This window comes from Streptococcus sp. A22, from assembly GCF_043674215.1.
GTDB lineage: Bacteria > Bacillota > Bacilli > Lactobacillales > Streptococcaceae > Streptococcus > Streptococcus suis_V.
Map to the genome: position 1 here is coordinate 1 of NZ_JBIMJQ010000013.1, position 52,995 is coordinate 52,995.

Here is a 52,995-nt window from a genome sequence, read left to right on the forward strand (position 1 = left end):
GTATTCTACTGTATTCTACTGTATTCTACTGTATTCTACTGTATTCTACTGTATTCTACTGTATTCTACTGTATTCTACTGTATTCTTATTACCAATGGTACCCTGACTGCAATCACTTATCAACTAAAAGATAATATTGATTGCGGTCATTCTTACTTGAACCAAACCAAGTAATGATTTCTAGGTCACGAAGATTATGAAGTAATTTAACAACAAATGATCGACTCCTACCTGTAAGCTCAATGGCTTTTGCCGTTGTCATTCTCTCGCCTGAATTATACATATAGTGGACAATCAGTTGCTCATCCGCATTAAGGTCGCCAAAATCAGTAAACTGTTTCTCTAAACTATCTTGGGTCCGTAGGTGTCGGCTGACAATGTTGTTCTCAAGCGTCAGGACAACCTTATTCCCAGGTTCTGAGAATTTAGGTTCATGGAGAAAAGCAGATTCCATCTCAGAATAGATACGCTTTACTCCTTCATTCATCTCACGTACCCAACCGAACTCTGTCAAGGTTCTGGCAATGCGAGGGTTTCGTGAAAATCGTTCATGCTTGATATTGTCAACGGTGACGATATTGGGTAATTTCCCTGGGCTATGAATCTCTAGTCGATCATCAAACATAAGCACACGAATGTGATCACCATAGACAGAATAATCACGGTGAGTTACAGCATTGACAACACCTTCAAACCAGGCAAATTCAGGATACTCAGGCAAAATTTGGAATTGCCCATTGTCATCCAAATACTGAAATTCACGAAGCTGAGTACGAATAAAATCTCGAACCTTGATAATCAAAGTTGGGAGAGCATCATCAAAAGTTACTTCCTTAATAACATTAAAACTACTACCTGTTCCCATATCCGTACCATCAAATCGCTGAAAACGAACACGAGCTTGAGGAAAGAAAGCTGACGGATACTTTCCAAAAAGTAAAATGGCGGCTTTAGTCAATTTTCCATTAACCAAAAAACGTCTAGCTCTAAGAATTTCCTCTGTGGATCGCTCTGATAGATCAAAGTGACTTTTGAAATCCTGTACGATAGTTTCATCAATATCTTCCAGACTAGCGTCTGGCACCACTTCATCTTCAAAGAAACGTTGTCCCTTGTCATAGCTGAGCTGAGTGCGTTGCTCGTAGCTCAACTTGACTGTTTCATCACCCTGACGAAGATAAACCTCATCATTTGGCGTGGCAATCACTCGGTTTGACGACAATTCAACTGAGATAACTAAAATGAAATCTTCTTCACCCTTATGATTGATTACAGGGATTTCCTCAAAAGATAAATCCAAAGGAGTCTCACGCATCTCACGGTCAATCTTTTTGAAATCGTCTATGGGATAAGCCCTGCCGTCCTTGAAACCAGTGATAATATTTTCCTGTTTCTCATCCTCAATACCAATAACCAGTTGACCGCCATCCGCGTTGGCAAAAGCAATCAGGTGTTTGAGAAGTTCAGACGGTTTCTTTCTGGCTGATTTTCGATCTAGGTATTGGCTTTCTGGAGAAAATTGATAGTGAGATAAGTTTTGATTCATATAGTTCTCCTTAAACATATAAAAAATACTTAAAAATTCATAATTTACAAAGCCCTAGATTTTAAATGTACAATATTATTTCTCTCTTGTAACAACGTCTCCTTTGGAATGTCCATAAGCTCTGAAAGTATCTCTACTGGCAGAGGATAGCCGTACTTGAGATTAAATCGCTGGACTATGGATTGTTTTTCAAATAGCCCCGCATCCGTCAGTAATTTATATGCCTGTTTAGCAAGGATTGGTCGTGATACTGGAATACTTGCATCCTCTGGTTCCTCTCTTCGCCATCCTCTGGCACTCATCCTTTTTTGTAGACGAGTATATTGTTCCGAGTTTAACAAACCCAAATCCTTTGCACGATAAATCATACTGGCTATAGATACATTCCACTTAGACTTCAATTTCAAATAATATGCTAGGTCTTCTTCATGTCCTTTTAAATCTTCAGAAAAAGCAGAGGCTGGTAATAAAAAACTCGAAGCAAATCTATTAGCTTCCTGCTCCATTTGTCTATATTCAATATTTGAAAGCTCCTGTGGATGTAGTGTTCTTGCATGCAAAGCCCAATGCCCTAACTCATGAGCCAAGCTAAATTGTTGCCTGAAAAAATTATTATTATCTTGGTCAATTAAAATACAATAATATCTCTCAGAATCTGTTTCCATTTTCAATTCAACAAAACTTCCAAAAGCATCCACTTTCTCAGACTTTGAATTAATTATAGCAATATGGAATCCATTTGTTTCTAGTAACCTGAGAACACTGGAAATTGGGCTATCACCTAATCCCCAACTCTTTCTTATCTGATTTGCAACTTCCTCTGGTGAAGCATTTTCATGACTTTCAAATTCTGCTAATTTCGGGAAATCAACATAATCTTCAAAAAAATTCGCCAAGAGAGCCAGTGCTTTTTTTAGCATCTCACTAGACTTCTTCTCAGTTTGTGAGGATGTTAACTTACTTCTATAAAAAGTACCTAAATCAGTAGTTATAAATTTATCTTTTGTTTGATAGAAAGACAGCGGAAATTTCAGTTCAAAAATTATTTTTTGCAATACCTCAGAACTCGGCTTTGATAAATTCTTTTCGTATTTAGAAATCATCTGTTTAGAAACTCCAACTTTCTCCGCCAATTGGCTAATGGAATAATGTCTAAAATATCTCGATTCTCGAAGTCTATCTCCATTAAATTCTTGAGCCATTATAATATTCCTTCTACTATTGGTTTTAATGTAACGAGTTGAGGCTCATCTACTAAATCATTCACCTGTTCATCACGTATGGCCTCAGTTCTAATTATACCAGCTGAACTTGGAAGTAAGTGCGAAATATCCACTGAACTAACTGATAAAAATTGCGGAGTGTAGTCTTCTAACGAAGCACTCACAGCTTCTTGACCTACGTAATCAACAATCAAAAATCTAATCTTAGTCACATGTTCACAATACTCACCAAGCATCCTAACCAAATCAGCTTCTCTTCTTTTCACTTCAGAGCTATCAGCATCAAAAAGAGAAAGCTGTTCTACTTCTTGGTCAGGGTAAAGTCCCTCATTTTTCAAGAGTAAACTTAAGGTATAATGAGTAGAGGTTCCTTTTTTAAAATATCGATTACGAATTGTCCTAAAATTATTTTTAGAGAAGAAGGCTATTAGTTCACCTGTCTCAATATTCAGTATAGGGTCAAATTGCCAGATCCCCCTCTTAATATGCAAAACTTTCCAAAAAACACTATTATCAAATAAGTCTTTAAGCATAGCCGATCTTCGTGCCCAAGTAGCCTGATGAATTCCATTTTGACTAGTCTCTGAGATAGCAACTTTATAATCCTGCTCCAGATGCCTAGTTGTAAAACTCATCGCTTCCAAACACTTGATGATTACTTCTCTTTCAATATCATAACTGTATTTCATTTATTCACCTCAATTCGTTTGTTATTTAACTTCATTATAACAGACCAAGGAGACAAAAACAAGAAGAAGAACTAAAAAAGTCAACCAAAGTGTGTAGAGTTAAATAATCCCATCTCCTCAGCGATGCTAATATCTTTCTCCTTACACATACTAACATTTAAGTAGATTAAATAGCTAGTTACTAAATGCTATAATAAAAAAATAGGACAGCAAGCTATTTGCTATCCTAATAAATATTACAAATAGTTGTTCAATCCGAGATTACTCCACCTCTAAATTAAGATAAGAATCTGTACAATCTAGTTCGATGCTCATAAGCTGCTCGTCTACAAATTTAAATGTCACAATTGAGTTATCATTCTCTGTAGCAATATCTCCGTCAGCACCAGCACCCAAAATATAAGAAATGCTTCCATTATTGTAATTCATTATTCATTAAATGCAATTGATTCAAAAATAAAGGACCTTCTTTGCTATTTCAACTGATTTGCTTCAACTTTTCCGTAGTTTGAAAAAACAACAACGGCAAGAACTTGTAAAGTTAGGAATTATTACGAATCCTGAACAGATCGTCTTCACTTATATAGATACCAAAGGTAACATCAATAAGCCTCTGCACACAGATTATCTTAACAATAAGATGTGAGCCGTTAAAAATCGTCACCCACATTTGACAAACGCTACACCGCACAAATTACGCCATACTGATACAACCCTCGCTAAACAAGCAGGCACTTTCATTGAAGTAATTTCTGAGGCTCTGACACATAGTGATACTATCACAACAAAAACCTATGTAAACACCTCAAACGTTGTTCCTCTATCTGCTGGTACTCTTACCTATCAACATATTCAAAATAAATAGGGCAAATTTAGGGCAAACTTTCGTAAAACACTAAGAAAAAAGCACCCGTAGGGGAAACCCTGCGAGTGCTCTGAAACGTTGATATAACTGGATATTAACGTTTTGAGAATTGTGAAGCTTTACGAGCTTTCTTAAGACCTGGTTGGAGCATCTTTTATTTCAATCAATTTCAAAACCTTTTAATATCAACGTTTACACGAGTTTTCAAAACTCAAAATTTCATCCAATTTCAACTAATTTCATCAAAATAAGGTAAATTTTCAATCAAAATATGCAAAATCGGACCAGAAAATATAAAAGTTTACCTTATTCTTGATTCTAGAAAATGTGTCAAACAGAAGTATTCACTTTTAATTTTTGTATATATCATGTATAATGTATTTACAAATACAGGAGGTATATCCGATGAATGTTTTATTACGCAAAACAGGTAACAGCACTGTTATCACTATCCCAAACGCTATAAAAGAAGCACTTGGTGCAGAAATTGGTGAAGAAATCGAATTCGTCACTTCAGGAAATAATGTCATTATTCGTAAAGCTGAGCCAAAATTTGATTTTGATAGAGAACTTGAAAAAGCCATGAATCAATACGATGAATTATTGAAAGAGTTGGTAGATAAATGAAATACCTAACCGCCGAAGACATTATCAAAATCAATGTCATGGTTATTGGAAGATATTCCCCAAAAGAGCCCGTTGGGATTGCTGATTCAAACAGCCTACAGATGATTATTGAGCAGCCAAAACAAGAGATTTTTGGAAAAACACTCTATCCCGACATTTATAGTAAGGCTGCCATTATCTGGATAAACCTGATCAAAAAACACCCATTTAAGAACGCCAACAAGCGAACTGCAGTGCTTGCTTTACATATGTTTCTAGCAATGAATGGATATCAATCCAATCTTTCCTTAAACGATGGACTGGAAAAAACGATTGATATTGCTACCTTTCAAGGTGACTTCGAGGAATTAAAAGATAGGATTACCCAATTCTTAAAAGAAGAAAATCGAGTGTACAAAAAATAGAAAAGTGGTTATCGACCGAAGTTGATAGCCACTTTTCTATATTCTACTGTATTCTACTGTATTCTACTGTATTCTACTGTATTCTACTGTATTCTTATTACTAATAGTATTCTGACTGCAATCATTTATCAACATTGATTGCAGTCATTTTTACTTAGACTCAGCCAAACTAAATCAGAGTTCAGGTAATTCTAGTAATTCTAGGATTTCTAGGAGACATCACTAATAAGTTCCGTTAGTGATGCAGCCATATGTTCGTTTACTTTCTCTGAGTATCATTTTTATAATATTCACTAAAGAAGTCTATTTACATTGAGCTTAAGAGATAATTATTTTATTTTCAGAAAGATATTGTTCACATTTTTTAAACTGGTCATAATACTGTTGTAAATCTTTTGCATTTTTATTTAGAGCATCTACTCTATCAATTACTTCAAGATAATAATTCCCGACTATATTTTTTAAATAGACAAGTAATAATAGTTTATATGAACCATCTACTCCCTCGAATAGACAAAAGATAAAATGAGATTGGTTTTCATTTGGGTTATTTGAAATAAATGATTTAGGAAATATGTAATTCTCATGATGTAAATCATCTGGTTTAAAAAAGTTAGTATTTTCGTTTAAATGTATATGTACTGCATTAAACGAAAAATAACCACCATCTATAGTATCTATACTTAAATTATTTTCTTTAACATACGGTGTAAGCATATAGGTAGACTTTATTGTTCCTGAATTTTCATATATTCTTACTACCAGGCACCTCGATTTCCTTCTCCGCATCATTGAATGAAGCTTTTACTTTCGACTTACCTTCTATTTTATAAGAAATAGATAGCTTAGCTCTCCTATCAGTTTTCAAAACATTAATTCTTTCTATGTAAACAGTAATTATACTAATAAGAAATGCCAAAAATGCAATTGGTTCACTTATAACCTGCTTATAAACATAAACAATTATATTAACTAATAATTCAACACCTAATACTTCAGACTGCCTCAATACATAAATCAATAAGGATAGCGCCACCCAGAACCAAAAATTTTTATAGAAATATTGTTTTTTCAAATTAAGTTCACCACCTCATGTTTCTATCGTATGTTCTCAGAGAATTAACATAGTCAGCATGATTTATCCTTTATAATTACTTCCAATAGCTTATCTGCAACAATATCTTCAACATACTTTCTTATCGCTCGAACGTTAGGAAGTGCATTTAATTTAGATTCCAAGATTTCTAAAATCTTAACTTCATCTAAATATCCCTTATACTCCTTAGTCATGGATTCTGAGTCAATAATTTTTGAATAGACTATCTTTGAAATCTGCCTTTTCTCATCAAAAGATAAAGGAGAAAATTTAACAAAACCATCGAATCGACTTAATAATGCTACATCAATATTATTCTCCATTTCTGAAAGATTTTTAAAATTAGATGTGCAAATAATGATTGAGTTACTGAGATCTACCTTATAATTTTGGTCCTCATAGATGCCTTCATCAAACATTTGAAAGAAGGTACTATGAAAAAATGCAGGTGCCAGAGCAAACTCATCAAGCAAAATAACATTAGATTCTCTGTTTAATAATGTTTTAGAAAATGAGTCTTCGCTATGATTTGTTGATTTAAAATATTTTACGCTTGATTCACCACCAACCATCGACATTTGTTCTCTAATAATATTGTCATTCCCATATAGTGTCGTTGATAGTTGTTTTGCTGTCTCCGTTTTTCCAATCCCTGGTTCACCATAGAACATTAAAACTAATGGTTTTGAACTTGGACGTATTAGTTGAGCAACTAGTTTTCTTAATAAACTTTTCTTAGCTTCTCCTTGGCCAATTATATTTTCATTTAAGTCATGTATAACGTCTTGAAACTGTTTCTTTTCAATTTTCTTAAAAGTACTTTGTTCAATATGTACACTCTCTGAAGGAATTTGTTGCCTAATTAAGTGGAAAAATTTTTTAGGCGGATTATGAAGGTACACTTCTAGAATATCGGCAAATTCAAATATTTTTACTAATAAATCGATATTTTCAAAAACTAAACTTGTCGATAACGAATATGAGTCCATCCTAAAAACACAGTAATCCTTTCCCACTAGTGGTTCTGCTATTTCCTGAATTTTAGCTCCATTTGTCCAGTTTATAAGTACTTCATTAAACGAAACGTAGTTATCTAATTTAGCCACTCTTTCATTAAACTTTTGAACCGGCTCAAAAAAAATATTAAATCTTACCATTACACACCTGCCACTAGAACATCATATATCGGTATTTTCTCATTATCTTGTTCTTCATCAAAGTCAGTTCCAAGTTGCGACCGCCTATTGCTTGATAATCTATCTATCATGGTATTAAAACTTAAATCAATCGAATCTACTTCTCCAACCTTAATTCCATAGAGTTTGATATCCATCTTGGTTAAGTCACTCAACGTATAATTATTACGTAGACCCGATATATTGAATCTAAAAACACTTTCTTTACTCTCAGAGCTAATACCCCTAATTTCATAATATCCAGAAAGTCGGTCTAAAGTTCGTTCAATATTCTTTATTTCAATACCTTGAAAATTATTTTTATCATCATCCGTAATACTATTCATTTTAGTAATATCACTAATCATATCGAGAACAGGAGTGATGTTACGGTAAAAAGCAGGAGAATCTTTTTCAATAAACAACTTAACGTTATCTAAACATTCTACTTTTGAAGAACCTTTTTTATTGGTTACAAACTTTTTAAAGTTACTTAGCAATGTAGAGGTAATCTGTGATTCTACTACACCACTTCGTTGATATGAAGCATTACCAGAGAGTCCTATCTTAAATCGAGAAAAGAAATTCATACCAACCCTTCCCTCGGCATCTACCTCAACCATATTTTCGGACACACGTTTTATGATATCAGATTGTATCCCATTTTGATGTAATTCTAAAAAATCAAAAACGGCTTGCTCATCAAGATAAACAATTTTCCCAGCAAAAAAATTGGCCATTACTTCCTCCTTGTTACTATATTTTCAGACTATTTGAGCAATCCTATTATACCAAAATTCCTAAAAACTACTCCTCTACGTACTTAAATCACTAAACTCAAAAAATTATTATTTAATCTCTATATCCAGAGAATAGATAATTGTAACAACTTCTTCCACTTCACAATGCACCTTAAAACGCCCTAGAAATCTAGAGCGTTTTTGTATTGATATTAAAATAAAATGGCTTTTATCAACTAACAGTTTTCAACTTTGCTCCGAAAATAGAATAAACTAACAATCCCAATCCAACTAGATAGATTAGATAACCCAATCCAGGAGTTCCGAATCTATAAACATAAAATGGATTCCAAATTAATACTGAAGCAATTTCAATAATTGCATAACGTCTTACATTATTTGTATTACCTTGTAATAAATTTGATACTAGTAAAAATGCAACTATCCATATTACCGATGAAACTATAGGATGATCAGCAAAAGCTGGTGTCGCAAGCAAGAATTTATTCATAATATTGAATGGCAATAGTTGCGAAATTACCAACAACACATTTTATGTTTATTTTGAGAAAGATATAAAATCAATATATCCCTTTTCTCCGATTTTTACAACGGCATTGTAGGACTTTCTATCTTTCGTTTTGATTCCTTTTACCAGGGTTTCTTTTCCCTCTAGTAATTCTTTTACATTTGTTTTGGTGAGTTTTTTCTTTCTAAAATGTTCAGCTAAAGTGAAGGTACATTCAGGATAATTTGAACAACCATAAAACGATTTTTTTAATACAATATTGTTGCCACACTTAGGACATTTTCCTACAAGGGGTCCCGAGCGCTTAGTGGGAATTTGTACCCCTTATCGATACAAATTCCCCGTAGGCGCTAGGGACCTCTTTAGCTCCTTGGAAGCTGTCAGTAGTATACCTAATAATTTATCTACATTCCCTTTAGTAACGTGTAACTTTCCAAATTTACAAAAGCGACTCATAGAATTATTTCCTCCCGTTAAATAATAGATAACTATTAAAAATAGACAATACTTGCTCATAAGTAACGGTACTTAAATTGTTTACTTTGGCGTGTTTCATTGCTTGATGAAACTGATTTTTAGTAAACAGTTGACGATATTCTCGATTGACCCATTTTGAAACAAAGTACGTATATAGCTTCCAATATTTATCTGGAACATCTGTGGTATGGCGGGTAAGTTTTATTAAGACACTGTTTACTTTTGGTTTAGGATGAAAGCATTCCGCTGGCAGCTTAAGCAATTGCTGAATCGAGACTTGAGTGTGCAAGAGCAACCCTAGTGTTCGGTGAATATCCAAGGTACGCTTGTAGAATCCTTCTTCAACAATCAGATAGATGTCAGACGCATGGCTTTCAAAAACCACTTTTTTAATAATTTGTGTGCTTAAATGGTAAGGAATACTCCCAACAATTTTATACCTCTGTTTGTTAGGGAATTGAAACTGTAGAATATCTTGGTGAATTAAAGTGACACGAGTATTCAGTTTTAATTTTTCTGACGATAAGTTGAATAGATGACTGTCTAATTCAATAGACGTTACCTGTTTACTTATTTTAGCCAGTTTCGTCGTTAAATGCCCTTTACCTGTTCCAATTTCGTAAACGGTATCGGTTTCTTTTAAATTCAATTGTTTTATTATTTGGTTGAGTACTTTTTCACTCGTTAAAAAGTTTTGAGAATATTTTATATTTTTGTTCATGTAATCACTCCTTCTTAATTACAAATTTTTAGCATCTAATTTAACTTCAATAGATATATTATACCACAATAAGTCCTTAAAAGGATAGAATAACTAGCCTTTCGTAACCTTTCAACTGTCCTTTAAAACCTATATCCTTAAATAAAAGGAGGACAGATAATGGCTTTAGATCAATTTGTCGCAAAAAGAATTCAAACTTTACGGAAAGACTTTCATCTAACTCAGGAGCAATTGGCTGAGGCAGCTGGCTTAGATGTTTCTTCAATAGCAAAAATAGAGCGTGGCGAACGCTCTAATATTAAGGTGAATACATTAGAAAAAATTGTTGATGCTTTTGGAATATCAATGAGTACATTCTTCCAACAACATGTCCAAGATAAAAACGAAAACACCTCAAACGATCCATCATTTGAGAAGTTTCAAAAAACGCTCCTCCCAATTTCTCAAAAAAAGCGGAAGGAATATTTAACATTGTTTGAGGCAATAATAAATGTAGAGAACATGTAATCCTTTAATGCACATAATAAAATATGTTATATATTCATACAAAACAAAACGCATAGATCCAACTTTTTAGGATTTACGCGTTTTTCTATTTGTTTAGTTTTATTCATTCGTCTTTTGAGAATTATTTTTCTAATTGCTAGACATTTTTTCTAGTTCGTTTTTAAGCGTGCTAGTAATATATTACCGAATCAGGACCACTTGAATAATCATCGAATCTATGTTTTTGAATAGCTTCAAATAATGAATTATTCTTTACATCATTCATAAACATTTTCCATTTTCCAAGAATAGCCTGCTTTATCAAAATCTCAATTTGAATTTCAATACCTTCTTCAATTACTTCTGAAGTAACAGTAAATATTTCATTTTCTACAGTAACAATACATTGCTGATTATCAAATCGAATGGTCAATTTATCATTATTTCTTGAAAAAGAAATCGTCGCACAATCTTCATCTGAATAATAATAATCACTGACAACATCGATACAATGTCCATTTAATAGCAGAAATTTCTTACACTTCATTTCCACATCAACAATAATTGATACTATCTCTTCAATTAGAACTTCATCAGTCATAATACTCACTCCTTTCCTTTAATATTGTTATGTGTTTAGAAAATATTTTATTCCATATACACACCTCCAATCTGATTCGTTATTAGTATGCCACTTTTTTTCAAAACAAAAAAATCGTGTTGCGAATCAATGTAAGCGAGAAATGTTTTTCGTTTTTTTATTTTTTTGAAAAAGTGACATAATACAATTGAACATATTGAAGTAAATAGAGAAAGGAGTGATAACACTATATTCTTTTGAAAATACGCACTGGGCTCGGTGTAAATCATATTTTCAATTGATATGGATATCTCTTGTCAGCTGTCATTGACTGATAAGGGAATGAACAAGAATAGAATAAATGGTTATTCTGCGGAATGAAATGAAGTACAGAATAACCATTTATCACATAATATAGTACAGTAAAAGATGTTTAGTGAAAGTAAAAGTAGAAAGTTCGGTTTGAAAAATAACCAGTTCAATGACAAACGAAGATTTCAGAGATATTCGACGGTGCTACTGAAGAGTATTGAAAACGATAGTCCCATAGGACAGCCTCATCGGAAATTTTCAGGAGCATACCCAGCTCAGACTAAAAAAGGGTGTGAGGCAGTTTACCAGTAATATGCATTTTAAAAAAAGAAAGGAGAAAGAAAATGCCACGAAAAAGAAATTCATTGAAACATGATATATTCATCGCAGCAACAAAAAATGTTATAAATAATACATCTCGAACTTCATACAAACGATCTGCTACTCGTTTTTCTAAATGGGCCAAAGAAAATAACATCAAAAAAATAACGGATATTACAGAAGAAGTTCTTCAACGTTATCACGACGATTTAAAAAATGATCCGAAAGAATACACAGCCGCAACAATTCACACATATTTAGCTCCCATAGCAAAAGCCGCTGGAATCAATCTAAACCGTATCAAAAAACAAAAAAGAACCAGCGATAAAATCGTTCGTGGACGACAACATGAAGCGAATGAACAAGGGAAAAAACAAGAATTGAACTCTCGCTTCTCTCGCCTAGTCGCATTTCAGAAAGTAGTTGGAATTCGTCGTAACGAGCTTAAAAATCTTATTGGTTCGGACTTTAAAGAAGATGAGTATGGTAATTGTTATGTTTATGTTAAAAGGGGAAAAGGCGGCAAGAAACAAATGCAATACATTTTACCAAAAGATGTTGAACTTGTTCGTCGAACTTTTGATGGGATCCTAGAAAATGAACCAGTATTTTCAGAAGAGGAGATGAACAATCAGATCAATTTACATGCATTTCGTGCACAACATTCAAGAGATAGCTACTTCTATTATTTAGAAAAAATTCAAGCTAATCCGAGGATGAGACAAGCACTTTCAAATTTATTAATCAAAAAATGGGAAGAAGGTCATCAAAAGTTAAAACAAGAATCCCCCAAAAAATACGACAGACAGCGTAAAAATTTCATTTACGATTTACGTGACGAATTGTATATACTACGTGGCACAAATAAAATAAAGGCAATTGCTTCAGGAATGCCAATTATGTATAATCGCCTGGCTCTTATGGCAGTATCTGTACTTAATTTGTCACATTGGCGTCTCTCAGTTACCGTGACAAATTACATTCTGTAATGATTTTTTTGTATTGTTTTTTCAGGCATAATGATAATGTAGAAATTGATTAAATGGAGGACATAAAATGAGGAATCAAAATAATCTACAAAAAATAAATCGAAACACAATTTTAGCAAGAGGAAAAATCGTTGAAGTAAATGACCAAGATATCGTGCCATATCTTGGTCTCTTTATCAGAAACGGCGCCGGTCGTAAGCACACATATTTGAAATGTTATTTTAATCGTGAAAAATTTCAATTGAAGAAGGGAATGACGGTATCGATATCAGGTCATATCGAAAACATTAATACAAAGAATAGCTACGAAATTATTATAGATTCCATCCAAGAAGAGCAGACTGAACTGGCGGTATTCTTCAATAAAAAGCCTAACTTCGGTTTTGCATATCCAAGCCATTTCGCAAAGATGTTTGTTTTTGGAAAAGTTATTGATAAACATTTAAAACCAAATTCGAATTGGATCGAAATGATTATCAAGGATAACTGTGAAAATAGAGTCAAAGTACAATACAGCACAAAAATGCGTGTTAATGAAACAAATTTTGAAATAGGGGATTATGTGTATTTATCAGCCTTACCTATATCCATTCAAAAGACAATTCATGAGGAAATGTTTATCTTTGAGAATTATATACTTGAAGATATAGTGGTAGAACAAAAATAGAAAGTATAGAGATAAATTTCTTTTTGGAATTTATCTCTATTTTTTGTCATTTTTTGTATTTTTTTCTCTGACGAAGTTCTGAATGTGGCATAATTCTTTCGAAAAAAGAAAGAGGAAAAAATGGTCTCAAAAATTACAAGAGGTATGTCCGAAGAGGAAAAACAAAAAATCTACGATGAGAATGCAAAGGAAATGGAAAGTTGTTTTTCTGTAACAAATGCCTACTGGGGCATCGACAAGGTCGTTCTTAATGTAAAAGGACAGATTCACATTAATAACCAGAAATTCGAGCTAGCTAATTATGAAAATAACAATTTTACTATCGAGAAGCAATATGACAGTTCAGGTACTGTCTCCGAATTATTTGTCAAATCATCTACTTTTGGTTCATTTTTTATGGGAAAAAATCCGTATGACGGCAGTTATTATTATCGTATTGAATTGATCCATTGTGGTTTAAACATTGCTACTGCTTCAATTGATGGAATAAAATCAAGATTAGATAGAGCACTATTCATTTTGGAAAACGAAACAGGTATATTTTGTAGGATACATCATTGCGAATTCCAAGAAATCGAACTTTCTTTCACAATGGCAATACAAACTGCTTTCCATTTACAAACAAGAGCATTACTTCTACGTTGTCTGACACAGAAGAAAGTGAATTTTGCTTCTTCTTCAAAAAGTATCAAAGACAAAGAATATGATAAATTAACAACCAATACATCTAAAAATGGTAAACAAGTTTTGTACAATAAAACAAAAAAAGCAAAGAGGTTAAGACAACTTGATAAACAAAAAACAGAAGATTTTGAAGTGTATCGTTTCGAGACCGTTTTGGAAAAAGATAAGATTAAATCTCTTCTTACTACTTGTGTTATGGAAGAAATTGATGATCTGAAAATCATTCAATACTTAGAAAACTTGGTTTCAATTGGAGTCTTCAATTTCATAAAAGAAATCGAACAATCAGTAATAAATACTAACAGAGAATTATCCAAAATTTTCAAAGCAAAACCTCGTTCATCATTCGAAGAATTGTTGAAAAAACAGATTAACGTGTCACATTCAACAAACACTCCGCTAATTTTAGATGAAGAGATCTTTAGTTTAATTGATGTTAAATTTATTTCCAAAGAAAATAGATCGCGTTATAGAAAAAATTTGATTGCCAAAAGTCAGAAAGAATTAAATATTAATTCGGAATCATTTTATTTATCCGAGATGATCACGTGGAATGTATTAATTATTCTACGGTTAATGTTTGATGCTCTTGATTTCGCAAAGGCACATGGTTTAGGTTGTCATAAAAATTACAACACAAATGAATTACACTTTGTTCAAATCCCAAAGTTTACAAAAGAATTCAGAAATGAAATATACTCATTGAACAATAAATTACGTCGAAAACATCATTATAAAATTGATTTATATAAATTAATTTTGAATCGATTGTTGAATTTAAAAGAATTATTTAACGGTTTTTAATATGATTTTACAACTTTGTAAAACCTCCAAAACGTTGATATTACAGCATTTCGTAAAAAAATTGTCTTCCGAAACAGAAGACAAATTAACAGCATTCTTCTAATTTTTTCCAAAAATAACAGTTTTTAGTTCACACTGTGGCATAATAACTAATATCAAAAAACAATTGCAAATTTTACGAGAAAAGAGGTTAAAATGCAAGTTATCTTACCAGACGATCAGATCAAACAAATTCAGATATTAATTTCAAGTTTAATTACATCAGAAATTGAAAAACAAATTCATCATCGAAATATAGACAATTCATACTTAAACAAAAAACAAGCATGTGACTACCTTGGAATTTCAAATAACACGTTGGATGAATGGATTCGCAAAGGGCTTCCATCTATTAAGATCGGAAAAACAGTTCGTTTCAACAAACAAGCCATCGACTCATGGCTACTTTCGCAAAACTAGAAATATCTAACTTTTTATTTTATAATTGTCTTGATATTTTCTGGTTCGAAAAGAGGAGAATATCATGACTATCACTAAGACAAAAAACGGAACATATCGCTTAAAAGTGTATATTCCAACGGAAGCACGGATGCCACTTGGTATCGTCAATAATAACTATTTTGATAAGCGTTTCAAAAGTAAAAAGGAGGCACGACAAGCAGAGATAGACCTTTTAACAAAAATCAATCAGATTGAGAACAATGAGTTTACAGGGCTAGGCAAGATAGACATTCTATTCAAAGATTTTTACGAAAATGTCTGGTGGGAGTATTATAAAGCAGGACAGACCACTTCAACTACAAAGCCCCCAAGCAGGTCAACTATAGCCAATACAAAAACTTGTTTCAAAAAACATATTTTACCTATGCTAGGTAATTACACTATTCAATTTCTCAATCAGAACAAGCAAGTTATTCTAAACTTGATGACTGCTAAAGCTAATGAATACGCCAATTTCAAGACCTTGAGAAGCTATGTAATTTCCATATTTGATTGGGCAGAGGAATTAGAATATATAGAATCAAATAAAGTTGCTAAAACCTTACGTCGTATCAAATCAACTAAGAAAATCCAGTTGGCAGAAGCTAGGCGAGATGAAGACCTCTACCTAACACATGAGCAGTTACAGGAATGGTTCTTAGCCTTCCAAGATGATTTGGCTAGCAGAAAAATTTCACTTAAGGACTACGTTCTATTTTATCTTACCTTCTTTTTAGGAGACCGAAAATCTGAATCTTATGCTTTGCAGTGGAAACACATTAATTTTGAAAAATCCCAAATTCAATTACTCCAAGCACTAGATAGGTATGGAGATGTGAAATCAACCAAAGGAAACAAGAAAACAACCTTTGCTATTTCATCTGACTTACTTCAACTTCTCCAGAATTGGAAAAAACAACAAAGGCAAGAACTTGCAAAGTTTGGTATCATTACGAACTATGAGCAATTTGTATTTACCTATGTAGATACTAAAGGAAACGTAAATAAACCCCTACACGCAGATTATCTTAACAATAAGATGAGAACAGTTAAAAATCGTCACCCATATTTGACACACGCTACACCTCATAAATTACGGCACACTGGTGCAACACTTGCTAAACAAGCAGGTATGAGCTTAGAAGCTATTTCACAGGCTCTAACCCACAGCGATACCACTACAACTCAAATTTATGTCAATACCTCCAATGTCATCCCTATGGCGGTTGGAGAATTTGCCTTAAACTCTCTGAAACAATAAGGTAAAAATAAGGTAAATTTTGAGGTGAACTTTTCAAAAAACCACAAAAAAAACACCCATGAGGTAAACTCTTGAGTGCTTTGAAACGTTGATATATCGCTGATAATTAACGTTTTGAGAACTGGCTAGCTTTACGTGCTTTCTTAAGACCTGGTTTCTTACGTTCAACCATACGAGCATCACGTGTAAGAAGGCCAGCGCGTTTCAATGAATCGCGGAAGTCTGGGTCTACTTGAAGCAATGCACGCGCGATACCGTGACGGATCGCACCTGATTGACCACCGTAACCACCACCGTTCACGTTAACGAAAACGTCGTATGAACCTTGAGTTGAAGTTACAGCGAATGGTTGGTTGATAACCAAACGAAGGTCAGCGTGTGGGATGTACTCTTCTACATCTTTTTTGTTAACTGTGATTTTACCAGTACCTGGGACCAAACGTACGCGTGCAACCGCGTTTTTACGACGACCAGTACCTGTGTATTGTGCTTGTGCCATTTAGATTACGTCCTTTCCCTTAGATAAGACCTGAAATATCAAGTACTTCTGGTTGTTGTGCAGCGTGAGTGTGCTCAGCGCCTACAAACACTTTCAACTTCATGCCTTGTGCACGACCCAAAGTGTTGTGTGGAAGCATACCTTTAACTGATTTCTCGATCAAACGAACAGCGTTTTTAGAACGCAATTCACCAGCTGAGATTGATTTCAATCCGCCTGGGTGGTTTGAGTGAGTGTAGTAAATCTTATCAGTTGCTTTTTTACCAGTCAATTTCACTTTTTCAGCATTGATAACGATAACGAAGTCACCAGTATCAGTGTGGGGTGTGAAAGTTGGTTTGTTTTTTCCGCGAAGTACGCTAGCAACTACTGCAGAAAGACGTCCAAGAGGTACATCAGTAGCGTCTACTACGTACCATTTGCGTTCAACTTGGCCTGGTTTAGCCATGAAAGTTGTTTTGTTCATGATTTCTCCTATACGAATTCGTAATATTTGTTTACAGGGCGATGGGTGTTCCGTCCCATCGAAGGTATTTGGAAGGTTCCGGGGCCTTTCAAATGGGGTAAACAATACCGTCTACCATTGTATCAAATCTAGCAGTCGGCGTCAAGATATTTTACTTTACTTTTTTCACTTTTTGAACCGCGTTTTATCGTCTCACAGATTGTCCTATCTTAAAGTAAGTATGGCGCTTGCCTCTGACCGCCAGGGACAAGGCCAAGATATTTTCAGGGTCTGGCATACGGCCAAAACCGCCGTCTCCGATATGATGAATGTCCGCACCGACCCGCTTGTTACTAAGCCCAAATTCCCGCACGGTCTGCGGATCCGCACTCTCTTGACTGGTCCCAATGGTCGAAATAACCAAGCCACCCTTGTCCTTGATTTTCTCGACAATCGGTGCGACCAGCTCCTCTCGCACTCCCGGAACCGTCCCGACAGCAGGGACTAAAACACCATCTGCTCCCAAAGCAACAAATTCCAGCAGAACCTCTTCATTGACCACCGACTCGCCCAGACCAGCACCGTGCATTTTCCCAGCAAAGACTAGCCCCTTGAAGTGCTCTTTTGCTAGGGAAACAGCAGAGCGGATAGCCGACAAGGATACCCCCGTAGCTGGATTTCCAGTTAGCATGATGAAGTCTACGCCCAGCTCCTCTGCCCTTATAAGACTGTCTGGACTGACCAGACGACCTGCGGAGAGGGAAATGCGTTCTTCAAGTAAATCCTGCTCCTCATCAACTGGCTCTAAGTTAATCCCAATGGGCCGACCTGTCAATCGTTTCAGCTCTGCAATGGGATTGTCGCAATCATAAAAACCGACAATCTGGGGAGAAAAAACATCCAATTCGTTGAGCACCAGCAAATCACAGCTAAAAGCTGCCATCATCTCGGCATTGGAAACACCCGCAATCAGCGGGGCAGCCGTAACGACCGTTTCCCCCAGAACAGTCCGGCCTTCGCTGGCCAAAATAGCCTGCTTGAGCGGGGCAGGAGTCATCTGAGCAATCTCGCTGGCATAGGCAGATAGTAAACGTTTCATATGCATTCTCCTTGTAAGCGCTTTATTCCATAACTGGTAAAAAGAGAGCTGATACTAGGCTCTCTTCTCGGTAGAAATAGACAGAATGGCTAGGGAACCTGTACCTGTATGGGTAGCAATAATAGGTCCCAACTCGGTCAAGATAACATCGGTTACCTGGTCATTTTCCAAAAGGGTAGACTGAATGTCCTGGGCTGCTGCCAAATCACCTGTGTAAGCGACCATGACCGTTGAATGATCCAAATCAGTCAGGGTACGGTCCAACATCTCACGGACACCTTTTTTACGACCACGCAACTTAGCGACTGCCTCTAGCTTACCTTCGGCATTAAGGGCCAGGAGAGGTTTGATGTTGACCAGGCCACCAATGAGTGCTGCTGCCTTGGACAGGCGGCCACCGCGCACCAGGTGATTGAGGTCGTCAACCAAAAGATAGGTCCGCAAACGAGGGGCTAAGTCCTCAACCAGCTCCTTGACCTCAGCCAAGCTCTTACCCTCCGCACGCGCTGCTGCCGCCTTCATTACCAGATAACCTTCACCGATAGAAGCTGCCTTGGTATCGACAATCTCAATACTTGCTTCTGGATACTGGTCCAAGACCATGTCACACGCAATGACACCGCTCTGGTAGGTTCCGGATAGGGCTGCTGAAAAAGCTAGGTAAAGCACATCTTGTCCTGCCTTAGCAGCCTCTTCGAATACCTCTTCAAATTGACCAACATTGACCTGGCTGGTCGTCGGCTGACTACCCGCCTCCATTTTTTTGAGCAGCTCTGCACTTGTTAGTCGATTTGATCCTACCGTTTCATAGGTCGTTCCGTCCAAATTGATGGTCAAACCGAGCACGGTCACATCATTTTCTGCTAACCACTCCTGTGGCAAATCAGACGTTGAGTCTGTTACAATCTTAAAAGTCACGAATCCAATTCCTCCATTAAATGTTGCAAATCTTGTAAATTTCCTTGGGACCAGGGAGATAATCTAGGCGTGTAGAGGTCCACCTGGTCCACAAATTTATCTAAATCTTTTTTGACCACCCTGGTCCGTTCCTCTAGTTCTCGCGCAGAAACACGCAAGGCACCTTGCGAAAAAACCACCCACTGTTCATTGAGGTCGCTGGTTGCCACCGAAACCTGCCTGCACCGGTTGCTATTAAGCTCTGCACTCAAACGCTCAATATAGCTGTCAGCTGTTTCCTCTTCCTCAGTGAAAATCACCGTCAGCCTGTATTCGTCATAGGTCTGTCGAAGGCCGGGCACATGTTGGGCGTCAAAGACACAGATGATTTCTAAATGTTCAAAGGCTGCGTAATGGGACAAGGTCCTCAGTAAATACGTCCTAGCTGCATCCAGATTTCCCTTCTTAAAATCCTGCTTGGTGGTCTGCCAAAAGGCAATCATGTTGTAGCCATCTACGATGAGAACTTTTTCTTTCATTTAGATTTTCTTCCGAAATACTTCGTACATGAGTACAGCGGCTGCTACGCTGGCGTTGAGAGATTGGACATGGCCCTTCATAGGAATAGTGATCATCTCGTCGACCTGCTTTTTGATATTGCTGGAGATGCCCTTGCCTTCGTTGCCAATAATAAGGGCTAGCTTGCCAGTCGTATTCCACTTGTGGCTTGGAGTTCCATTCATATCCGTGCCAAATACCCAGAAGCCAGCCTCCTTTAGCTTATCAAGCGTTTGGCTGAGATTGGTCACTCGGGCGATTGGGACATGGGCCACCGCACCTGTGGAGGTCTTAGCCACAACAGGCGTCACCCCAACTGCTCGGTGCTTGGGAATGATGATGCCTGCAACCTGAGTGGCATCTGCTGTCCGCAAAATCGAGCCGAAGTTGTGGGGATCTGTCAGTCCGTCCAAGATGAGAATGAGGGGATTATCTTCCTGCTCTGCCTTTTCCAAAATCACCGACAGGTCCGCATAGGCGAACTCGGAGACCCGCAGGACAAAGCCTTGGTGGACGGCACCTTCTGTCATGTCCGACAGGGTCTTCTTGGGCGTCCAAGAAATCGACACTTTCTTCTCTGCTGCCAGTGCCTTGATTTTTTCTACATTTTTTCCGCGCAAATCATCCTGAATGTAAAGTTTGTTACCGGTGTTGGCCTCCAAACTCTCCACAACGGCGTGCACGCCATATACGATGTCATTTGTTTCCATATTGCCATTATAGCATAGATTGCCCGCAAAAAAGGTCAAAGTCACTTTTGACTATCGATTTATTTTCTAATCTTGACTTTCCCATCTCCCTTTGGTATCCTTATCTCAAAAATTGTCCGTACAAGCGGAACTATTAAGGAGAACTTATGTCGATTATTTTAGGTATTGTTGCAGGGCTTGTAGCCTTTGCTATTGGTGGTTTGTGGTATGGTTTGATTTTCCGCGACGCTTGGATTAAAGCCTCTGGCATTGATATGAAAAAGATTGAGGCTGATCGTCAGGCTGGTAAAAATGGACAAAAAGAAATGATGCTGTCTGTCATTATCGAGGTCATCTTTGCGGTCTTGTTAATGATTTACATCCAAACACTTGGCGTATCACCACTTCATGCAGCAGGTGGCATGGGTGTATTCGCTATCATTTCATCGCTGAAAAATTATTTATTTGAGCAACGTTCTATCCAGCTCATCCTTATCAATGAAAGCTACAAATTGGTCTGCTACTTGGTAGTTGGTGTCCTAGCTCTATTTGCATAACCATTCCCCTCCTAGCTTTAGGAGGATTTTGTTTTGTGGTACAATAGAAAGAGAACAAGACCAAAGGAGCTATCATGTCAATCTCCCTCCGCACTATCAAACTGATATTTGCCACCGTCCTAGCCGTTTACCTAGCGACAGCGCTGGGATTGTCCTATGCGACGTCGGCTGGGATTATCGCCATCCTCAGCATCTTGGACACCCGCAAGTCCAGCTTCAAAATGGCCCGTAACCGTCTCTTTTCCACCCTCCTGGCCCTGACCATAGCCGTCCTGACCTTCGCCCTATTTGGCTTCGGCATCTGGACCCTAGGCATCTACCTAGCCCTCTACGTCCCCCTGGCCTACCATTTCAACTGGGAGGCAGGTATTGCCCCATCAACCGTCCTCGTTACCCATCTCTTGCTGGAGCAGGATATTTCACTGATTTTTTTGGGAAATGAGCTAACGCTTTTTCTGATTGGGGCAGGACTGGCACTTTTGTTTAACCTCTATATGCCTTCGCAAGAAAAGAAAATCCAGGCCTATCACGACCAAGTCGAAGACCTGCTCAAGCAGATTCTCCTCCGCTTTGAAGCCTTTCTACTCAACGGCGACGGACGAAACGAGGCAGAATTGATTACGCAGCTGGATCAGACCTTGAATGAGGCCCTGAAAGTCGTCTACCTAGACCGCCACAACCAGCTCTTCCAGCAGACCAACTACCAGGTCCATTATTTTGAAATGCGGGCTGCCCAAAGCAAAATCCTACGCACCATGGCCAAGACCATCAATAAATGCTTCCTGGAGAGCCGGGAAAATATTATTTTGGCCAGCCTCTTTGAACGAACCGCCCAGCAACTGAGTCGGGAAAATTCTGCCCAGGACCTCCTGCTCGACATCGAGCTCTTTCACGCCATGTTCCGCGAGAGGCCTCTCCCTCAGACACGGGAAGAATTTGAAACCAGGGCCACCCTCTTCCAACTTCTCCACGATATGGAACACTTTATCCAACTCAAGGTGGATTTCTATCAAGCCTATAAAGAAAATGAAGAACCGTCAGCTTAAACTGGCGGTTCTATTCAATATCCTTGATTTTTCCGTGAAATTCGTCCGACACTTGATTGTGCAAATGCACGAAAGATAGGCCCATCATGACCGCGTTCCCTGCAACTGCAATCATAAATTCTTCCTTGGAAGATACCTTTCCTAGCCAAATGGAGAGGATTAAAATGAGATTATAAAGAAAAATATAAAGAGCCGTTATGCGAATTTTTTTCAATAGTGTCTTCATAGGAACCTCCTGTAGGTGTTTTCTATATTTATTATATAGAATTTAACAAAAAAAACAAGTATTTATGCGTTCTCAACCCCAAAAAACCGCCAGATTTTCATCTAGCGGTCAGGTGTTTTATGAACGATTTTAGAAAGGTTAGACAATCGCCTTGCTTGTTTCATCATCGAAGAAGTGAGCCTTGTTAAGGTTGAAGGTCAAGCGAACAGTTTCACCTGGGTTGTGGTAATCACGCGCATCAACGCGAGATACAAACTCTGTGCTACCGACTTTAGAGTAAAGCATGGTTTCTGCACCGAGAAGCTCAGATACCACCACTTCTGCTTCCACGATAGAAGAAGGGTATGTGTCTAATTCCAACTGAGAAGCCTTGATGTCTTCTGGACGGATACCGAGGGTAAATGATTTGCCATTGTAGCCTTTTTCTTCCAAGTGTTTGCGACGTCCTTCTGGAAGATCCACTTTGAAACCATCTCCAACAAGAACGCCATCTTGAAGCGTAACTGTGAAGAAGTTCATAGCAGGGCTACCGATGAAGCTAGCAACAAACTTGTTAACTGGGCGGTTGTAGAGCTCTTCTGGGCTACCAATTTGCTCGATACGACCGATTGTACCTGTACCTGCTGGGTTTTTAGTTGCAGACATGATAACGATACGGTCAGCCAAGGTCATAGCTTCTGTTTGGTCGTGGGTTACGTAGATAGTTGTCGCACCGATACGGCGGTGGATTTTGGCAATCTCTGTACGCATGGATACACGGAGTTTAGCATCCAAGTTTGACAAGGGCTCATCCATCAAGAATACTTTGGCATCACGAACGATAGCACGACCCATGGCAACACGCTGGCGTTGTCCACCTGAAAGGTCAGCTGGTTTGCGTTCCAAGAATTCTGTCAAACCAAGGATTTGTGCTGCTTCTTCTACACGCTTTTTGATTTCGTCCTTGCTGTACTTACGCAATTTCAAACCAAAGGCCATGTTGTCAAATACAGTCATGTGTGGGTAGAGGGCATAGTTCTGGAATACCATGGCAATATCGCGGTCTTTTGGAGCCACATCATTCATGAGAACGCCGTCGATGTATGCTTCCCCTTCTGTGATGTCTTCCAAACCAGCAATCATACGAAGAGTTGTTGATTTACCACATCCTGAAGGACCTACGAATACGATAAATTCCTTGTCCTTGATGTCCAAGTTGAAGTCTTCAACAGAGTAGTGCTCACTGTTTGGGTATTTTTTGTAAATGTTTTTTAAATTTAATTGAACCATGTTCAATCCTCTCTTTCTTTGATAGTTATATTGTAAATGAAAGCGCTTGTAAAAACTAGGTCAAGGTATACAAAAATAGCAAAACGTTTTTGTGCAACTCTTCCAAAAATCCTTAGCATTGAAAAAAGGCTGGGAAATTGCCCAACCTTAGTTCCTATCAATCCTATTTCACAGTTGCAGTGCTTGTAATCACTTCTACAGCTTTCTTCACAGCGATGTCGTGTTTAAGCATTTCTGGTGAAAGCAAGCTACGAACTTGTGCCACTTCCATCTTGTAAGTTGCTGCCAAGTCTTCGATTTCTTTGTCGATTTCTTCTTCAGTTGCTTCAAAACCTTCTGCTTTAGCTACTGCTTCAACAACCAAGTTTGTCTTAGTGCGTTTTTCAGCATCTGCTTCGTATTGTTTATGAAGGTCTTCACGAGTTGTACCAGTGATTTGGAAGTACATATCTGGTGAGATACCTTGTTGTTGCATACCACCCAAGAATTCATTGATTGCACGGTGAACTTCTTCGTGGATCATTTCTTCTGGCAATTCAACGATTTCAGCGTTTTCTACAGCCAATTCAAGAGCTGCTGATTCAACTGCATCGTCAAAGGCAACTTCTTTTGCTGCTTCCAATTCTTTGCGGTATTTAGCTTTCAACTCATCAAGTGTTTCCACTTCTTCGTCGATGTCTTTTGCCAATTCGTCATCCAAAGCTGGAACTTCTTTTGCTTTTACTTCGTGGATTTTTGTTACGAAGAGGGCTGGTTTACCAGCAAGGTCTGCTGCTTGATAGTCTTCTGGGAAAGTCACTTCAACGTTTACTTCCTCACCAGCTGCGTGGCCTACCAATTGTGCTTCGAAACCTGGGATGAATTGACCTGAACCAAGTCCAAGTGAGAAGTTCTCACCTTTACCGCCGTCAAATTCTACACCGTCGATTGAACCTACAAAGTCGATAACAACTGTATCGCCTTCAGCTGCTGGTCCTTCTTTGATAACCAATTCAGCCAAGTTGTTGCGTGCAGCTTCGATTTTTGCATCAACTTCTTCATCTGTTACTTCTTTAGTAGCTTCTACTGAAACTGCCAAGTTTTTGTAGTCACCCAATTTTACTTCAGGTTTTGTCACAACTTCCGCAGTGATTGTCCAGTCTTGACCTTTTTCCATAGACACAACGTCGATTTTTGGTTGTGCAACTACTTCAAGACCAGCTTCTGCAACCGCTGCTTCATAAGCTGCTGGTAAAAGAGCGTTTACTACATCTTGATAAAGTGCTTCTTCACCAAATTTTTGGTTGAAAACGGCACGTGGCAAGTGACCTTTACGGAAACCTGGAAGATTAATATCTTTCTTAACTTTGTTGAAAACGCGGTCCAATTCTGGTTTGATTGCATCTTGACCGATTGTGAAAGTCAAAACGCCGCGGTTTGTTTCTTTTGCTTCAAATGATACAGACATTCTGTCATTCTCCTTAAAATTTTATTGCATACTCTTCATTATAACACAATTGACAGGGATTTCAACGATTTTATAACGGACTTTTGGGAAATAGCAGAGCTTCTACCCTATCTTCTAATCTGGTTGTTGACCGTCGTGGGCCAACCACTTGCAATCTGTCAAACTCATTTCTGAAAAGACCGCTTCAAATGAAGAGTCTTCTGGTGAACAGGCGTAGATACCGAAATGGATTTTATCATTGCCTTCATGCAGGTGGCAGATCCGCATCTGCTCAAAATGAACACCGTCTTTGGAGTTTTCGATGCAGAAATCACTGCCCCGTCGGCTCAAACGGTAGTAGATTGACTTGACAGAAGCAGGAATTTCCTGGGTCGCCCAATCTGAAAAGCCCTGATTGGTCACAACGCTGCCCAAATGCTGAAACTCCTCATTTTCATACTCAATCGAGCCCTTAATCCAGTTTTCCGAATCCTGATAAACCACGACACCACAATGGTCAAAGCGGGTATGACTATTGGAAAAATCTGTCTTAACCGTAAAGGAGAAATACTCTTCCTCCGTGTCCATCAGGAGCAGGGGAGCGTTGTCATTGACAAAATGGTAGTAGGTCTTCTGCCACAAGTCCGTATGGGCTTGGGTTGTGATTCTGATTTCCTTGTCTGAAATCTGGTAGTTTTCCGGTTCTCGTACCCAGTAAAAATCTTTTGTGTTCATTTGATTTCCTTTCGTTTTAGATTATTATACAGACAAAAGATAAGGAAGACAAGTAACTCAATCAACTCTTTCAAGAGCAGGCTAAGGTGATTTTGGGGACTTTGCAGGCCTTGTATATGCAAGAGTAATAGGGACTATTCCTCCAAAAAGTCTATCAAGGCTGTTGAAAAGTCATCTGCATTTTGGAAGATAGACCCGTGACCTGCATTGGGATAGATGATGAGTTGACTGTTTTTGATTTTCTCATGCATGATATAAGAGTTCTCAGTCGGAACTTGCATATCCTTGTCACCGTTGACGATCAGCGTTGGTTGCGTGATAAAGGTCATATCGTCTTGAGGATCTCTACCCCAGCGTTTGATTGCCTTCAGCTGTGTTAAAAATCCTGGGACATTCATGTCCTTGTCTGCATACTCGGCTTTTCTTTCTCCCATACGACCCAAAACTTTTTCAGCTTCCAGTCGGCCTGCTTCATCGTGGTTGTAGAAAATGTAGCGTTTTGGATCCACGCGCTCCATACCAGCCTTCAGCATATAGCGAAAAGTTTTTCCTGTCACCTTATCGACTTCAACACCGCCACGAGGTCCTGTTCCTGCTAGAATCAAGCGGTTAACCATTTGACTATCAAGACGGACGATTTCTTGGGCAATAAAACCACCCATAGAAAGACCGAGCAGGTTAATTTTCGTATGCCCCAAGTTCTTGATAATAGCATGAGCCTGCTCTGCCATTCCTGGAATCGTAGGAGCTACCTTGCCTTGACTGGCTCCGACGCCAGGCAAATCAAGGACGATGATGTGCTCTTTTTCAGCCAGTAAATCCAGCAATTTTGAATCCCAGTTATCCAAGGTTGCGGCCAAATGGACTAACATGACCAAGGGCAGTTTAGACTTGCCTTTACCTAGTTCACGGTAGGCAATCTGATTGCCAGCGACAGTTATGTATTGATTTTTAGTTGTGATATAAGACATAAGTACTCCTACTATTTAAAACTGAGGACAGTTTTTCCACGTGAGCGACCGTTTGCGACCTTGTCCAAGGCTGCGTTGACTTCTTCAAATGGATAAACGGTATCGATAGACGGTTTGATTTCTAACTTGCTGAAAATGTCTGCTACCTCTTGCAACTGTTGACCATTGCTTTCTACGAAGATGAAATGGTAGTGCACACCGTAGCTTTCCGCCATCTTGTCAAATTTGCGACCAACCAAACCAAAGAGGAATTGTTTCCATTTTGGTAGGTTCATGCGTTTGGCAAATTCGCCATTTGGCATAGCACGGAGGGAAACCAACTGACCGCCTTTTTTCATAATCGACATTTGTTTTTCGGTTTCTGCACCGCCAAGTGTGTCCAGTACATAGTCGATTTGGGAGAGGGTTTTAGTGTAATCTTCTGTCTTGTAGTCGATAAACTGGTCGGCACCCAACGCCAATACCCGCTCTGCATTTGCCCCATCACCGTTGGTAATGACCGTCAAACCCTTGGCTTTGGCAATGGGAATGGCCATACCACCGACACCGCCTGTACCACCTGAGATGAAAATGGTCTTGCCAGCCTCTGCACCCATGAGGTCCAATGCCTGCATAATGGTCAGGGCAGTCAGGGGAACGGCAGCCGCTTCCACATCCGTCAGATAGGCAGGAACTTTAGCAAGTGCAGCAGCCTCCACCGCTACATACTCGGCAAAGGCACCGATATTGTCGAGAGGAAGACGACCAAAGACACGGTCACCAACTGCAAAATTGGTCACGCTTGAGCCGACTTCTTCCACCAAGCCAACGACCTCATTGCCCGCTGTTTGTGGCAATTTGTAAGGGACAATCATCTTGACATCTCCACGAGAAATCATGTTGTCCAAAGGATTGACACCTGCTGCGGTCACTTTGATAAGGACCTGGTCTGGTTTGATGTTCGGTTTAGCAATGTCTGTTAGGTTGAGTGCGATATTGTCTTTGTTATAAGATGTGTGTTGTGCTGCTTTCATGGTTTACTCCTTTTATTTACAGACTTGTATCTGATACAAGTCTAAGTTGCGCGAAATAGAAACTGACTTGTGAAAGTCAGTTGGATTTTTTTGCCTCTTGATACAAGTTAGCAATGACCTGGGCCAAGCTCTCTTGGGATAATCTATCCTGTAAATCCTGCTCAATGGTCGCAAAGATTGGCTGAACAGCTCCTGCAATGTGCCGACCAACTGGGCAGGATTGATTGGCGTGTTGGTGCTGCTGAAAGAGCTGGATATGCGTGACTTCCTGGGTGGCATAGTAGATGTCCAGGAGGCTGATGTCCGCCGGATCCTTGCTCAACTCATAGCCAGCCTTGCCCTGCTGGGACTGGATGATCCCTGCATTCTTCAAGAGAGCGATGACCTTGCGGATATAACTGGCATTGGTACCGACACTGGTTGCCAAGGCCTGCGACGTCATGATATCACTGCTCTCGCTAATCATGGTCAAGATATGCAGAGCTACTGAAAATTTGGTATCCATGGAAACCCTCCTTTTTGAACTTGTATCAATTACAAGAACAAGTTTAGCATAAAGAAATCTACTTGGCAAGGATTTTATTCAAAAAAATCACAACCTTCTGGCTGTGATTAATTTTTCCGTATCTGATCTTCCAGATAAGCTGCACGGGCACCGCCGATCAGTTTAGGACGGCTGGCAAGAGCTGTAACATGGGCCTGGCCGATCTCACGCAAGCTCGGTCTAATTGGCACTTGGACGTGCTTGATGTGCATACCGATAGCCGTATCGCCGATGTCCACACCAGCCTGAGCCGTGATAAATTCCACTTCGACGGGATCCTTCATATACTTGAAGGCTGCCAACTGTCCAGAGCCTCCTGCATGAAGGGTGGGCAATACATTGACCATTTCCAAATCTTTCTGGATAGCCAATTCCCGCTCCACTACCAAGGCACGATTGAGATGTTCACAGCCTTGGACAGCTAGGTAAATGCCCTTGGGAGTCAAAATATCCAGAATCGTTTCGACAACGGCCTCTCCAACTTCCAGACTGGAATTTTTGCCAATATGCCCACCAATGACCTCACTAGAAGACAAACCTAGCACAAAAATCTGACCCTTTTGAAGATTGCTGAGTTCTAAAATCTCTTCGACAACTTGCTTAGTTTGGTCTTTAATTTCCTTTAATGACATGATTTACTGCACCAATTCTTTCTATTGCCTGAGCCAAGATATAACCTAGCACCAAACCAACTGTGTTTTGCAGAGTATTACTCATCAGACTTGTAACAGCGTCAGCTACATTATACATGAAACTAGATGCCACAAAGTAACCACCAATCATGGAAAGGCTGGCAAGAACAATTCCAATCAAACGTTTCTTGCCTGTCCATCCTGCAAAATAACCCTGAGCACCGTGGAAAAGCAAGCTAAAGAAAGCCCACTGGGGATAGCCCAACAAAAAATCAATCAGAAGCCCTGACAGTCCGCCAACAATGGCTCCTTCTTTCTTACCCAAGTAAAAGGCTGTAAAATACACCCCAACATCCAAAAGTGTCACAAAACCAGTTGCAGTTGGCACATGAACAAAGGCTAATACCAAACTCAAGGCAGTTAAAATAGCCAGCAATACCAGTTCTTGCGTCTTTTTATTTCTCATACTGAATCACCCCATATTGATCTGATTTTAAGATGGCTGCATGGACAAAGTCCTTGGATAATTTGACTGCCTCCAAAGAGTTCTGACCTAGCAAGAGCTGACTGGCAATGCTGGACGCAAAGGTACAGCCTGCCCCCACATTGTTTTCTGAAAATAGGGGAGACTTGAGCACCACCACTTCCTTCCCGTCATAGTAAACATCAACAGCCTGTGAACCTCCCAAGCGATTGCCCCCCTTGATGACCACCGACTTGGCACCCAAGTCATAAAGCGCCACCGCCGCCTGCTCCATCTCTTCCTCCGTTTGGATGTCTTTTTGGAGCAATAGCTGAGCTTCTGCCAGATTTGGTGTGATGATGCTGACATAGGGAAGGAACTTCAAGAGTTCATCGCGAAGCTGACTGACCTCTGTATCGTGTGTTTCCTTGCAGACCAAGACTGGATCCAAGACCACAGGAATATCTTGACGAGCCTTGATGAACTCCAAAGCCTGCTCTGCTATTTCCACCGTCGGAAGCAATCCAATCTTAATAGCCGAATAGGGCACATCCTTCAAACTAGCCAACTGCTGGGCAAACACCGCTGCATCTGTCGGAATAACCTCAAAACCTTTTTCCGTCATAGCTGTCAAGCAGGTCACCGCCACAAAACCATGCAGGCCATGGACAGTGTAGGTGGTCAAGTCTGCATGGAGACCGCCACCGCTGAAAATATCATTGCCCGAAAGAGCCAAAATGTACCTAGTCTTCATAGATAATCTCCTTTAGATAGAGGCCGTTGCCTGCTGCAGTTGGACCTGCCAAGCCACGATCCTTTTCTGCTAAAATCCGCTTGATTTGCCCAACGGGCATGCGACCGTTGCCAATTTTCAGCAAGGTCCCAACCATATTCCGCACCTGCTTGTACAAAAAACCGTTGCCCGAAAAGGTAAAAATCAAAAACTGCCGCCGCTGGTCATACTCCATTGTCGCCGCTGTGACGGTCCGTACCTTGTCCTCGACCGATGTCCCCGAAGCTGTAAAGCCTGTGAAGTCATGGGTCCCAACTAAGTCCTGAATGGCTTCTTCTATCAAGCTCAAGTCCAAATCATAGGGATAAAAGGTCGCATAGTGCCGCATCATGGGATTTTTGGGCCGACCAATGTCCACCAGAAACTCATAGGTCTTGCTGTGCTTGGCATAGCGGCAATGAAAATCATCCGCTACCTGCTCCACACTGACCACATCAATGTCCTCAGGTGTTTGAGTATCAAGAGCAAAGCGGAGCTTCTCAGCATCTCGACTGCCAGTCAAGTCAAAATGAATCACCTGACCATAAGCGTGCACTCCTGCGTCTGTCCGACCTGCACCATGCACTGTCACCCGCTGGCCACTGTTTAGTCTTACTAGTGTTTTTTCGATTTCTTCCTGAACGGTACGGGCATGGGGCTGGCGTTGAAAACCAGAAAAGTCATGTCCGTCGTAGGAAATAATTGCCTTAAATCGTGTCATGTTCTGATTGTAGCATAAAAGATACTGGAAAAAAAGAGAAGGAAATTACAACTGTCCTAGCACAGATTGAAGTGACAACTTCAGTCATTGACAGCTTTCCAAAAAAAGAATATAATGAAGGAAATAATTAGAATTATTATAAAAAGAAAAGGAGGCCGGAATGGAGCTACATTCTCACCTGAATGCAGAAAACCAAACTGCCTTTGAGCATGTTATTCGACACTTAAAGGAAAAAGGTGTTCGCATTACAGAAACACGTAAGGCCGTTGTAGCCTATATCATTGAAAGCGACGATCATCCAAGTGCTGAAATGATATATAAAGACCTCCTGCCCAACTACCCTAACATGAGTTTGGCAACTGTCTATAACAATCTCAAAGTGCTCTTGGAAGAAGGATTTGTCACTGAACTCAAGCGGACCAATGACACGACAACCTATTATGATTTCATGGGCCACGAACATCTCAATGTCATCTGCGAAAAATGCGGGAAGATTACCGACTTCATGGACGTAGAAATTCCTAGCCTCAAACGCGAAGCCCACGAACAAACAGGTTACAAGATTACCAAGGAAGTCCTGTCTATCTACGGGATTTGCCCGGATTGCCAAACTAAGTGAGAATCCGAAAAAACGACCACAGCGGTCGTTTTTTCGTTTTATGGGAATTGTCTGACAACTCTTATTTAAAATAATTCTAAATAAGTATTGACTTTTTATTTAGAATTGTTATAATTAACTTATCCTAATAGATAAGGAACTTAAAACAATGTTAGACAAATTAAAGAAAAATATCCATATTATCACGACTGCACTCTGTCTCTTCTTCATTATCGTTGGTATCATCTTGCTCAACACAGGACAAGAGGCACTTGCAGCACCTTCCTTCATTTTGGCCTTTGTCATCGGTGGCTACCTGTCTGCCAAGGCAGGACTTTCTGAGCTGATTTTCGACAAGCACCTGTCTGTCGACGTTCTCATGATTTTGGCAGCCATCGGCTCTGGCATTATCGGCTACTGGATGGAAGGTGCCCTGCTCATTTTTATCTTCTCCCTTTCTTCTACTCTGGAAGAATTGGCCATGGAAAAGAGCAGAAATGCTATCGCCTCACTCATGAATATGACACCGCCAACTGCACGAAAAGTCGATGAAAATGGTGAGATTACTGTTCTGGATACGGCATCTATTCATGTCGGTGATACCATTCAGGTTCGTAAAGGCGACACCGTTCCACTTGACGGCACCTTGCTCAGCCCTCAGTCTATTTTTGATGAATCTATGATTACTGGTGAACCATTGCCTGCGGAAAAAGTAGAAGGCGCGACGGTCATCGGAGGGACCATCAACCAAGGTCCAACTGTTCTGGTGCAAGTAACTGCCGAAAAGGGCGACGCCCTTTTTGATAAGATTGTTCAGATGGTGGAAAACGCCCAAGAGAACAAGTCGAAAACAGCTACTTTTATTGAAAACATGGAAGATACCTACGTCAAGATTGTGCTTGCTGTAGTCCCACTGTTCATCCTCTTTGCTCATTTTGCTTTGGGTTGGGAATGGTTGACCGCCTTCTATCGCGGTATGATTTTATTGACCATTGCTTCTCCTTGCGCCTTGGTGGCATCTTCTTCTCCAGCTACCTTGGCAGCCATCAGCCGAGCTGCTCGTAAGGGCATGATTATCAAGGGCGGTGATATTGCAGATAATATCGCTGGACTGGAGGCCATTGTCTTTGACAAGACAGGCACCTTAACCATCGGGAAACCTCAGGTTGTCGATGCTACTTATCTTGGGGAGCAAGATTTGATCAAAGAGGTGGCCCAAGCTGTCGAAAAACAATCTAGCCACCCGATTGCTCAGGCCCTCATGACCTATACGGCTGACAGCTCTGCTATTGCCCTCCAAAGCCTAGAAGACGTGACCGGAAAAGGCTTGGTGGCTGGCTATGAGGGCGACAGCTGGAAAATCGGTAAGGCGGGCTTTGTGGTGGACAGCTTGGTCAGTCCCCTGTCTGCTGGCTTGCTGGCACAGATCGATGAGGCGGAAAGTACTGGGAAAACCCTGGTCTATGTCAGCCAAAATGATGTGCTGGTGGCGATCTTCATGGTGGAAGATAGTTTGAAACCTGAGAGCAAGCAGCTAATGGCCCAGTTGAAAGAAATGGGAGTGACGCCAATTCTCTTGACGGGCGACCAAGAAAAGACGGCTCGTTACGTGGCGAGTCAGGTCGGTATTGACCGTGTGATTGCCAACTGTCTGCCGACGGATAAGGCTGCTGTTATCCAAGAATTACAAACCGAGTTTGCGTCTGTCGGCATGGTCGGAGACGGCATCAACGACGCTCCCGCCCTGGCTCAAGCCAATGTCAGCTATGCTATGGGAAGCGGAACGGACATCGCTATGGAGTCAGCTGACATCGTACTCATGGAAGACCTGACGAGAATTCCTTACTCTATTCGTCTCTCTAAGAAAATGCGGGGCATCATCAAGCAGAACATCATCTTTGCTCTATCTGTCATTGCCCTTCTTATCATCTCCAACCTCTTCCAGTCTATCAACCTGCCACTCGGTGTGGTGGGCCACGAAGGATCAACGATTTTGGTGATTTTGAACGGGTTGAGACTCTTGTATTTTAAATAGCTTCAAACCGCCATATAGTTGGCGGTTTCTTTATTGATATGGAAAAATACTTTTATTATTGAAATGAATAGAGATTTACAACCTAGCCTAGCTCATACAGAAGGTGCTTCATTCAGTTAGACATTGAACCAGATGGATAAATCCTCATCGGAAGCATAGTATTTCCAAGCAACCGAAAAGCAAGTTAGATGCTGATAGTCTTCTATCCATTCACGAAAATAGGGAATTCCTAACATGTTTTCATCTACTTCAGCTTCATCGTATGAGTATGGGTGCGCGACAACTCCAATATCGTAATCCCCAACTTGCCAATTGTTCCCGTATTGATGTTCACCGCCTAAGTTGTCAATCAATCTGCCAGTTCTAAAGTCAATATCTGTACAAATCGATAAACTCTTAAAATCAACAAAATCCGGCGCAAAAGGTTTCAGATGATAACTTCCTTCCACAAAGTACGTATCCTCAAGATTTGGATACCGAGCTATAATGGACATTTTTATGGGCTGACCATTAAATTCCAACCAGAAATTGCCGATCGGAGTTTTCAAGAGGTCGTAAGCTACCGATGAATCGGCTGGGATTTTTTCTTCCGATAGATCACAGATATAGCCGTGAGTTAGTAAATTCTCCAGTTTTTCGGCAATTATTTCCGACCACTCTCTTGACTTACCAAGCACAGTTTTTATCTTGTTGAGAGGATAGGGAGGACGGTCTGCTGGCGCGGTAATGATAGCCACTACTGGAACAGCTTTTTTTATAGCTTGCTTGCCAACTAAAACTTCCACCCAGTCTCCCCTTTCTATCGTTTGGTCAGGACAATAGTAGGTATAGGGTTTGCCGTCAACTGAAAATTGTACCTGGCAAAATCGTAGCATTTTATTCGGTTTCCATAAGAGAGCCGGCTCAAGAGGTCGTTTTTCAAAGTAGTGTACCTCATCTCTATCCCACCAGTCCTCCGTCATCCAGCTATTGCAATAAGGACAAAAATGTTCGTCATAATCATCTAAATAACATGGGGCTATACCACAAGATGGACAAGGCTTCCCATCCTCATCGATAAAACCATCTAATTCAACACCATTGATATAGAGACCATAGTCATCCTCCGGTTCATACACATGCGTTTCAACAGAATGCGGTACACAACTCAACCAGTCATCCAAAGGCAAAGAAAGAATACTATAAATCTTGACCTCACTCCATCTCTCCTTGAGAGATTGACCATCATAGATTTTTGCCTCAAAGAGCTCCTGAGCTGTATTAAATCTACCTCCATCTGGTAGATCTGACAAACCTGCCCAGTAGGGAGCTTCATTTCCTGAATATCCAATATATCGAAGAGTATCCTGATTATCTGTCTCAAAACGAAAAGCAGTCTCATCAACATTCATCCCCGCCTCAAATTCTTGCAAGAAATAATCATACTGCAAACGAGTAATGGCTGGATGCCCTACTGTAGTCGGTTTATGGGGAATTCCCAACTTAAAACTTTCTGCCGAGAAGGAAAAATAGCCATTTACAAGCTGAAATTGACAAGTAGTGCCATCATATAAAACTTCATAAATCCACCACCTCGAAAGTCCCTCCATGTCTTGCATTCTAAAATCTGTCACTCCCTGGCATTCCAAATCCCAAACCAAGGCTGGCGCATTAGAAGGACTTTCTGCTAAACAATCCTCCTCAATGGTTAAACGTAGACTAGCTGACTGACTATCATAGGAAAAAGAACCAATCAAATAATCATGAAACTGTCCAACAGATAAGAAATAATCAACCAATTTCCCAGGTTCGGTAATGTACCCTATTCTCTTTGTCCACATGATATTCTCCTCTCACAAATCACTCCTCATAATATCTCGGTAGGTCAAGCAAGGTAGCCCTGTCGAGCCAGTTATTCTTATTCTCCAATAAATAATACCAGACAATATGATCTGAGTCGGCCAGTGCTTCTTCAAACTCATATCTAGCCTCTACCCATCTTCCAAAGTCATCATCATCATCTAGTAAATAAATCTCTTCTTGGACACCATGATTCCAATAAAAACGAGAAACATAGATACAATTTTCTTCAACCGCATACCACTCCAAGCTATGGTCCAGTTGAATAGCGGCTCTAATCGCAGCGATAGGAACATCACGTTTTGTCGCAAACTTTAGGACCATCAAGCCATCTGACCGTATCTTATGAGTGAAGCCATAACCATAATAGATGTATTCACCGAATTGTTCCCTATATTCACCAATATTTTTCACACAGACAAGTTTATTAAAACTAATATACGGTGGATCAATCCTTTTTTCGTCTATCGGGTAGTAATCTAAAAAGTAGGTTTCAAAAAAATCTTTGGAACAAATGACCTGTTGATAAACATAATTTGCCATAACATATCCACCCTCCATTCCTAGTTTTAGTATAGCACCTTATCTGAAAAAACTTGCCAAAAATGACAAGTTTTCCTTCAATTTATCCAAAAGATTTATCAATCAACTCCTGCATCATGCCTTCCTTGGCATAAGGAACAGTATCTACTTGTAAGAAGTTTTTCCGGCTAATGGTGTCAGGTAAGGTGCCAAAGATGAACTCCAAAGCGATCTTATGGATAATAGCCGTTGGCGCAAAGCCGTAAACTTGCTCTTCCAAGATATGCTTGAGCCGCTCATGCCCTTCTGGAAAGGCTGCTTGTAAGCCTTGGCTATTATAGAGGCGTTTGACCAACTCTGTGATATATAGCCCTGACTTCATATAGAGGTCAATAAAGGTTTTGGATGGGTCGTCGAAGATACCAGGATTTTCCTTTTCCAACTCATCCACCATTTTCTGAACCACCTTCTTCGGTGTGAAGATTTGGTTGGTCTTTTGAGGTGGAATATAGTCAAAGATGTCTTCTGTCCTATCTTCAAAATAGTTTGCCAACTCTGCTTTTTTCCGTAAAAATTCTTGGATGGCCTGATCAAAGGTCGGCTGGTCAAAGAGATGGCCGGCAAATTCAGGTCCACCATCACGCAAATAACGGAATTGGTTGAGGTTGATGCCCGTTACCTCGATGAAGACTTCATCTGGTACGTAGCTATCGAAGTTTGCTAGGGTTAGATGTTCATCTCCATAAGCCATGATGAAGCTTGGAATGGTGCGTGCAAAGCCACGTAAGTGACCGCGAATCTCGTCCTCAGCCTGAGCCTTGGTGCGTTCTCGCTGTTTGACTTCCTGTTGTTTGACCAGATCATGCGGCAAATCCTGCACTTTTTCTGCCAGCCGTTGCCGTAACTCTGCTTGATGGGCTTGGTGCGCTTCTATCTTCTTGGCTTGATAGGCCTGCTCTAGTTCCTCTTGTTGCTGACTATCCACCGTTTCCTTCAAGGCTTCTTGGTATTCATTTTCGAGATGAGCCTGCTGAATATCAAATTCTTTTTCGCTACGCTGGATGAGGCTTTCAATCTCCGTATGAATCTGCTTCTCAATTTGTTTACTTTCCCGGTTGGTCAAGTCATAGCCAGCAGTTAGGTCTGCTACCAAGGTAGAAGATATTTCTTTCTGAACCGTTTTTACAAAAGCCTTGTCAACTGTTTCTACCTGGTCAACCAACTCTTCCACAGTGTCTAACAGATCATAAACTTTTGTCCCAAAAAGGACTTCTTGACGGTTGATGACCAAGTCTTCTGCCACCTGAACCTGTCCTTCTTCATCCACCTCAATATCTGGAAATTCAAGTGTATCAGGTGCATGACTGATTTTCCCTTGTTGCTCAACAGGGAGTTCATCCAAGATGTCCAAGACTAGCTGACTAGCACGGAAAATGCCTGCGATATTGTCAAATAGGAAGTTGGACATAAAGCCACGCTTGATGACTTCTGCTGCTCGTATCTGGCTTGGAATGGTCATGACTGCCTGAGCGTCAATTTCCACCATCTTGCCTTCCCTATCTTCTGCGATAACAGGGAAGAAGTTGAGCAGGTTGCGGATATTTTCTTCTCTAGTTTGACTGATTCCTGCACCACCCGCTGTCGCTAGACTGAGGTTATTGGCAAAGTCACTAAAGAGTGACAGGGTCCGTTCAGGAGCAAAATCAAAGACATAGGCCCGCTCTTTGCGGTAAACCTTGTCTCCTTCCACCCAACTGTAAGGGTTTTGGGCACGAAAGGCAGCCTGCATATAGAGGGCTGGAGATTGAAGATTGCTCAACATCAAGACTGCTGTCCACTCTGGAATGGTCACACCAGTCGTCAACTGACCGACAGACAGGGTGATGGTATAGTCATACTCAGCAATGGCCTTCCTGACCATATCGAGCGACTTGCCATTGGCTTCTGTATCCTCAGCTTCTCGCTGACTGACAGAACCTGCAGCCAGCACAATCTTATACCGGTCAAAGGTTGGATGGTCTTCCAACAAGTCTTTCAAGGCCTTGGCAGAGGCCACTCGGTCTAATAGCCAAAAGCTGTGCTTGATTTCCCGACGGAGCTCTCTAGTTGAAAATGGGTATTTTTCATTAGTGGTCAGGGTGTTCAGCCATTCTTTGACTTCTCTCTCATGGATAAAGCTGCCTGATTCATTGGTCGCAAAAAATTCATTCAAGTCAAAGGCAAAATCAACCGTTTCACTGCCAAAATCCGCACCATCTCGAACCCTGTCCGTGATCATCTTGGACATCTGGTAGGTGAACATGTTGAGCTGGGGAAGGTTTTCATAGGGATTTTCTTGCTCGGAGCTTGAGAGCCAATCTTGCTTGGCAGCCTGCTCATCCGCATAGGACCAGTTGTATATCTGGTTTTCCGAAAATTTGCCCTTGGCTAGAGCCTTAAAGGGAGTTCCAGACAAGTGGAGGGTAAAGTTGCGCTGGATTTGGTGAAAGGCAACATCTGTTTTTTCCGTATCCACTCCTTCATGGGCCTCATCAATGACCAAGAGATCCCACTGGGTCTTGGCTACCCACTGCAATTTATCATAAGCGCCGCCGAAGTATTTGGACCCTTTCAGATCTTGAAGGCTTAAAAAGGCGATTTCCTTAGCGTCTTCCTCGGTAAAGAGGAGTTTATGGAAGTCCTCTCGTGATAGGGATGGTCTGCCCTTGAGGGAATCCGACTCCGAAACAAACTTATAGGAGGTCGATCCCGCGATAAACTTATGAAAATCATCAAACCAGGAATTGGCGATGGCTGGGCGGTTGGTCACAATCAAGACTCGGTCACAGTTGAGTCGCTTGACCAAGTCATAGGTGGCCAGGGTCTTGCCAAAGCGTGGCTTGGCATTCCAGAGAAACTCTTTCTTACGCGCGTCCTGATTGGTCTGGATATAGGTCAAGGTTTGCTGGACAGCTTCTTCCTGCTCCTGTCTGAGCTGGTAGTCTACCTGCTCCCCAGGCTGGTAACCTGAAACATCATGACGGACAAACCTGTCAAACAGGTGGTTGGCCTGTTCAGGATGACCATTGAAATAAAACCACTCGGTCTTGGGACGGCGTTCGATGGCATGGAAGTTCAAAAACTGGTGGAAGTCATGGTCTTTGAAGGGCTTGCCCTTGTCTGGCTCTTCGATGTACCTAGCCTCCTGCTGCCACAAAATAGACGGCTCAATCCCCGCCGTATGGGTCTGCTCCTTAATCCTCTGCTCCACCTGACGCTCGGTATAGCCAATCTTGATCCAGCCGTCATTGGTCGTCACATGGGGCGTGGTATAGGCGTAGATTTTGGGAGAAATCTCTTCTGAAGTTTTAATCAAAACGGACATAGATTACCTACTTCTCTTTTATAAATCTTACTCACTTCTCTTCGAAAATTTCAACATTCAAAAACCTAGTCCATTGGTCTGATGTTGGTTTCAAAGAAATCAATAACCTCTTGAGGGAAGTTAAACAAGGCATATAGCTGTGCGTCAATCTCCGCCACCGACTGGGACCAGTCGATGACAGAGCTTGACGCAAAATCAAACAGCGGAACTTTTTTCCAAGAGGAAGGAGGGTTATCTTGAGTCAATTTTAAAATACCTAAAAATCCTCTAGCAAACTTAGTTTTTATATACTTCATACAAGCTTCAGCCTCTTCTTTGGTTTGAAATTGACCAATAGATACAAACGTTTGGGAATACCCGATTAGGGGTTCCCCGATTAGGGGTGTACTTAACACTTCTCCTAAAGCTCCGCTACCATTTGCTTTAGGAACCAATATTTTCCAGTATTTTAAATTTGGATGTTCTCTTACATATGACGATTTAATATATTTTTTTGCTCGTTCATTTCCATCTCTACCCACAATTTGTAAATAAGTAGTTCCATCTTGTGGTTCTATATCAAAAAAAACTTCTGGATAACGTGAAAAAATATTTGTTGAAACTGATTTCCTATGTGATTCATCTGTTCTTGAGAGTAACTCTGGATTCTCTTCGAACATGACATCTGTTAATTTATGACTGTCTGAGCCATACATAATTTGATCCAAGGTTTGATTCAAATAACCAGATTTTTTCACAATTCGATAGGCTAAATCCAAAAGCGGAGATGAAATAAAGGTATCAATCGGTTCAAAAAAGCTGTCATTATCATGGTAAGTAATCACAACACCACCTTTAATATCGGTTCCAGGAAATACATTGCCACTTTTTAACTCATAGTAGCAAATTTTTAAATGCTCATCTTCAAGCATTTTCTTATTCCATTTTTTTGGAGTGGCTCCTGTATTTGCTAAAAAACGTGCCGGTGTGATAAGAACAGCCTTGTCCCCAATTTTATAGGATTCTTCCATGAATAAATTATAAATCGGTCTTGCTTGGGTATTGGCTCCTTCAATTTCCTCCTGATACGGTGGGTTTCCAATGACAACATCAAATTTCATAGGGCTTTCTCCTTGTGATAGACGCTTAAAATCTATCAACTCATTTGTTTTCCAATCTTTGATTTGTGCCTTTTGTGGCTGGCTGGTCTGCTCTGCTATTTCCTCAAAAAGGCTGAGTTGAACAGCTTCCTTTGCTTGCTGGGAGTAGGGGCTGGTATAGGTCAGGCCGTCCATCTGCAGGACATTGTAGGAAATAATCTGGGCAATGGTCTGTTTCTGGCTGGGGCTGGGTTCCTGGGCAAACTTGGCTTGGTAGTAGTCGATGAAGCTGGCTAGGAGGTTTTCACGCGCCAAGAGTAGGGAGTCTCCTTGATACTCATAACCGTAGGCGTTCTGGTAGGCGGTCACCGCCCCTTGGAACCAGACTTCTTCCTCATGGACTTCCTCAGATAGACGGTGGAGCTTGCGGTCCAAAAAACCGACCCGCTCCTCAAGGTCGAGGGCCTGTCCAGTCACCGTATCGTAGCGGGAGACCATGTAAGGGGCTTCCCCGCAGGTGATTTCCAACCATTTGAGGTTGAGGTAGGCCTCTAGGTCTAGATCTTGGAAGTCTTGGTCCACGGCATCAATCTGCTGTCTGACCAACCAAGTTGGGGTAAACACCTCTGCTCGGACCTTGGTGCGGTCTTTTTGCTCGTACTTGGACTTTTCTGAACGTGGCTGGATGAGGTTGGCATAGGGACCCGTCACTCTAGTAGGAGTGATTCGGTCATAAGCACCGAACCCTTTTCCCAGCAACTCATAGGAATGTGTAGCCCAAACAATGGACTTGTTGGTCGTTCGATCTTTCAAGAGGGTCCTAAGAAGACCAGAGGACTCTCTCGCTAATGTTTCTTCGCTAATATCTATGGTCGTCATAAGGCACCTTTTCTCTTTATTTAACTTCTATTATACCATTTCTTTACAAGTAATAAAATCGTTTTCAGAGGAGTGTAAAAAATAAAAAATAAAAAAAAAAGCATTGGGTTGAAAAGAACCTCCTTATATGAACAATATAAGGAGGTTCTTTTCAGGGCTTTTTCTTTTTTTAATAAGTAGCCAGACGTTTTTCCAAGCGTAACTGCCCCACAGCATAGAGTGTACAAATGACCCAATAAATCAAGGCTACGCAGATATAGACAGTCATGTAGTCTGACTTAGCACCGCCGACGATTTTGGCCTTGTTGAAAATTTCAGGCACTGTAATCATGGCTGTCAGCGAGGTACTTTTTACCATGTCCAACAGAACATTGCTCAAAGGCGGTAGGGCAATGCGGAAGGCCTGAGGAATGATAATCTTGCGGTAGATAACATTGGTCTTGAGGCCCAGACTGCGTGCCGCCTCCCATTGACCCTTATCAATAGCCGACAGGGAAGAACGGATGATTTCCGAGATGTAGGCCGATGACATGGAAGTAAAGGCAATGATGGACGCTGATATCGCATCCAGCTGAATGCCCATAAAGGGCAGACCAAAATAGATAAAGAAAAGCAAGACCATAAGCGGAATACCCCGCATGAGGGAAATATGAGCCATAGCCAACCAGCGGAGGACGGCAAGCTTAGACATACGCATCAAGGCTACAAAAAAGCCACAAAAGGTCCCTAGGGCAAAGCCGATAAGAGATAGAGCCAATGTGTAGGGCAAGCCCTCTAGAATAAGCGGAATAGCCTCAAAAGCTAGTTTTGGATCAAAAACAGCCTGCCAATTGATAGACATAGAGAAATACCTTGGAGGCGCCGACCAGGTCAACACCCGTCCTTTCTTTACTAGATAAAAAGGTAGGAATCACTTCCAACCTTTCTGATGTTTAGTCAACGTCTACTACTGGCAACTCATCTGCACCTTCAGCAGGTTTGGTCAAGTCTTGACCAGCATAGTGTTTTTCTGAGATAGCCTTCAAGCTACCATCTTCTTTCATTTCTTTGATGACCTTATCCAACTCTTGCTTCAAGCTGTCATCTTCCTTGCTCATGACAATCACAGATTCGTTTGGATTGTAACGAACATCACCCATCTTCACTTTGATATCTGGGAATTTTGCAGTAATCATCTTAACTGCGACCACTTGTGTGAAGTAGTCATTTGGAATAAAGTCTGTACGACCAGTGGATACATCGCGAAGGTAAACGTCGTTGGTTACGTTGTCGTAGATAACTGGTTCTGCGCCTTGCTTTTCAGCAATCTTCATGAAGGTTGTACCAGCACCACCACCAGCTTTTTTACCCTTCCAGTCTGAAAGGTCTTTTGCTGTGATGTTTGATGAACCATCTTCACGGACAATCATACCAGATACAGAATACTTGTAAGCCTCAGAGAGGTTGTATTTTTCCTTACGCTCAGCTGTTGGCTGTAGGTTGTTTACTGAAACATCTACCTTGCCTGAGTCTACTGATGTCAGAGCTTCTGCCACACCGATTTCTTGGAATTCTATTTCGAGGTCCAAGCGCTTGCCGATTTCCTTCATCATATCGACTTCATAACCAACCAATTCCTTCTTGTCATTGTAGTATGACGTTGGGAAAAGCGTACCTGGGGTCGCAACTTTCAAGACACCTGCTTCCTTGACTTGTTCCCATTTGGTTGGTTCTGCAGTTGCTTCTTCTGTCTTAGAAGCGTTGCTTGAGCAAGCTGCCAACGTTAATGTAGATACAAGAAAGGCTGATGCCAACAATTTTTTCAACATGTCAATCTCCTCTGGAAGTGACAAACTTCCTTTTTCTTTATTTTTGGTGTTAACCCACCAACTTTAATAGGGTAACATTTTGAAAAAGATTTGGCAAGAATTTGGTACCGTTTTTTGTAGCCATTTACATTCTAAACAAATGAGCATCTTCCAAGTCCTGGGCTAGCTGTAAAAGGATATCTTCTCGGCCCTTAGCTGCTGTCAATTGGACCCCTATCGGTAGGCCTTCTTTGGTAACATGCGTCGGCAAGCTAATGGATGGTTGGCCTGTAATATTGGCCTGTTGCGTAAAGGGAGTAAGAGCGAGACTGTCCGCAAACATCTCCCAGATCAAGTCCTGCTGAGCAGCCATTGAATATTCCTGGGTCTGCTTGAGGCGGGTTTCTAAATCAACAGACGGCTGAAATTGACCATGAAGAGGAGCCACATCTGCCACCGTGGGAGTCAGGAGAATGTCGTAGGTCTGGTGAAATTCCTGCATAATGGCACTGTAGCGGTCCCAATCCTGTAAAACCTTAGAATAAAGCTTGGCCGGTATGGTTTGACCGCTCTGATAAATGGCCCAGGTCATGGGCTCCATGTCATCCAGAGTCATTGGGCGTCCAAAAGCCGTTTCAATTTCATCAAACATCTGAGCAGTCTCTACGCTATTCATAATATAATAGGACTGCATCACTTCACTCCCGTCCAAGGGCTGTCGCTGTAATTCCTCCACTTGATGACCCATCCCTAGAAGGTGGTCGACCAGCTGAAGAACCGCCGTCTGCGCTTCCAGACTAACCTTGCTACCAATAGGGGATTGACGGGTAAAGGCAATTTTCAAAGGGCGATTAAGAGAACTGAAAATCAACTCTTCCGACAGGGTTGCCAAGGGAAAAGGCGACTCAACCTGATAGGTTTGAAAATGATAAAGCAGCCGCTTGGTGTCCCGCACGGACTTGGTCAAGGCAAAGTTGCTAGAAGCCCCCTGCCAACCTCGGAAAGACTTGGGACCGACAGGAATGCGCCCACGACTGGGCTTGAGACCAATCAAACTATTGAAGGACGCGGGAATCCGAATGGAACCACCACCGTCCGATGCTGCCGCAATGCTAACCATTCCAGAAGCCAGGGCTGCAGCTGCTCCTCCGCTTGAACCGCCAGCATTGCGCTTGACATCTGATGGGAGATTGACTGGACCATGGACCAGAGCATCCGAGATATTTTTAAAGCCAAACTCCGGAGTATTGGTCCGACCCAGAATAATAAAACCCAGATCCTTGAGAGCTTGCACATACCTATCCGTATAGCCGACCGAATGACCCTGAAACAATCTAGAACCCGCTGAAGAGGGATGCCCCTTTTCATTTTGCCCTAAATCCTTTAACAGCAACGGAACCCCAGCAAAAGGTTTACCCAAAAAACCTTGCTCTTCTGCCTCAGCTAGAGCCTGGTCATACTGGGTGTAGACCACCGCATTAAACTGCGGATTTAGCACCTCTATCTTCTCGATAGCCTCTTGGACCAGTTCCTTGGCCGAAACCTGTCCGCCATTGACAGCCTGAGCCTGAGCTGTCGCATCCATCCATTCCATATCTATACCTTTCTCTTTTGTAAATAGCAGAGCTGCTAGCTAGCCTGATGGCAAAACTTGATTCGACTATATGCCATACTTCTCCTGAAACTCCTTAATTCCTCGTCCCAGGTCCATAAAGTCAGCCATATTGTCCGACGAGGGATAATAGTTTGAAAGCCTAGCACCATTTCTCTCTAGGACGACCTCAATTCGCTTCTGCATATCCTCGACTGTCAATTCACGACCAACCAGGTCTGAGAGATTGGCCATAGAATCTGGATTGACCTGGGGATAGCGGTCTAGTATCGGTTGACCACCACTACTCTCTTGGTAAAAATCAGCCACCAGCTGGCCTCGTTCTGCTTGATTGCCTGATACGCTGATATAGGCAGAAATGGCAATGGCTTCTTGGTAAATCCGCTGGGCCAAACCAGCAAACTTCCGCCCCTTGATACTAAGGTCGTAGGTTCCAGGGCAGTAGGAAGTTGCCACCTCACCACTGGCCACCTCAACGGGAAAATCTGAAAGCGCCTGGGTAATCAGGTCCACCATGACCTGATAGCTTTCGTAGAGGTTGACCTGATGCCCTTGAGCATTCGGCAAAATCAAGGTCAGATTGAGTACGCCTTGGTCAGCCACCACTGCCAAACCACCCAGACTACGGATAATAGGGCTGTAACCAGACTGTTTAATATGAGCCAGACCGGCCGCCAAGTCCGGCACCTGACTGTCCATCATGCCCAATATGACCGTCGTATCCATGGGCCAGTAGTGCAGAATGCCTTGCTGGGGCTGTTGATTGACCTCGCGCAAAAAGACTTCTGTCCAGACCAAGGGGCCCTGCTTACTCCCTGCCAGACCCGAACGATCCTGGTATTTTTTCAGCTCAAGACCAGTCAACCACTTGTCCATCCGTCATCCTTTTCATTTCTACTAATGCTCTTATTTTACCATAAGACTAATGGAACTATTTGAAGAAAATACTGATATAGAAAAAGAGGTTTGATATAACATCCAACCTCACATTATTTGAACAGTAAAAACACTTTAACACAGTGGTTGATTGGCTTTCACAGTTTGATTTTCATTGGGTATGATACAGAAAAAGGACTGGCAGTGCCAATCCAATCTCTCTTATAAATCTTCAAAAGCGTCCTTGACCTTGTCGAAAAAACCTTTTTTCTGCGGATGCACATTGATATTACCTGCTACCGCAAAGTCTTTTAAAGCTGCTTTCTGGCGGTCATTGAGCCCTGTTGGTGTCACTACATTGACAGTGACATACTGGTCACCCATGGCACCCCCGCGGATACTTGGCGCACCCTTGCCTTTAAGACGGAAGGTCTTGCCTGTCTGCGTTCCCTCTGGAATCACCATATCCACATCACCATGAACCGTTGGCACATGGACGGTGTCACCTAGTGCAGCTTGAACAAAGTTGAGGTCCAATTTGTAAAGAATGGTCGTACCTTCACGCTCAAATTTATCCGATGCCTCGACTTGAACGACTACATAGAGATCTCCGTAAGGGCCTCCGTTAAATCCAGCTTCACCTTGACCAGCCAGACGGATACGCTGACCAGTTTCGACACCTGCAGGAACCTTGACCGTAACAGTGTGAGCCTGTTTCTCATGACCAGTTCCACGACAGGTCGTACACGGATCCTTAATCTGCTTGCCACGACCGTGACAGACATCACAGGTCATCTGACGGCGCATGGTTCCAAGTGGTGTCTGTGTATCAACATTGATAACACCAGAGCCATGACAGCGTCCACAAGTTACAGGACTGGTCCCAGGTTTGGCGCCCGAACCAGTACAGGTACGACAAGTTGCCTCACGGTTGTAGGAAACTTCTTTTTCAGCACCGAAAATAGCCTCTTCAAATTTCAAATTGACACGGTACTGCAAATCATCTCCCTGACGAGGTGCATTGGGATTACGTTGAGCAGTTCCACCGCCGAAGAAACTAGAAAAGATATCCTCGAAACCGCCGAAACCAGCACCGTCAAAACCACCAAATCCGCCACCGCCGAAGCCACCATTGGCTCCAGCCGCACCAAATTGGTCATAAGAGGCACGTTTTTGAGGATCGCTCAAGGTCTCGTAGGCCTCTTGAACTTCCTTATATTTATCTTCCGCACCAGCATCCTTGTTAATGTCTGGGTGATATTTTTTTGATAGCTTACGATAAGCCTTCTTAATCTCGTCTGGCGAAGCGTTCTTAGAAACCCCCAGACGATCGTAAAATTCTGTGTTGTTCATAGTTTATGATACAAAAGGCGTTAAGAAAACCGTATGAAAATAGAAAACTAACGCAGTGTGTAAAACACACTAGGAAGTTTATCTTTTTCACTAGGTTTTTAGCCTGTGTTCGAATAAACGAACTTGTATTCCTTTCTTTGAAACTTAGAAAGTAGCCCGTGTTCGATTGCGAACACTTTCCTTTCTGTAAAATTTGAGATGTCAAATACAGTCATTCCAGTCCTTGCTAGAAGTTACTTAGCAAGCGTTTGGCAACTGCCCTACCTGACATGGGATTTTGCCCTGTCACAAAGCGACCATCTTGTATGGCAAAAGAAGTGTAGGGAAGTTTCTTTTGAAAATCAGCCCCACGTTTTTTGACCTCAGTTTCTGTGATAAAGGGAACCTTTTTCAGTTTTCCACTAAGAATTTCTTCCCATTTTGTGAAACCGGTTATCTTCTTACCAGCAATAAGATAACGGCCATCCCTATCACGAATATTTAACAAACCTGCAACACCGTGACAAACTGAGGAAATATATCCACCTTGTTCATAAATAGAATTAGCAATTTCTTGCAGTTCCTTGTTGTCCGGAAAATCCCAAATCACACCGTGGCCACCCGTATAATAGATAGCGATGTAGTCCTCAGGTTGAACATCTTCTGGTTTAAGAGAATGTAGCAAGGCACGCTCCTTAAAATCGGCGCTTTCAGATAGTTGTAAATCTTCTTTCGAAACATAGATACTTTTCAAGCTGCGAGGATCGATTGGAACATTGCCACCCTTTGGGCTAACATAGTCCACTTCAAATCCTGCTTTGGTAACTTCATCTACAAATTCTGTCGCTTCTGCTAGCCACAGACCTGTTTTTTCTTCATCATTTTTGTATTGAGATACATTGGTCAAGACGACCAGTATTTTCTTCATATTGATGGACCTCGTCTCCTCTTTACCCAAAAACAGAGGCTGGGTTGCAACCTCTGCTTAATTTTATAAATAGTCTCTCAACCAATCAGGCATTGAAGGATCGTCGATTTCCCAGGAATCAACTTCACGCCCCCCTGTCTCGCGAACATTTTCATTTCCATCAAAGAATTTTGAAGACGAACACTTATATTTTACTACTCTGTCACCCTCTAATCTATACTCGTTCCAGTATTTACTACCTTTAGAGTACCCATCCCAAGAATTTGTAGTATATATTGTAGACATATTCGCCTCCGTATTATTGGTTTACTTTTCAGTAAACTCGCCATCTACCACATCATCGCCTGCGTTGTTAGCTGTTTGAGCACCTTCTTGGCCTGCGGCTGCTTGTTGTGCTGCTGCGGCTTGCTCGTAGAGTTTCACTGCAAGGGCTTGAGCTTTTTCGTTGAGGTTTTCAAGTTTAGCCTTCATGTCGTCCAAGTTGTTAGCTTCTTGAGCTGCTTTCAACTCATCAAGAGCTGCTTGAGCTTGATCGCGTTCTGCATCGAAGCCTTTGCCTTCCGTTTCTTTCAGAGTTTTCTCAGTCGCAAAGATTGCTTGGTCCACATCATTACGAAGGTCCACTTCTTCCTTACGTTTCTTATCTGCTTCTGCGTTTGCTTCTGCATCTTTCATCATGCGGTCGATTTCTTCATCTGTCAAACCTGAGTTAGATTGGATAACGATTGTTTGCTCTTTTTGCGTACCAAGGTCTTTGGCTTTTACAGAAACGATACCGTTCTTGTCGATGTCGAATGTTACTTCGATTTGTGGAATACCACGAGGTGCTGCAGGGATGTCTGTCAATTGGAAGCGACCAAGAGTCTTGTTGTCTGCTGCCATTGGACGCTCACCTTGAAGCACGTGGATGTCAACAGCTGGCTGGTTGTCCGCCGCAGTTGAGAAGACTTGTGATTTAGAAGTTGGGATTGTTGTGTTACGGTCGATGAGTTTTGTAAATACACCACCCATTGTTTCGATACCAAGTGACAATGGTGTTACGTCAAGAAGGACAACGTCTTTCACATCACCAGTGATCACACCACCTTGGATTGCCGCACCCATGGCAACCACTTCGTCAGGGTTGACAGATTTGTTTGGTTCTTTGCCAGTTTCTGCCTTAACAGCTTCTACAACGGCTGGGATACGAGTTGAACCACCGACAAGGATAACTTCGTCAATTTCTGACAAGCTAAGGCCTGCATCTGAAAGAGCTTGACGAACAGGAATTTTTGTACGTTCTACAAGGTCGTAAGTCAATTCGTCAAATTTTGCACGAGTCAATGTCATTTCCAAGTGAAGCGGACCTGCTGCACCTGCTGTGATGAACGGCAAGCTGATTTGAGTTGATGTTACACCAGAAAGGTCTTTCTTAGCTTTTTCAGCTGCATCTTTCAAACGTTGAAGGGCCATCTTGTCAGCTGACAAGTCGATACCATTTTCTTTCTTGAATTCTGCTACCATGTGGTCGATAATCTTTTGGTCAAAGTCGTCACCTCCGAGCTTGTTATCACCTGCTGTTGCAAGTACATCAAAGACACCGTCACCAAGTTCAAGGATAGATACGTCGAAAGTACCTCCACCAAGGTCGAATACCAAGATTTTCTCGTCTTTGTCTGTCTTGTCCAAACCATAAGCAAGGGCTGCTGCAGTTGGCTCGTTGACGATACGTTCTACTTCAAGACCAGCAATTTTACCAGCATCTTTAGTTGCTTGACGTTGGGCATCATTGAAGTAAGCAGGAACCGTGATAACAGCTTTGGTTACTTTTTCACCAAGGTATTCTTCAGCGTAGCCTTTCAAATATTGAAGAATCATAGCTGAGATTTCTTGTGGTGTGTATTCTTTGCCGTTGGCTGAAACTTTTTCAGAAGTTCCCATTTTTGATTTGATAGAGATAATGGTATCTGGGTTGGTTACTGCTTGGCGTTTTGCCGCATCACCAACGATGATTTCACCATTTTTGAAAGACACAACAGACGGAGTTGTGCGGTTTCCTTCTGGGTTTGCGATGATTTTTGATTCAGTTCCTTCAAGGACTGCAACTGCTGAGTTTGTTGTACCTAAGTCAATACCGATAATTTTAGACATATGTTTTACCTCTTTTTAATTTACTTTCTTTTCAAGTAGTTTTACGACATTTCGGTCAAGTTTTCTTTTTTTGGAAAATAGCAGAGCGACTACTCTGATACGACCACCATAGCCGGTCTCAACAGACGTTCATGCAACTTGTAGCCTTTTTGGAAGACTTGTGCGATGTGTTCTGCTGGGCAGTCGTCTGTGGCTGGGACTGTTTGAATGGCCATGTGAAGATTTGGGTCAAAGACATCTGTAGCGACTTCTTCCACCCCTTCTTCTTTGAGGGCCTGAATTAAACTTTCCTGTACCATTTCAAGGCCTTTTTTGACATCTTCTGTCAGGCCTTCGACTTGAAGGGCACGCTCCAAGTTATCCAAGCTCGGCAAAATTTTCTTGGCCAAGTCTTGCGAACGGTAACGCTGAATGGTTTGGCGTTCCTCGTTGGCACGGCGTTGGATATTTTGCATTTCAGCATGGGCACGGAGGTACTTGTTTTCAAATTCCTCTGCACGCTCATTTGCCAAATCCAATTCTGATTTTTCAGGTGTCTCCACAACTTCTTCTGTTGCTTCAACCTCTTCTACGATTTCTTCGTTTTTGATTTCTTCTGACAAAGCATTCTCCTTCTAATTGACTTCATAATGATTACTACTTAAATATCTGTAATAATCGCTTAATTTCATAAATAGGACGCGGCTGATGATATTGATCAAGCTCATCTGCCTACGGTAGTCCATGTCAACTGGACCGAGCAAACTCATCTGAGCCATGCCCCGATAGGGGATAGGAAAGCGATGATGAATGACCGTCACATCTGCAAGGGCCGGATCGCTGTGTTCCGCCACGGAAATACTAGTCTGCTGGTTTGGCGCCAAGCCTTGCCGCAACTCTGGGGCTAATAACTGTGGGCTATCCAAGAGTTGATAGGTGGCCAGATTGCCGTAAGTCAGAGAGGCGACTTTTCCACTGATGAAGACTGATTCTTGGAAAAGATTGGAAAAGATATAATCCATCAAATCCAAGACATTGTCCGTCGTGGTGAAGTAACGTTGCACTACCTGGGGAATCTCCGTCCGCAGCTTGTAATGGATTGCCAAGACCGTCTGCCCAACGAAGCGCTCATCAACTAATCGTTTGAACACCTCCAAGTCCCTGGTCAAAAAGTTCTTGGGAATGGCAAACTGGACAGTGACAGGTTTGGACTGGTCCAGAGTCAAGACTGCCAGAGCATCGTGGCTACTGAGTTGCACGATGTCAAAGGAAGTCAGCTGCTGACTGGTCGGCTCCACATCTAAGATGACCGAGGTGTAGCCTGTCAAATCCGCTAGGACCTGACTTGCCCGCTCCAAGATGTCCTCCAGCTTGAAGGCTTCAAAGTCGAAGGCCTTGACCACTTGATAAACATCTTCTTCATCGATATGTTCCAGATTAAGCGAGTGGTTGACAAAGTATTGAAAACCAGCCCGACTGGGCATCCGACCACTTGAAGTGTGAGCCTTTTCTAGCAAGCCCAGTTGCTCTAGCTTGGCCATGTCATTGCGAATGGTAGCAGAGCTAGAAGCAATCATTTCCTGTAAGGCCTTAGAACCAACTGGCTCATGATGGCGCGTAAACAATTCAACAATCAGATTCAAAATATCATTTTGACGTTGGGTAATCATCTTCGCTCCTTTCATGAACACTGTTTTAGTTACGCTCAATGAAAATCGACAGTAGCCTAGGAAGCGAGGCCGAATGTAGAACTGTGGTTCACAAAGGCAAGCTGACAACGGTTAGTGTTGATTTTCGAAGAGCGTTAGCACTCTATGATGTCGAGTGCTAACCTATATACTCCCATTATACGCCGAAAAAATGGATTGTCAAGAGAAAAAACCAAAAAATTAGCACTCTTTTGCTTAGAGTGCTAAAAATCAGTCTGAGGACCTAGTTACTCTTTTACCATACGATAAAAACGGATGCCTAGTAATAATAAAAGCGGAATATAAATGATAGAAATACCTAAGACAAAACCTGGACGCGAACGCAAACTTGTTCCCAGTAGAATGCCGTACAGTCCCAAAGATGGCAAATAGCGTCTTTGGAAGATTGTTTTCACAAACTCCACTTTATTTTCTCTATCACCATATAATTCAAGCTCTCCCATCTTCGCAGGTTTCCTAAAAATATTGAAATTTTGGCAGGATACGACAAACTCCCATCCATATTCCTCGTACATATGCAGATAGTTTTCTCTATCTTTATTTTTTGCTTTCTTGAAATCAACCTGATACACAACCCCTTCTGGCAGGCATTTTTCAAAATGATAAAACAAGAGCCAGCTAATCTTAACTAGTTTCCACCCTTGCTGATGCATCTCACTGAGATAGTCTGCTTGCTGACTGAAATCTGTGATAAAAAATACCTTGAACTCTGTCCTAGTCTCCATCATTTTCTCCCTTGCTATTTCGATAGAGCCGTTCAATCCGAGCCAATTCTATGTCTAGGATTTCTCGACCTGTTTCTGTTATCCGATAAAACTTCCGCTTATCTTCTTCCCTGACAAACCGAATCAAGCCGTCCTTTTCCATTTTCGACAGGGTGCCGTACATGGTTCCAGGGCTAATCACGACTTGCCCTGCCGTGACTTCCTTAGTCTTCTGTGTAATATCGTAACCATGTCGTTCTTTCTGTAAATGAAAGAGAATATAGAAGGCTGTTTCTGTCATGGGAAGGTTCTGTTGCAAAGTTTTAAATAAAGAATAAAATCCCTTACGGTATCTATGATTTAAGCTGGGATTCCCAATAATA

General features: G+C 41.2%; 55 protein-coding genes and 2 pseudogenes. 13 read left to right on the top strand and 44 right to left on the bottom strand.

Going from position 1 to position 52,995, the window contains the following annotated elements; translation table 11 throughout:
• Positions 1–113: 113 nt before the first annotated feature.
• The 4 genes from ACHBHN_RS06515 to ACHBHN_RS06530 all read right to left on the bottom strand — a co-directional run bounded on the left by ACHBHN_RS06515 (position 114) and on the right by ACHBHN_RS06530 (position 3,888).
• Entirely contained in the window at positions 114–1,547 is a 1,434-nt protein-coding gene (locus ACHBHN_RS06515; RefSeq protein ID WP_105161024.1) for an ATP-binding protein, read from the bottom strand.
• A 44-nt stretch (positions 1,548–1,591) separates the two neighbouring features.
• Complete coding sequence (locus ACHBHN_RS06520; RefSeq protein WP_105161025.1) at positions 1,592–2,749, bottom strand: ImmA/IrrE family metallo-endopeptidase; 1,158 nt, start codon at positions 2,747–2,749, stop codon at positions 1,592–1,594.
• On the bottom strand, positions 2,749–3,459 hold the full coding sequence (locus ACHBHN_RS06525) for a DUF5986 family protein (protein WP_105161026.1): 711 nt from the start codon (positions 3,457–3,459) through the stop codon (positions 2,749–2,751). Before ACHBHN_RS06525 ends, ACHBHN_RS06520 begins: the two co-directional genes overlap by 1 nt.
• Before the next feature lie 261 nt (positions 3,460–3,720).
• Positions 3,721–3,888, bottom strand: coding sequence for a hypothetical protein (locus tag ACHBHN_RS06530; protein WP_161948268.1), 168 nt, complete (start codon positions 3,886–3,888; stop codon positions 3,721–3,723).
• 31 nt (positions 3,889–3,919) lie between these two features.
• Between ACHBHN_RS06530 and ACHBHN_RS06535 the strand changes: the two are divergent.
• From ACHBHN_RS06535 to ACHBHN_RS06545, 3 genes and pseudogenes are all read left to right on the top strand, one after another.
• Positions 3,920–4,324, top strand: a pseudogene (locus tag ACHBHN_RS06535) (site-specific integrase); the annotation flags it as partial.
• Between the two features lie 405 nt (positions 4,325–4,729).
• Positions 4,730–4,951 (top strand): AbrB/MazE/SpoVT family DNA-binding domain-containing protein, encoded by a 222-nt coding sequence (locus tag ACHBHN_RS06540; RefSeq protein ID WP_105106819.1) that lies wholly within the window; start codon positions 4,730–4,732, stop codon positions 4,949–4,951.
• Positions 4,948–5,355, top strand: coding sequence for a type II toxin-antitoxin system death-on-curing family toxin (locus tag ACHBHN_RS06545; protein ID WP_394733813.1), 408 nt, complete (start codon positions 4,948–4,950; stop codon positions 5,353–5,355). The genes ACHBHN_RS06540 and ACHBHN_RS06545 overlap by 4 nt, the downstream gene beginning before the upstream one ends.
• A 318-nt stretch (positions 5,356–5,673) precedes the next feature.
• Here the strand turns inward: ACHBHN_RS06545 and ACHBHN_RS06550 are convergent, their stop codons facing one another.
• From ACHBHN_RS06550 to erm(B), 7 genes and pseudogenes are all read right to left on the bottom strand, one after another.
• Positions 5,674–6,072, bottom strand: a complete 399-nt coding sequence (locus ACHBHN_RS06550; RefSeq protein ID WP_394732155.1) for a hypothetical protein — start codon at positions 6,070–6,072, stop codon at positions 5,674–5,676.
• Positions 6,073–6,100: 28 nt separating this feature from the next.
• Entirely contained in the window at positions 6,101–6,430 is a 330-nt protein-coding gene (locus ACHBHN_RS06555) for a hypothetical protein (protein WP_394733814.1), read from the bottom strand.
• Positions 6,431–6,483: 53 nt separating this feature from the next.
• Positions 6,484–7,557, bottom strand: coding sequence for an AAA family ATPase (locus tag ACHBHN_RS06560; RefSeq protein ID WP_238142209.1), 1,074 nt, complete (start codon positions 7,555–7,557; stop codon positions 6,484–6,486).
• Positions 7,558–7,607: 50 nt separating this feature from the next.
• Positions 7,608–8,366 (bottom strand): DUF6414 family protein, encoded by a 759-nt coding sequence (locus ACHBHN_RS06565; RefSeq protein WP_105107987.1) that lies wholly within the window; start codon positions 8,364–8,366, stop codon positions 7,608–7,610.
• Between the two features lie 232 nt (positions 8,367–8,598).
• Positions 8,599–8,877 carry a hypothetical protein gene (locus tag ACHBHN_RS06570; RefSeq protein WP_153047870.1) on the bottom strand — a complete coding sequence of 93 codons (279 nt, stop codon included), beginning with the start codon at positions 8,875–8,877 and terminating at the stop codon, positions 8,599–8,601.
• Between the two features lie 48 nt (positions 8,878–8,925).
• A pseudogene (locus tag ACHBHN_RS06575) lies at positions 8,926–9,186 on the bottom strand (topoisomerase DNA-binding C4 zinc finger domain-containing protein); the annotation flags it as partial.
• Between the two features lie 169 nt (positions 9,187–9,355).
• Positions 9,356–10,093, bottom strand: a complete 738-nt coding sequence (gene erm(B) / locus ACHBHN_RS06580) for a 23S rRNA (adenine(2058)-N(6))-methyltransferase Erm(B) (RefSeq protein WP_002292226.1) — start codon at positions 10,091–10,093, stop codon at positions 9,356–9,358.
• Positions 10,094–10,252: 159 nt separating this feature from the next.
• On the opposite strand from erm(B), the gene ACHBHN_RS06585 reads away from it, so the two are divergent.
• Positions 10,253–10,600 (top strand): helix-turn-helix domain-containing protein, encoded by a 348-nt coding sequence (locus ACHBHN_RS06585; RefSeq protein WP_029170891.1) that lies wholly within the window; start codon positions 10,253–10,255, stop codon positions 10,598–10,600.
• 169 nt (positions 10,601–10,769) lie between these two features.
• Here the strand turns inward: ACHBHN_RS06585 and ACHBHN_RS06590 are convergent, their stop codons facing one another.
• A complete protein-coding gene (locus tag ACHBHN_RS06590; RefSeq protein ID WP_105106613.1) occupies positions 10,770–11,180 on the bottom strand; it encodes a hypothetical protein in 411 nt (136 codons plus the stop codon).
• Between the two features lie 635 nt (positions 11,181–11,815).
• On the opposite strand from ACHBHN_RS06590, the gene ACHBHN_RS06595 reads away from it, so the two are divergent.
• The 5 genes from ACHBHN_RS06595 (at position 11,816) to xerC (ending at position 16,677) form a co-directional block, all read left to right on the top strand.
• Complete coding sequence (locus tag ACHBHN_RS06595) at positions 11,816–12,781, top strand: site-specific integrase (protein WP_141587513.1); 966 nt, start codon at positions 11,816–11,818, stop codon at positions 12,779–12,781.
• Positions 12,782–12,848: 67 nt separating this feature from the next.
• Positions 12,849–13,448 carry a hypothetical protein gene (locus ACHBHN_RS06600; RefSeq protein ID WP_105106611.1) on the top strand — a complete coding sequence of 200 codons (600 nt, stop codon included), beginning with the start codon at positions 12,849–12,851 and terminating at the stop codon, positions 13,446–13,448.
• 120 nt (positions 13,449–13,568) lie between these two features.
• The gene (locus ACHBHN_RS06605) at positions 13,569–14,936 is read left to right on the top strand and encodes a hypothetical protein (RefSeq protein ID WP_394733815.1); all 1,368 of its coding nucleotides are present in this window, start codon (positions 13,569–13,571) and stop codon (positions 14,934–14,936) included.
• 195 nt (positions 14,937–15,131) lie between these two features.
• Positions 15,132–15,395 carry a helix-turn-helix domain-containing protein gene (locus ACHBHN_RS06610; RefSeq protein ID WP_105106609.1) on the top strand — a complete coding sequence of 88 codons (264 nt, stop codon included), beginning with the start codon at positions 15,132–15,134 and terminating at the stop codon, positions 15,393–15,395.
• A gap of 64 nt (positions 15,396–15,459) precedes the next feature.
• Positions 15,460–16,677: a tyrosine recombinase XerC gene (gene xerC, locus ACHBHN_RS06615; RefSeq protein ID WP_394733816.1), complete on the top strand. Its 1,218-nt coding sequence runs from the start codon at positions 15,460–15,462 to the stop codon at positions 16,675–16,677.
• Positions 16,678–16,783: 106 nt separating this feature from the next.
• Here xerC and rpsI read toward each other — a convergent pair whose 3' ends face one another.
• The 6 genes from rpsI to rlmB all read right to left on the bottom strand — a co-directional run bounded on the left by rpsI (position 16,784) and on the right by rlmB (position 20,885).
• The gene (rpsI, locus tag ACHBHN_RS06620) at positions 16,784–17,176 is read right to left on the bottom strand and encodes a 30S ribosomal protein S9 (RefSeq protein ID WP_002942223.1); all 393 of its coding nucleotides are present in this window, start codon (positions 17,174–17,176) and stop codon (positions 16,784–16,786) included.
• Between the two features lie 19 nt (positions 17,177–17,195).
• Positions 17,196–17,642, bottom strand: coding sequence for a 50S ribosomal protein L13 (rplM, locus tag ACHBHN_RS06625; RefSeq protein WP_002876943.1), 447 nt, complete (start codon positions 17,640–17,642; stop codon positions 17,196–17,198).
• A gap of 184 nt (positions 17,643–17,826) precedes the next feature.
• Positions 17,827–18,720: a haloacid dehalogenase-like hydrolase gene (locus ACHBHN_RS06630; protein ID WP_394733817.1), complete on the bottom strand. Its 894-nt coding sequence runs from the start codon at positions 18,718–18,720 to the stop codon at positions 17,827–17,829.
• Positions 18,721–18,774: 54 nt separating this feature from the next.
• Positions 18,775–19,638, bottom strand: a complete 864-nt coding sequence (locus ACHBHN_RS06635; protein WP_105111363.1) for a DegV family protein — start codon at positions 19,636–19,638, stop codon at positions 18,775–18,777.
• Complete coding sequence (locus tag ACHBHN_RS06640) at positions 19,635–20,156, bottom strand: NYN domain-containing protein (RefSeq protein ID WP_394733818.1); 522 nt, start codon at positions 20,154–20,156, stop codon at positions 19,635–19,637. Before ACHBHN_RS06640 ends, ACHBHN_RS06635 begins: the two co-directional genes overlap by 4 nt.
• On the bottom strand, positions 20,157–20,885 hold the full coding sequence (rlmB, locus tag ACHBHN_RS06645) for a 23S rRNA (guanosine(2251)-2'-O)-methyltransferase RlmB (protein WP_105111379.1): 729 nt from the start codon (positions 20,883–20,885) through the stop codon (positions 20,157–20,159).
• Between the two features lie 146 nt (positions 20,886–21,031).
• Here rlmB and ACHBHN_RS06650 point away from each other — a divergent pair, with 146 nt between their 5' ends.
• Both ACHBHN_RS06650 and ACHBHN_RS06655 read left to right on the top strand, forming a co-directional pair.
• Entirely contained in the window at positions 21,032–21,421 is a 390-nt protein-coding gene (locus ACHBHN_RS06650; protein ID WP_105111365.1) for a DUF1761 domain-containing protein, read from the top strand.
• A 74-nt stretch (positions 21,422–21,495) separates the two neighbouring features.
• On the top strand, positions 21,496–22,467 hold the full coding sequence (locus ACHBHN_RS06655) for an aromatic acid exporter family protein (protein ID WP_394733819.1): 972 nt from the start codon (positions 21,496–21,498) through the stop codon (positions 22,465–22,467).
• A gap of 10 nt (positions 22,468–22,477) precedes the next feature.
• Here the strand turns inward: ACHBHN_RS06655 and ACHBHN_RS06660 are convergent, their stop codons facing one another.
• The 11 genes from ACHBHN_RS06660 to truA form a co-directional block, all read right to left on the bottom strand.
• The gene (locus ACHBHN_RS06660) at positions 22,478–22,693 is read right to left on the bottom strand and encodes a hypothetical protein (RefSeq protein WP_105161031.1); all 216 of its coding nucleotides are present in this window, start codon (positions 22,691–22,693) and stop codon (positions 22,478–22,480) included.
• Between the two features lie 138 nt (positions 22,694–22,831).
• A complete protein-coding gene (locus tag ACHBHN_RS06665) occupies positions 22,832–23,962 on the bottom strand; it encodes an ABC transporter ATP-binding protein (protein ID WP_105111367.1) in 1,131 nt (376 codons plus the stop codon).
• Positions 23,963–24,125: 163 nt separating this feature from the next.
• Positions 24,126–25,409, bottom strand: coding sequence for a trigger factor (gene tig, locus ACHBHN_RS06670; RefSeq protein WP_394733820.1), 1,284 nt, complete (start codon positions 25,407–25,409; stop codon positions 24,126–24,128).
• Between the two features lie 114 nt (positions 25,410–25,523).
• Complete coding sequence (locus tag ACHBHN_RS06675) at positions 25,524–26,123, bottom strand: DUF1349 domain-containing protein (protein ID WP_394733821.1); 600 nt, start codon at positions 26,121–26,123, stop codon at positions 25,524–25,526.
• Positions 26,124–26,257: 134 nt separating this feature from the next.
• On the bottom strand, positions 26,258–27,094 hold the full coding sequence (locus tag ACHBHN_RS06680) for an alpha/beta fold hydrolase (protein WP_394732416.1): 837 nt from the start codon (positions 27,092–27,094) through the stop codon (positions 26,258–26,260).
• Between the two features lie 11 nt (positions 27,095–27,105).
• Positions 27,106–28,107 carry an NADP-dependent oxidoreductase gene (locus ACHBHN_RS06685; RefSeq protein WP_105111371.1) on the bottom strand — a complete coding sequence of 334 codons (1,002 nt, stop codon included), beginning with the start codon at positions 28,105–28,107 and terminating at the stop codon, positions 27,106–27,108.
• A 76-nt stretch (positions 28,108–28,183) separates the two neighbouring features.
• Complete coding sequence (locus ACHBHN_RS06690) at positions 28,184–28,612, bottom strand: Rrf2 family transcriptional regulator (RefSeq protein ID WP_105111372.1); 429 nt, start codon at positions 28,610–28,612, stop codon at positions 28,184–28,186.
• A 107-nt stretch (positions 28,613–28,719) separates the two neighbouring features.
• The gene (locus ACHBHN_RS06695) at positions 28,720–29,283 is read right to left on the bottom strand and encodes a TIGR01440 family protein (RefSeq protein WP_024406459.1); all 564 of its coding nucleotides are present in this window, start codon (positions 29,281–29,283) and stop codon (positions 28,720–28,722) included.
• Positions 29,264–29,749, bottom strand: coding sequence for an ECF transporter S component (locus ACHBHN_RS06700; RefSeq protein WP_394733822.1), 486 nt, complete (start codon positions 29,747–29,749; stop codon positions 29,264–29,266). Before ACHBHN_RS06700 ends, ACHBHN_RS06695 begins: the two co-directional genes overlap by 20 nt.
• On the bottom strand, positions 29,739–30,500 hold the full coding sequence (locus ACHBHN_RS06705) for a bifunctional hydroxymethylpyrimidine kinase/phosphomethylpyrimidine kinase (protein ID WP_394733823.1): 762 nt from the start codon (positions 30,498–30,500) through the stop codon (positions 29,739–29,741). Before ACHBHN_RS06705 ends, ACHBHN_RS06700 begins: the two co-directional genes overlap by 11 nt.
• On the bottom strand, positions 30,490–31,239 hold the full coding sequence (truA, locus tag ACHBHN_RS06710) for a tRNA pseudouridine(38-40) synthase TruA (RefSeq protein WP_105160387.1): 750 nt from the start codon (positions 31,237–31,239) through the stop codon (positions 30,490–30,492). Before truA ends, ACHBHN_RS06705 begins: the two co-directional genes overlap by 11 nt.
• A gap of 160 nt (positions 31,240–31,399) precedes the next feature.
• Between truA and perR the strand changes: the two genes are divergently transcribed.
• Together perR and ACHBHN_RS06720 are read left to right on the top strand one after the other, a co-directional pair.
• The gene (gene perR / locus ACHBHN_RS06715) at positions 31,400–31,858 is read left to right on the top strand and encodes a peroxide-responsive transcriptional repressor PerR (RefSeq protein ID WP_105123573.1); all 459 of its coding nucleotides are present in this window, start codon (positions 31,400–31,402) and stop codon (positions 31,856–31,858) included.
• A gap of 148 nt (positions 31,859–32,006) precedes the next feature.
• Positions 32,007–33,872 carry a heavy metal translocating P-type ATPase gene (locus ACHBHN_RS06720; RefSeq protein WP_394733824.1) on the top strand — a complete coding sequence of 622 codons (1,866 nt, stop codon included), beginning with the start codon at positions 32,007–32,009 and terminating at the stop codon, positions 33,870–33,872.
• Between the two features lie 116 nt (positions 33,873–33,988).
• Here the strand turns inward: ACHBHN_RS06720 and ACHBHN_RS06725 are convergent, their stop codons facing one another.
• The 15 genes from ACHBHN_RS06725 to ACHBHN_RS06795 all read right to left on the bottom strand — a co-directional run bounded on the left by ACHBHN_RS06725 (position 33,989) and on the right by ACHBHN_RS06795 (position 52,913).
• Positions 33,989–35,692 (bottom strand): hypothetical protein, encoded by a 1,704-nt coding sequence (locus ACHBHN_RS06725; protein WP_105123571.1) that lies wholly within the window; start codon positions 35,690–35,692, stop codon positions 33,989–33,991.
• Between the two features lie 19 nt (positions 35,693–35,711).
• Entirely contained in the window at positions 35,712–36,125 is a 414-nt protein-coding gene (locus ACHBHN_RS06730) for a hypothetical protein (RefSeq protein ID WP_394732409.1), read from the bottom strand.
• A gap of 211 nt (positions 36,126–36,336) precedes the next feature.
• Positions 36,337–39,597 (bottom strand): DEAD/DEAH box helicase family protein, encoded by a 3,261-nt coding sequence (locus ACHBHN_RS06735; protein ID WP_394733825.1) that lies wholly within the window; start codon positions 39,595–39,597, stop codon positions 36,337–36,339.
• A 65-nt stretch (positions 39,598–39,662) separates the two neighbouring features.
• The gene (locus ACHBHN_RS06740; protein ID WP_394733826.1) at positions 39,663–41,555 is read right to left on the bottom strand and encodes an Eco57I restriction-modification methylase domain-containing protein; all 1,893 of its coding nucleotides are present in this window, start codon (positions 41,553–41,555) and stop codon (positions 39,663–39,665) included.
• 169 nt (positions 41,556–41,724) lie between these two features.
• Positions 41,725–42,396, bottom strand: coding sequence for an amino acid ABC transporter permease (locus ACHBHN_RS06745; RefSeq protein ID WP_105123055.1), 672 nt, complete (start codon positions 42,394–42,396; stop codon positions 41,725–41,727).
• A gap of 91 nt (positions 42,397–42,487) precedes the next feature.
• The gene (locus ACHBHN_RS06750) at positions 42,488–43,363 is read right to left on the bottom strand and encodes a transporter substrate-binding domain-containing protein (RefSeq protein WP_172095529.1); all 876 of its coding nucleotides are present in this window, start codon (positions 43,361–43,363) and stop codon (positions 42,488–42,490) included.
• A gap of 124 nt (positions 43,364–43,487) precedes the next feature.
• On the bottom strand, positions 43,488–44,936 hold the full coding sequence (locus tag ACHBHN_RS06755; protein WP_394733827.1) for an amidase: 1,449 nt from the start codon (positions 44,934–44,936) through the stop codon (positions 43,488–43,490).
• A 66-nt stretch (positions 44,937–45,002) separates the two neighbouring features.
• Positions 45,003–45,830: a lipoate--protein ligase family protein gene (locus ACHBHN_RS06760; RefSeq protein ID WP_394733828.1), complete on the bottom strand. Its 828-nt coding sequence runs from the start codon at positions 45,828–45,830 to the stop codon at positions 45,003–45,005.
• A 222-nt stretch (positions 45,831–46,052) separates the two neighbouring features.
• Entirely contained in the window at positions 46,053–47,183 is a 1,131-nt protein-coding gene (gene dnaJ / locus ACHBHN_RS06765) for a molecular chaperone DnaJ (RefSeq protein WP_105123051.1), read from the bottom strand.
• A gap of 226 nt (positions 47,184–47,409) precedes the next feature.
• Complete coding sequence (locus ACHBHN_RS06770; RefSeq protein WP_105123050.1) at positions 47,410–48,090, bottom strand: type 1 glutamine amidotransferase domain-containing protein; 681 nt, start codon at positions 48,088–48,090, stop codon at positions 47,410–47,412.
• Between the two features lie 306 nt (positions 48,091–48,396).
• Positions 48,397–50,220: a molecular chaperone DnaK gene (gene dnaK / locus ACHBHN_RS06775; RefSeq protein WP_024417547.1), complete on the bottom strand. Its 1,824-nt coding sequence runs from the start codon at positions 50,218–50,220 to the stop codon at positions 48,397–48,399.
• A gap of 89 nt (positions 50,221–50,309) precedes the next feature.
• Entirely contained in the window at positions 50,310–50,822 is a 513-nt protein-coding gene (gene grpE / locus ACHBHN_RS06780) for a nucleotide exchange factor GrpE (RefSeq protein ID WP_002943082.1), read from the bottom strand.
• Between the two features lie 12 nt (positions 50,823–50,834).
• Positions 50,835–51,869: a heat-inducible transcriptional repressor HrcA gene (gene hrcA, locus ACHBHN_RS06785; RefSeq protein ID WP_238708744.1), complete on the bottom strand. Its 1,035-nt coding sequence runs from the start codon at positions 51,867–51,869 to the stop codon at positions 50,835–50,837.
• Positions 51,870–52,135: 266 nt separating this feature from the next.
• Positions 52,136–52,633 (bottom strand): DUF2812 domain-containing protein, encoded by a 498-nt coding sequence (locus tag ACHBHN_RS06790; protein WP_029187636.1) that lies wholly within the window; start codon positions 52,631–52,633, stop codon positions 52,136–52,138.
• Positions 52,623–52,913 carry a PadR family transcriptional regulator gene (locus ACHBHN_RS06795; RefSeq protein WP_050573140.1) on the bottom strand — a complete coding sequence of 97 codons (291 nt, stop codon included), beginning with the start codon at positions 52,911–52,913 and terminating at the stop codon, positions 52,623–52,625. The genes ACHBHN_RS06790 and ACHBHN_RS06795 overlap by 11 nt, the downstream gene beginning before the upstream one ends.
• Between the last annotated feature and the right edge of the window lie 82 nt (positions 52,914–52,995).

What these genes read in the sequence shown, in the direction of transcription:
- ACHBHN_RS06515 (WP_105161024.1), bottom strand. Translation starts at nt 1,547, where the DNA reads ATGAATCAAAACTTATCTCACTATCAATTTTCTCCAGAAAGCCAATAC.
- ACHBHN_RS06520 (WP_105161025.1), bottom strand. Translation starts at nt 2,749, where the DNA reads ATGGCTCAAGAATTTAATGGAGATAGACTTCGAGAATCGAGATATTTT.
- ACHBHN_RS06525 (WP_105161026.1), bottom strand. Translation starts at nt 3,459, where the DNA reads ATGAAATACAGTTATGATATTGAAAGAGAAGTAATCATCAAGTGTTTG.
- ACHBHN_RS06530 (WP_161948268.1), bottom strand. Translation starts at nt 3,888, where the DNA reads ATGAATTACAATAATGGAAGCATTTCTTATATTTTGGGTGCTGGTGCT.
- ACHBHN_RS06540 (WP_105106819.1), top strand. Translation starts at nt 4,730, where the DNA reads ATGAATGTTTTATTACGCAAAACAGGTAACAGCACTGTTATCACTATC.
- ACHBHN_RS06545 (WP_394733813.1), top strand. Translation starts at nt 4,948, where the DNA reads ATGAAATACCTAACCGCCGAAGACATTATCAAAATCAATGTCATGGTT.
- ACHBHN_RS06550 (WP_394732155.1), bottom strand. Translation starts at nt 6,072, where the DNA reads ATGCTTACACCGTATGTTAAAGAAAATAATTTAAGTATAGATACTATA.
- ACHBHN_RS06565 (WP_105107987.1), bottom strand. Translation starts at nt 8,366, where the DNA reads ATGGCCAATTTTTTTGCTGGGAAAATTGTTTATCTTGATGAGCAAGCC.
- ACHBHN_RS06570 (WP_153047870.1), bottom strand. Translation starts at nt 8,877, where the DNA reads ATGAATAAATTCTTGCTTGCGACACCAGCTTTTGCTGATCATCCTATA.
- ACHBHN_RS06585 (WP_029170891.1), top strand. Translation starts at nt 10,253, where the DNA reads ATGGCTTTAGATCAATTTGTCGCAAAAAGAATTCAAACTTTACGGAAA.
- ACHBHN_RS06590 (WP_105106613.1), bottom strand. Translation starts at nt 11,180, where the DNA reads ATGACTGATGAAGTTCTAATTGAAGAGATAGTATCAATTATTGTTGAT.
- ACHBHN_RS06595 (WP_141587513.1), top strand. Translation starts at nt 11,816, where the DNA reads ATGCCACGAAAAAGAAATTCATTGAAACATGATATATTCATCGCAGCA.
- ACHBHN_RS06600 (WP_105106611.1), top strand. Translation starts at nt 12,849, where the DNA reads ATGAGGAATCAAAATAATCTACAAAAAATAAATCGAAACACAATTTTA.
- ACHBHN_RS06605 (WP_394733815.1), top strand. Translation starts at nt 13,569, where the DNA reads ATGGTCTCAAAAATTACAAGAGGTATGTCCGAAGAGGAAAAACAAAAA.
- ACHBHN_RS06610 (WP_105106609.1), top strand. Translation starts at nt 15,132, where the DNA reads ATGCAAGTTATCTTACCAGACGATCAGATCAAACAAATTCAGATATTA.
- xerC (WP_394733816.1), top strand. Translation starts at nt 15,460, where the DNA reads ATGACTATCACTAAGACAAAAAACGGAACATATCGCTTAAAAGTGTAT.
- rpsI (WP_002942223.1), bottom strand. Translation starts at nt 17,176, where the DNA reads ATGGCACAAGCACAATACACAGGTACTGGTCGTCGTAAAAACGCGGTT.
- rplM (WP_002876943.1), bottom strand. Translation starts at nt 17,642, where the DNA reads ATGAACAAAACAACTTTCATGGCTAAACCAGGCCAAGTTGAACGCAAA.
- ACHBHN_RS06630 (WP_394733817.1), bottom strand. Translation starts at nt 18,720, where the DNA reads ATGAAACGTTTACTATCTGCCTATGCCAGCGAGATTGCTCAGATGACT.
- ACHBHN_RS06640 (WP_394733818.1), bottom strand. Translation starts at nt 20,156, where the DNA reads ATGAAAGAAAAAGTTCTCATCGTAGATGGCTACAACATGATTGCCTTT.
- rlmB (WP_105111379.1), bottom strand. Translation starts at nt 20,885, where the DNA reads ATGGAAACAAATGACATCGTATATGGCGTGCACGCCGTTGTGGAGAGT.
- ACHBHN_RS06650 (WP_105111365.1), top strand. Translation starts at nt 21,032, where the DNA reads ATGTCGATTATTTTAGGTATTGTTGCAGGGCTTGTAGCCTTTGCTATT.
- ACHBHN_RS06655 (WP_394733819.1), top strand. Translation starts at nt 21,496, where the DNA reads ATGTCAATCTCCCTCCGCACTATCAAACTGATATTTGCCACCGTCCTA.
- ACHBHN_RS06660 (WP_105161031.1), bottom strand. Translation starts at nt 22,693, where the DNA reads ATGAAGACACTATTGAAAAAAATTCGCATAACGGCTCTTTATATTTTT.
- ACHBHN_RS06665 (WP_105111367.1), bottom strand. Translation starts at nt 23,962, where the DNA reads ATGGTTCAATTAAATTTAAAAAACATTTACAAAAAATACCCAAACAGT.
- tig (WP_394733820.1), bottom strand. Translation starts at nt 25,409, where the DNA reads ATGTCTGTATCATTTGAAGCAAAAGAAACAAACCGCGGCGTTTTGACT.
- ACHBHN_RS06675 (WP_394733821.1), bottom strand. Translation starts at nt 26,123, where the DNA reads ATGAACACAAAAGATTTTTACTGGGTACGAGAACCGGAAAACTACCAG.
- ACHBHN_RS06680 (WP_394732416.1), bottom strand. Translation starts at nt 27,094, where the DNA reads ATGTCTTATATCACAACTAAAAATCAATACATAACTGTCGCTGGCAAT.
- ACHBHN_RS06685 (WP_105111371.1), bottom strand. Translation starts at nt 28,107, where the DNA reads ATGAAAGCAGCACAACACACATCTTATAACAAAGACAATATCGCACTC.
- ACHBHN_RS06690 (WP_105111372.1), bottom strand. Translation starts at nt 28,612, where the DNA reads ATGGATACCAAATTTTCAGTAGCTCTGCATATCTTGACCATGATTAGC.
- ACHBHN_RS06695 (WP_024406459.1), bottom strand. Translation starts at nt 29,283, where the DNA reads ATGTCATTAAAGGAAATTAAAGACCAAACTAAGCAAGTTGTCGAAGAG.
- ACHBHN_RS06700 (WP_394733822.1), bottom strand. Translation starts at nt 29,749, where the DNA reads ATGAGAAATAAAAAGACGCAAGAACTGGTATTGCTGGCTATTTTAACT.
- ACHBHN_RS06705 (WP_394733823.1), bottom strand. Translation starts at nt 30,500, where the DNA reads ATGAAGACTAGGTACATTTTGGCTCTTTCGGGCAATGATATTTTCAGC.
- truA (WP_105160387.1), bottom strand. Translation starts at nt 31,239, where the DNA reads ATGACACGATTTAAGGCAATTATTTCCTACGACGGACATGACTTTTCT.
- perR (WP_105123573.1), top strand. Translation starts at nt 31,400, where the DNA reads ATGGAGCTACATTCTCACCTGAATGCAGAAAACCAAACTGCCTTTGAG.
- ACHBHN_RS06720 (WP_394733824.1), top strand. Translation starts at nt 32,007, where the DNA reads ATGTTAGACAAATTAAAGAAAAATATCCATATTATCACGACTGCACTC.
- ACHBHN_RS06725 (WP_105123571.1), bottom strand. Translation starts at nt 35,692, where the DNA reads ATGTGGACAAAGAGAATAGGGTACATTACCGAACCTGGGAAATTGGTT.
- ACHBHN_RS06735 (WP_394733825.1), bottom strand. Translation starts at nt 39,597, where the DNA reads ATGTCCGTTTTGATTAAAACTTCAGAAGAGATTTCTCCCAAAATCTAC.
- ACHBHN_RS06740 (WP_394733826.1), bottom strand. Translation starts at nt 41,555, where the DNA reads ATGACGACCATAGATATTAGCGAAGAAACATTAGCGAGAGAGTCCTCT.
- ACHBHN_RS06745 (WP_105123055.1), bottom strand. Translation starts at nt 42,396, where the DNA reads ATGTCTATCAATTGGCAGGCTGTTTTTGATCCAAAACTAGCTTTTGAG.
- ACHBHN_RS06750 (WP_172095529.1), bottom strand. Translation starts at nt 43,363, where the DNA reads ATGTTGAAAAAATTGTTGGCATCAGCCTTTCTTGTATCTACATTAACG.
- ACHBHN_RS06755 (WP_394733827.1), bottom strand. Translation starts at nt 44,936, where the DNA reads ATGGAATGGATGGATGCGACAGCTCAGGCTCAGGCTGTCAATGGCGGA.
- ACHBHN_RS06760 (WP_394733828.1), bottom strand. Translation starts at nt 45,830, where the DNA reads ATGGACAAGTGGTTGACTGGTCTTGAGCTGAAAAAATACCAGGATCGT.
- dnaJ (WP_105123051.1), bottom strand. Translation starts at nt 47,183, where the DNA reads ATGAACAACACAGAATTTTACGATCGTCTGGGGGTTTCTAAGAACGCT.
- ACHBHN_RS06770 (WP_105123050.1), bottom strand. Translation starts at nt 48,090, where the DNA reads ATGAAGAAAATACTGGTCGTCTTGACCAATGTATCTCAATACAAAAAT.
- dnaK (WP_024417547.1), bottom strand. Translation starts at nt 50,220, where the DNA reads ATGTCTAAAATTATCGGTATTGACTTAGGTACAACAAACTCAGCAGTT.
- hrcA (WP_238708744.1), bottom strand. Translation starts at nt 51,869, where the DNA reads ATGATTACCCAACGTCAAAATGATATTTTGAATCTGATTGTTGAATTG.
- ACHBHN_RS06790 (WP_029187636.1), bottom strand. Translation starts at nt 52,633, where the DNA reads ATGGAGACTAGGACAGAGTTCAAGGTATTTTTTATCACAGATTTCAGT.
- ACHBHN_RS06795 (WP_050573140.1), bottom strand. Translation starts at nt 52,913, where the DNA reads ATGACAGAAACAGCCTTCTATATTCTCTTTCATTTACAGAAAGAACGA.